At 61.1% G+C, this 57,671-nt stretch carries 52 protein-coding genes and 1 tRNA gene (1 of these 53 running past the window's edge); 40 read left to right on the forward strand and 13 right to left on the reverse strand.

The annotated features are described in order from the left end of the window. From JMV54_RS08195 to JMV54_RS08240, 10 genes are all read left to right on the forward strand, one after another. A partial coding sequence (locus JMV54_RS08195; RefSeq protein WP_201518428.1) for an integrase core domain-containing protein occupies positions 1–247 on the forward strand: 247 nt, incomplete at its 5' end. Positions 248–796: 549 nt separating this feature from the next. Beyond that, positions 797–1,114 carry a hypothetical protein gene (locus JMV54_RS08200; RefSeq protein WP_201518429.1) on the forward strand — a complete coding sequence of 106 codons (318 nt, stop codon included), beginning with the start codon at positions 797–799 and terminating at the stop codon, positions 1,112–1,114. Positions 1,115–1,371: 257 nt separating this feature from the next. After that, the gene (locus tag JMV54_RS08205) at positions 1,372–1,740 is read left to right on the forward strand and encodes a hypothetical protein (RefSeq protein WP_201518430.1); all 369 of its coding nucleotides are present in this window, start codon (positions 1,372–1,374) and stop codon (positions 1,738–1,740) included. Continuing rightward, positions 1,704–2,555, forward strand: coding sequence for a protein kinase domain-containing protein (locus tag JMV54_RS08210; RefSeq protein WP_230972680.1), 852 nt, complete (start codon positions 1,704–1,706; stop codon positions 2,553–2,555). Before JMV54_RS08205 ends, JMV54_RS08210 begins: the two co-directional genes overlap by 37 nt. Continuing rightward, positions 2,509–4,245 carry a carbamoyltransferase C-terminal domain-containing protein gene (locus JMV54_RS08215; protein ID WP_230972879.1) on the forward strand — a complete coding sequence of 579 codons (1,737 nt, stop codon included), beginning with the start codon at positions 2,509–2,511 and terminating at the stop codon, positions 4,243–4,245. The genes JMV54_RS08210 and JMV54_RS08215 overlap by 47 nt, the downstream gene beginning before the upstream one ends. Before the next feature lie 118 nt (positions 4,246–4,363). Beyond that, positions 4,364–4,924, forward strand: coding sequence for a JmjC domain-containing protein (locus JMV54_RS08220; protein ID WP_201518433.1), 561 nt, complete (start codon positions 4,364–4,366; stop codon positions 4,922–4,924). Positions 4,925–4,952: 28 nt separating this feature from the next. Then, positions 4,953–6,638: an ABC transporter ATP-binding protein gene (locus JMV54_RS08225; protein ID WP_201518434.1), complete on the forward strand. Its 1,686-nt coding sequence runs from the start codon at positions 4,953–4,955 to the stop codon at positions 6,636–6,638. Positions 6,639–6,871: 233 nt separating this feature from the next. Next, the gene (locus JMV54_RS08230) at positions 6,872–7,873 is read left to right on the forward strand and encodes a methylenetetrahydrofolate reductase (RefSeq protein ID WP_201518435.1); all 1,002 of its coding nucleotides are present in this window, start codon (positions 6,872–6,874) and stop codon (positions 7,871–7,873) included. A 93-nt stretch (positions 7,874–7,966) separates the two neighbouring features. Next, positions 7,967–10,378, forward strand: coding sequence for a 5-methyltetrahydropteroyltriglutamate--homocysteine S-methyltransferase (gene metE, locus JMV54_RS08235; protein WP_201518436.1), 2,412 nt, complete (start codon positions 7,967–7,969; stop codon positions 10,376–10,378). Then, the gene (locus JMV54_RS08240) at positions 10,371–11,438 is read left to right on the forward strand and encodes a hypothetical protein (protein WP_201518437.1); all 1,068 of its coding nucleotides are present in this window, start codon (positions 10,371–10,373) and stop codon (positions 11,436–11,438) included. The genes metE and JMV54_RS08240 overlap by 8 nt, the downstream gene beginning before the upstream one ends. Here the strand turns inward: JMV54_RS08240 and gndA are convergent. Then, complete coding sequence (gene gndA / locus JMV54_RS08245) at positions 11,435–12,898, reverse strand: NADP-dependent phosphogluconate dehydrogenase (RefSeq protein WP_201518438.1); 1,464 nt, start codon at positions 12,896–12,898, stop codon at positions 11,435–11,437. The genes JMV54_RS08240 and gndA overlap by 4 nt on opposite strands. Before the next feature lie 165 nt (positions 12,899–13,063). Here gndA and JMV54_RS08250 point away from each other — a divergent pair, with 165 nt between their 5' ends. The 6 genes from JMV54_RS08250 (at position 13,064) to JMV54_RS08275 (ending at position 20,298) form a co-directional block, all read left to right on the forward strand. Beyond that, entirely contained in the window at positions 13,064–13,954 is an 891-nt protein-coding gene (locus JMV54_RS08250) for a hypothetical protein (protein ID WP_201518439.1), read from the forward strand. Between the two features lie 177 nt (positions 13,955–14,131). Beyond that, a complete protein-coding gene (locus JMV54_RS08255; RefSeq protein WP_201518440.1) occupies positions 14,132–14,758 on the forward strand; it encodes a 50S ribosomal protein L25/general stress protein Ctc in 627 nt (208 codons plus the stop codon). A 6-nt stretch (positions 14,759–14,764) separates the two neighbouring features. Then, the gene (gene pth, locus JMV54_RS08260; protein ID WP_201518441.1) at positions 14,765–15,349 is read left to right on the forward strand and encodes an aminoacyl-tRNA hydrolase; all 585 of its coding nucleotides are present in this window, start codon (positions 14,765–14,767) and stop codon (positions 15,347–15,349) included. Positions 15,350–15,390: 41 nt separating this feature from the next. Then, the gene (dtd, locus tag JMV54_RS08265) at positions 15,391–15,828 is read left to right on the forward strand and encodes a D-aminoacyl-tRNA deacylase (RefSeq protein ID WP_201518442.1); all 438 of its coding nucleotides are present in this window, start codon (positions 15,391–15,393) and stop codon (positions 15,826–15,828) included. A 70-nt stretch (positions 15,829–15,898) separates the two neighbouring features. Then, the gene (mfd, locus tag JMV54_RS08270) at positions 15,899–19,579 is read left to right on the forward strand and encodes a transcription-repair coupling factor (protein ID WP_201518443.1); all 3,681 of its coding nucleotides are present in this window, start codon (positions 15,899–15,901) and stop codon (positions 19,577–19,579) included. Then, positions 19,576–20,298 (forward strand): nucleoside triphosphate pyrophosphohydrolase, encoded by a 723-nt coding sequence (locus JMV54_RS08275; RefSeq protein WP_201518444.1) that lies wholly within the window; start codon positions 19,576–19,578, stop codon positions 20,296–20,298. Before mfd ends, JMV54_RS08275 begins: the two co-directional genes overlap by 4 nt. 15 nt (positions 20,299–20,313) lie before the next feature. Here JMV54_RS08275 and JMV54_RS08280 read toward each other — a convergent pair whose 3' ends face one another. Then, positions 20,314–20,913: a hypothetical protein gene (locus tag JMV54_RS08280; protein WP_201518445.1), complete on the reverse strand. Its 600-nt coding sequence runs from the start codon at positions 20,911–20,913 to the stop codon at positions 20,314–20,316. Next, the gene (locus JMV54_RS08285; protein WP_201518446.1) at positions 20,906–21,475 is read right to left on the reverse strand and encodes a flavodoxin domain-containing protein; all 570 of its coding nucleotides are present in this window, start codon (positions 21,473–21,475) and stop codon (positions 20,906–20,908) included. The genes JMV54_RS08280 and JMV54_RS08285 overlap by 8 nt, the downstream gene beginning before the upstream one ends. A 114-nt stretch (positions 21,476–21,589) precedes the next feature. Here JMV54_RS08285 and hisS point away from each other — a divergent pair, with 114 nt between their 5' ends. The 9 genes from hisS to ilvA all read left to right on the forward strand — a co-directional run bounded on the left by hisS (position 21,590) and on the right by ilvA (position 30,968). Beyond that, entirely contained in the window at positions 21,590–22,897 is a 1,308-nt protein-coding gene (hisS, locus tag JMV54_RS08290) for a histidine--tRNA ligase (RefSeq protein ID WP_201518447.1), read from the forward strand. A 128-nt stretch (positions 22,898–23,025) separates the two neighbouring features. After that, positions 23,026–24,309, forward strand: coding sequence for a phosphopyruvate hydratase (gene eno / locus JMV54_RS08295; protein WP_201518448.1), 1,284 nt, complete (start codon positions 23,026–23,028; stop codon positions 24,307–24,309). Positions 24,310–25,066: 757 nt separating this feature from the next. Beyond that, positions 25,067–25,537: an FtsB family cell division protein gene (locus JMV54_RS08300; protein WP_201518449.1), complete on the forward strand. Its 471-nt coding sequence runs from the start codon at positions 25,067–25,069 to the stop codon at positions 25,535–25,537. Next, complete coding sequence (locus JMV54_RS08305) at positions 25,534–26,037, forward strand: DUF501 domain-containing protein (protein WP_230972880.1); 504 nt, start codon at positions 25,534–25,536, stop codon at positions 26,035–26,037. The genes JMV54_RS08300 and JMV54_RS08305 overlap by 4 nt, the downstream gene beginning before the upstream one ends. Positions 26,038–26,202: 165 nt before the next feature. Beyond that, entirely contained in the window at positions 26,203–27,567 is a 1,365-nt protein-coding gene (locus JMV54_RS08310; RefSeq protein ID WP_201518450.1) for an NAD(P)/FAD-dependent oxidoreductase, read from the forward strand. A gap of 91 nt (positions 27,568–27,658) precedes the next feature. Then, positions 27,659–27,732: transfer RNA gene (locus JMV54_RS08315), tRNA-Leu, on the forward strand. Between the two features lie 190 nt (positions 27,733–27,922). Next, a complete protein-coding gene (locus JMV54_RS08320; protein ID WP_201518451.1) occupies positions 27,923–28,498 on the forward strand; it encodes a LemA family protein in 576 nt (191 codons plus the stop codon). Continuing rightward, positions 28,498–29,715 carry an AI-2E family transporter gene (locus tag JMV54_RS08325; RefSeq protein ID WP_201518452.1) on the forward strand — a complete coding sequence of 406 codons (1,218 nt, stop codon included), beginning with the start codon at positions 28,498–28,500 and terminating at the stop codon, positions 29,713–29,715. Before JMV54_RS08320 ends, JMV54_RS08325 begins: the two co-directional genes overlap by 1 nt. Further along, a complete protein-coding gene (gene ilvA, locus JMV54_RS08330) occupies positions 29,712–30,968 on the forward strand; it encodes a threonine ammonia-lyase (RefSeq protein WP_201518453.1) in 1,257 nt (418 codons plus the stop codon). Before JMV54_RS08325 ends, ilvA begins: the two co-directional genes overlap by 4 nt. 68 nt (positions 30,969–31,036) lie before the next feature. On the opposite strand, the gene greA is transcribed toward ilvA, so the two are convergent. Together greA and JMV54_RS08340 are read right to left on the reverse strand one after the other, a co-directional pair. After that, on the reverse strand, positions 31,037–31,525 hold the full coding sequence (greA, locus tag JMV54_RS08335) for a transcription elongation factor GreA (RefSeq protein ID WP_201518454.1): 489 nt from the start codon (positions 31,523–31,525) through the stop codon (positions 31,037–31,039). Positions 31,526–31,643: 118 nt separating this feature from the next. Next, positions 31,644–32,039 (reverse strand): DUF4307 domain-containing protein, encoded by a 396-nt coding sequence (locus JMV54_RS08340; protein ID WP_201518455.1) that lies wholly within the window; start codon positions 32,037–32,039, stop codon positions 31,644–31,646. Between the two features lie 104 nt (positions 32,040–32,143). Between JMV54_RS08340 and mca the strand changes: the two genes are divergently transcribed. Together mca and JMV54_RS08350 are read left to right on the forward strand one after the other, a co-directional pair. Then, positions 32,144–33,043 carry a mycothiol conjugate amidase Mca gene (gene mca, locus JMV54_RS08345; RefSeq protein WP_201518456.1) on the forward strand — a complete coding sequence of 300 codons (900 nt, stop codon included), beginning with the start codon at positions 32,144–32,146 and terminating at the stop codon, positions 33,041–33,043. Further along, positions 33,043–33,360, forward strand: a complete 318-nt coding sequence (locus JMV54_RS08350) for a hypothetical protein (RefSeq protein ID WP_201518457.1) — start codon at positions 33,043–33,045, stop codon at positions 33,358–33,360. Before mca ends, JMV54_RS08350 begins: the two co-directional genes overlap by 1 nt. 98 nt (positions 33,361–33,458) lie before the next feature. Here JMV54_RS08350 and trhA read toward each other — a convergent pair whose 3' ends face one another. Then, positions 33,459–34,172 (reverse strand): PAQR family membrane homeostasis protein TrhA, encoded by a 714-nt coding sequence (trhA, locus tag JMV54_RS08355; protein ID WP_201518458.1) that lies wholly within the window; start codon positions 34,170–34,172, stop codon positions 33,459–33,461. A 64-nt stretch (positions 34,173–34,236) separates the two neighbouring features. Between trhA and JMV54_RS08360 the strand changes: the two genes are divergently transcribed. The 4 genes from JMV54_RS08360 (at position 34,237) to JMV54_RS08375 (ending at position 38,802) form a co-directional block, all read left to right on the forward strand. Further along, positions 34,237–34,995 (forward strand): isoprenyl transferase, encoded by a 759-nt coding sequence (locus tag JMV54_RS08360; protein WP_201518477.1) that lies wholly within the window; start codon positions 34,237–34,239, stop codon positions 34,993–34,995. A 336-nt stretch (positions 34,996–35,331) separates the two neighbouring features. Next, positions 35,332–36,750: a PhoH family protein gene (locus JMV54_RS08365; protein WP_230972881.1), complete on the forward strand. Its 1,419-nt coding sequence runs from the start codon at positions 35,332–35,334 to the stop codon at positions 36,748–36,750. A 75-nt stretch (positions 36,751–36,825) separates the two neighbouring features. Beyond that, positions 36,826–37,320, forward strand: a complete 495-nt coding sequence (locus JMV54_RS08370; RefSeq protein ID WP_201518459.1) for a prepilin peptidase — start codon at positions 36,826–36,828, stop codon at positions 37,318–37,320. Between the two features lie 75 nt (positions 37,321–37,395). Beyond that, positions 37,396–38,802, forward strand: a complete 1,407-nt coding sequence (locus JMV54_RS08375) for a class II fumarate hydratase (protein ID WP_201518460.1) — start codon at positions 37,396–37,398, stop codon at positions 38,800–38,802. A 120-nt stretch (positions 38,803–38,922) separates the two neighbouring features. Here the strand turns inward: JMV54_RS08375 and JMV54_RS08380 are convergent, their stop codons facing one another. Genes JMV54_RS08380 through xseA form a run of 3 tightly spaced genes read right to left on the reverse strand, consistent with a single transcriptional unit; the run spans position 38,923 to position 41,032 of the window. After that, entirely contained in the window at positions 38,923–39,561 is a 639-nt protein-coding gene (locus tag JMV54_RS08380; RefSeq protein WP_201518461.1) for a DUF4245 family protein, read from the reverse strand. Continuing rightward, positions 39,558–39,818 carry an exodeoxyribonuclease VII small subunit gene (locus tag JMV54_RS08385; RefSeq protein WP_201518462.1) on the reverse strand — a complete coding sequence of 87 codons (261 nt, stop codon included), beginning with the start codon at positions 39,816–39,818 and terminating at the stop codon, positions 39,558–39,560. Before JMV54_RS08385 ends, JMV54_RS08380 begins: the two co-directional genes overlap by 4 nt. 5 nt (positions 39,819–39,823) lie before the next feature. Continuing rightward, entirely contained in the window at positions 39,824–41,032 is a 1,209-nt protein-coding gene (xseA, locus tag JMV54_RS08390; RefSeq protein ID WP_420842089.1) for an exodeoxyribonuclease VII large subunit, read from the reverse strand. 91 nt (positions 41,033–41,123) lie between these two features. Here xseA and JMV54_RS08395 point away from each other — a divergent pair, with 91 nt between their 5' ends. Continuing rightward, positions 41,124–42,191, forward strand: coding sequence for a 4-hydroxy-3-methylbut-2-enyl diphosphate reductase (locus JMV54_RS08395; RefSeq protein WP_230972882.1), 1,068 nt, complete (start codon positions 41,124–41,126; stop codon positions 42,189–42,191). Positions 42,192–42,238: 47 nt separating this feature from the next. On the opposite strand, the gene JMV54_RS08400 is transcribed toward JMV54_RS08395, so the two are convergent. Both JMV54_RS08400 and fbaA read right to left on the reverse strand, forming a co-directional pair. Further along, on the reverse strand, positions 42,239–42,718 hold the full coding sequence (locus tag JMV54_RS08400; protein WP_201518463.1) for a DUF6264 family protein: 480 nt from the start codon (positions 42,716–42,718) through the stop codon (positions 42,239–42,241). Beyond that, positions 42,718–43,761 carry a class II fructose-bisphosphate aldolase gene (gene fbaA, locus JMV54_RS08405; RefSeq protein WP_269144260.1) on the reverse strand — a complete coding sequence of 348 codons (1,044 nt, stop codon included), beginning with the start codon at positions 43,759–43,761 and terminating at the stop codon, positions 42,718–42,720. The genes JMV54_RS08400 and fbaA overlap by 1 nt, the downstream gene beginning before the upstream one ends. A 197-nt stretch (positions 43,762–43,958) precedes the next feature. Here fbaA and glpX point away from each other — a divergent pair, with 197 nt between their 5' ends. Then, entirely contained in the window at positions 43,959–44,900 is a 942-nt protein-coding gene (gene glpX, locus JMV54_RS08410) for a class II fructose-bisphosphatase (protein ID WP_201518481.1), read from the forward strand. A 123-nt stretch (positions 44,901–45,023) separates the two neighbouring features. Here glpX and JMV54_RS08415 read toward each other — a convergent pair whose 3' ends face one another. Continuing rightward, positions 45,024–45,536 carry a hypothetical protein gene (locus tag JMV54_RS08415; RefSeq protein ID WP_201518465.1) on the reverse strand — a complete coding sequence of 171 codons (513 nt, stop codon included), beginning with the start codon at positions 45,534–45,536 and terminating at the stop codon, positions 45,024–45,026. A 2-nt stretch (positions 45,537–45,538) separates the two neighbouring features. After that, positions 45,539–47,380, reverse strand: a complete 1,842-nt coding sequence (locus JMV54_RS08420; RefSeq protein WP_201518466.1) for an AMP-dependent synthetase/ligase — start codon at positions 47,378–47,380, stop codon at positions 45,539–45,541. 239 nt (positions 47,381–47,619) lie between these two features. Here JMV54_RS08420 and JMV54_RS08425 point away from each other — a divergent pair, with 239 nt between their 5' ends. From JMV54_RS08425 to JMV54_RS08455, 7 genes are all read left to right on the forward strand, one after another. Then, positions 47,620–48,999: an MFS transporter gene (locus tag JMV54_RS08425; RefSeq protein ID WP_201518467.1), complete on the forward strand. Its 1,380-nt coding sequence runs from the start codon at positions 47,620–47,622 to the stop codon at positions 48,997–48,999. Between the two features lie 488 nt (positions 49,000–49,487). Then, positions 49,488–49,904 (forward strand): Rieske (2Fe-2S) protein, encoded by a 417-nt coding sequence (locus JMV54_RS08430; RefSeq protein WP_201518468.1) that lies wholly within the window; start codon positions 49,488–49,490, stop codon positions 49,902–49,904. 83 nt (positions 49,905–49,987) lie between these two features. Further along, positions 49,988–52,201: a 4-alpha-glucanotransferase gene (gene malQ, locus JMV54_RS08435; RefSeq protein WP_201518469.1), complete on the forward strand. Its 2,214-nt coding sequence runs from the start codon at positions 49,988–49,990 to the stop codon at positions 52,199–52,201. A gap of 270 nt (positions 52,202–52,471) precedes the next feature. Continuing rightward, the gene (locus JMV54_RS08440; RefSeq protein WP_201518470.1) at positions 52,472–53,488 is read left to right on the forward strand and encodes an ABC transporter permease; all 1,017 of its coding nucleotides are present in this window, start codon (positions 52,472–52,474) and stop codon (positions 53,486–53,488) included. A 5-nt stretch (positions 53,489–53,493) separates the two neighbouring features. After that, positions 53,494–54,459: an ABC transporter permease gene (locus JMV54_RS08445; RefSeq protein ID WP_201518471.1), complete on the forward strand. Its 966-nt coding sequence runs from the start codon at positions 53,494–53,496 to the stop codon at positions 54,457–54,459. A gap of 3 nt (positions 54,460–54,462) precedes the next feature. After that, the gene (locus tag JMV54_RS08450; protein ID WP_201518472.1) at positions 54,463–56,628 is read left to right on the forward strand and encodes an ABC transporter ATP-binding protein; all 2,166 of its coding nucleotides are present in this window, start codon (positions 54,463–54,465) and stop codon (positions 56,626–56,628) included. Continuing rightward, positions 56,625–57,671: the 5' portion of an ABC transporter family substrate-binding protein gene (locus JMV54_RS08455; RefSeq protein ID WP_201518473.1), read on the forward strand. 678 nt of this gene lie beyond the right edge of the window; the window shows 1,047 of its 1,725 coding nt (coding positions 1–1,047); its start codon is at positions 56,625–56,627; its stop codon lies off the right edge, out of view. The genes JMV54_RS08450 and JMV54_RS08455 overlap by 4 nt, the downstream gene beginning before the upstream one ends.

The raw sequence follows: 57,671 nt of genomic DNA on the forward strand, positions 1-57,671 counted from the left end.
CGGCCGGCATCAACACACCCGCCCGTACACGCCACGACACAACGGCAAAGTTGAACGCTACAACCGGCTGTTGGCTGACGAGTGCCTCTATGCCCGGCCCTACACGTCAGAACAACAGCGACGAGAAGCTCTTAAAGCCTGGAACCATCACTACAACTATCATCGACCCCACACCGCCTGCAGTGACCAGCCACCGGCCTCACGCCTCCACACCCGTGTCGACAACGTCATGACCAACTACACCTAGCAGCTGACTGATGAAGAAAAGCGGGCCCTCTAACATCTGACGCCAAGAATCAGAATCTCTGACCCGACAGCCAACATGTGCATCGGTACGGTTAAGCACCACAGTTATCCTGGTGATCTTCGCTTAAACCACATCACCTCCACGTTGATCAGCAGACTCAAGATCACTCAATCTTTAGATCAGAGAAGGCTGAAGTTCTTGAGATCAGGTGCACAATCTCGTGACGAGTCACACTACGAACACGATCTACAGCAGCTGGCAACTTCCAACTCCGACAAGTGTTACGCGAACCAATTGTTAGCCACCGCCGCTAGCAGACGACTCCGCATAGCCCATGGGAGTAGCAAGATTCTTTCAGGGCTTTCACAGGAAATACCTGTTGCCGGCCGGGGTAGGTCAACTAGGGTGTGCTTAAACCTATTGGGCTAAGTATTACAAGGAAGTAATCATGGCTAGAACAGAAATACCAAACCGGAACACAGCAGAACTTACCCAAGAACAGCGTAGGCAAGCCACGCAAGAACTAAAAAATTCTTCCAATTAGTAAATATGATTGATGTGGAAAAATACAAGATGTTCAGCGGCGCCGTCGACGCAGTGTGGCATGAATTGCTCAAGGATCCGGACGCCTACGCTGCGTTCCTGGAGGAAGCGGGTGTGGTAGAAAACATCGGTCACATGCCGGGCAGTGGATTCGGCGTCATCCAATGGATTCAAGATTATCACCAAAGATATGGGAAACTGACGCCGATATGGTTTACAGATGCGTCAGGTGTCCTAGATGAAAAGAGCTACAATGCTTACTTGTCTACAGATGTAGTCGTGGCGGCGTGGGACTGTGGTGTGATGGTGCCAGTACTAGAGTGATCTTTATTGAGACGAGAGGTGCTGGCATCGATTAAAAGAATATGTGACTAGTTAGTCAGATGAAATTAACAGAATACTGTAGATTTGTGCAACCAAGTATAGATGCTCACGCACTCTGGGTAAGGGATTCATCTGCTACAAAGAGCTGGGAACTTTTTCGGGATATTATCTTTGCTCTGTTAGAGTTCGTAGAGAAAAAAAGTCTGTTGGAAACTCGCAAGCATCCATTGGCTTGCGTGGTCCTCAGGGTTGATTCCATGCCTGATGTGAACAGTGTGGCTGAGGTTTTCTCGATGATCCGCATTGCTGTGATAGCGAACCAAATAACCATGGGGCTCATGCCGGGCGGCGCAGCTATTCTAGCTGAACAAAGGATAATCCAACAGGAGGGCTCCGAATCGCTTGTAGTGATTCGGAGTAAGCTCGAATCAGACAGCAGATTCAGGGCGCACATAACTTCGGATGCGGTCAATGCTCACTCGAAACTTTTACATAAGTTCCTAGCAGCTGAAGCGAAGGTGCCTGATGTCACCAATACAGGAAAATGGCAGGAAGAGTACAACAGTCATGTTGCAGAGGTTGGGGAGTTATGCTTTCGAGTGCCACATGGCCAGTGTTGTCTGTAGAGCAGCAGAGGTCCGTTGAAGCTATAGTCGAAAATCTAAATATTGGGGGGGCGTCGTCGCTTAATGAGGTGCGGACCCTCTCTAATAGGCGCCATTATGCGCTGATGCTTATTACGCATGAGAGTCAGAAGCGTATCCTAAAAGTGGGAGAAGGTGCTGATTTTGATATGATTCGATCCGAGTACAGCTCGTTGAAGAGGTTAGGTTATAGATACTCAGGGCGTGTGCTGGACTACAATCAAACAAAAAGTGCTGCTGCGATTCTGCTGGACTGGGTAGAGGGGCGCAGTTTGGTAACGCATTGGCGACAGGTTGGGATGAAACCGAGCGTGTTGTTAACTGATATTGAACGTATAGGTAAGGAGCTAGATTACTTACATGCGCGGCAAGTAACTCATGGGGATCTTCAGCCGACACATATCCGATTTAGGGACTCTGAACCAACATTCATTGACTTTGGAGTCTCCGGGCCCTCCCATGAAGCTTACAGTGGCGGGTTGACCCACTATATGGCGCCGGAATTAGCTGCACAATGTTTGAGCGGGTCAGCTCCCACACGTAGCCCGGAAGCAGACTGGTATGCACTTATTGCGTGTGCGTATGTTGCAATAACTGGCCGCGCTCCGATGCAATACGGTGCAAATGCCCATAGGGATGAACGATTGGATGCGATCAGTAACATGCGCACTGCATTCCATAAAGGGGACAGTCATCTTGCAATTATGCTGGGGCGAGCATTAAGTTTGCGGCCCGACGAAAGGCGTGAATATGTGCTCGCAATTTCTGACTTCTGGGAGCGTGAAAAGAGTGGGTGATGCTCCTGTTACGCTGGGGGTCAGCGCTTGGATCCCAAACTCTTCGGCATCTTTACTGCTCGGCGACCAGTACATTGGATCTATGGAAGAAGAGCGGTTTATTGGTATCAAGAAAGTACGCACATGGCCGAGCCGGGCTATCGGTGAACTTACAAGGTCGGCCTCTATTTCCTCAAACGATATCGACAAAGTAGTCGTCAATATAGATCCAAAGCTGTTTGCGACGGTGAGTCACGACGAATCGTATTCACAAAGCATAATTGAGCAACGAGAGACTGCATGTCGCGAAGCGTTCCACAGGTGGACTAGTAGGATCAATGCAGTCAAAGAGAAGTACCCGTATGCTAGCGTGGTCGGCATACCGCATCATGAGGCCCATGCAATGTATGCTTTTCTCGCGTCGGGCTATGATCAAAGTGCAATAGTCGTTCTCGACAGTGTTGGTGAGGTTACTGCTTCGTCCGTTTGGCTTGGAAGCCGCGCAGAAAGAAATGTCATCAGAAACGTATGGAATTCTCCGGATTATTCCTCAATAGGATATTTCTACGCATCTATAACTGACCACCTCGGGTGGATGCCGAATGATGAAGAGGGAACAGTGATGGCACTCGCTGCGCTCGGGGATCCATCACGTTTTAGAGAAACTATAAAACGCCTGATACGATTTGTTGATGGCAGCATTCGCGTTGACTATGCGCTACTTCATCCGAGAGTACGTAGACAACGCAAAGGATTTACTTCGCAATTCCATGAAATTGTGAGTCAGCGCAGAATGCCTGGGGAGAATATTGAGCAGGTGCACTGCGACTTGGCGGCTGCCGCTCAGCAGCGTCTAGAGGAACTCGTAAGCGAGATATGCGAATTCGCTCTAAAGATGACTGGGCAGCGAAAACTAGTATTAACTGGAGGAGTGGCGGAGAATTGCGTTGCCAATGGTGCAGTAATGTCACTTTCGGATCTCGATTCAATCTATGTCCCGGCGGCGCCTGGCGACTCTGGGACCGCCTTGGGTTCCGCTCTAGCAGCTCATCCACAAGCGCTAGACATCTCGTATCATTCGATTGCCGATCCATTTGTGGGAGCCGTGGTTAAGCGCGCTCAGCTGTCTAATCAATTCAGACTGAAATGGGCTGGTTTATCTGCCGTAGAGCTAGCGGGGCAACTTAGTGAGTGGCTGCGAGCTGGTGAAGTTATAGCGATTGTGGAGGGAAGATTTGAGTTTGGGCCCCGCGCGTTGGGGAACCGGAGTTTGATAGCATCGGCAGGGGTTCCAGGCATAGTCGAAGTTCTTAACAGCAGCGTTAAAAAGCGAGAATCGTTTCGCCCATTTGCTCCAGTTGTCCGTTTAGAAACGTTTAACAAGTATTTTGACACCCCTAGAGTCGATTGTGATCTATCAATGATGAATTTCGCGATCCCAGCGAATCGGAATACTCTGGGGTTGAGGGGTGTGTTACATGCAAATGGTTTGGTTCGTGTGCAGGTAGTATCTGAAGAGAAACATCCGTTATTGTGGCACGCCTTATTGGCGGATGAAAGGGCAGGTGGCACTGGGGTGTTCATTAATACGAGCCTCAACGTGAAGGGTCAGCCATTGTGTGGAACTCCGCAGCTCTTGTTGGAGTTTGCCAACAAGAGTAAAGTAGATAAATTTATTATAAATGGATCCGTATATGAATTTCTAGGGTGAGATGATGGGTGTGCTAGAGGAATTAGGATTATATCCGAGCGAAATCATTGGGCTTATTGAAATCTGCAGTGTTGCGAGGCAGTGGAATCTAGAGACTAACGTAGGTGTGAGGGTTGCTATGTCTCTGGGTGACGCTTTGAATCTGATCTATCGAAGTGGTGTAGATCTTTCGACGGTAGAGATGGTGAAGCGGGGAGAGGGAGAAGGCAATTCGTTAAGGGACTACACCGTGGTTGATTTAGTGAACAGTTCTTTCGAGTCTGCCATCTTGTCCGGGGCTGCTCTGAAAGTTATTGGCTCGAATCAGGGGTTAACAAGCAATCCGCTTCTAAGAGCATATCTTGATAGTAGAGGGGTTCAGGCTCATTATTTCTTCTCTGGAGCCTTTTGTCAAGCATACCCTGGGCATTTTGACCTAGCCGATGCTGTGGTGATTCAGATAGTTGGCTGCAAAGACTGGCAGCTATGGCCAACACTGCCTCCCGGTGATGTTCGTCGAAGCACACGTCGCTGGTGCTTTGAAGATGGACATGAACTGCTACAAATCCACGCCGGTGAATGCTTAACTATGCCTGCTTACACCCCTCATATAGTTTCGTCTAATTTCGTTCCATCCGCGCATTTGGCATTAGCGATTCGAGGAGCGGGGAGTGGGCATCTTGCTTCGGAGAACAACTGAGAGTTACTTGCAGCCGTCTGAGAAGGATATGAGTCAGCTGGCTCACTATCCAGTTTCCTGGAATAGGGCGTGGTCGTTTTTCTTCTCTGATCAGTGGAGATGGATTGTGCTGCTTATTGTGTGTAGCCTGATAGCGGCTTTATTGGGTTTAGGTGCTCCGCTCTTGATTCGTGAAATTATTAATGTTGCACTACCGGAAGGTGATTTTAACCTGCTAACGGTCCTTGCTGGTCTAATGCTTGCTGTTGCGGTTGCTTTGCAAGTAGTCAATGTGATTCTGACAATGGTTGCTTCTCGTATCGGTGATCAGTCGATTCTGAAAGTCAGGCACTCGGTCATTGAGCACAGTCTCCAGCTTGAGTTGTCATATCTACTCGAGCATGGGGAATCAAAAATACGCGCCCATTTGATGAATGATGTTAATGAGATTCGGAAAGTACTCGGTTCAACTGGCGTTGCAATCATTTCTAACTGTTTTGTGACTGTCGCGACAGTTGTGGTGATGTTTTATCTTGCCTGGCAATTAGCAATTGTTACTTGCGTGGCCATTGTCTTTTCAATTTGGGTCGCGCGTAGAAGTGGCCGGAACCGTCAGCTGTGGCGGGCTCGCGTCCAGGATCAGAATGCGGCTATTGATGCGAAACTCTCCCAGGTGATGAGCTCGGACGGAGCGATGCTGAACCGTACGACCGGAATGGTTGATAATGTAGGTGCATCATTGCACAGCCTCGCTAAGGAACTGTCTGCAGCTGAGTCTTCTTTGGAGCGGGTGGGAGGGGCTAGGCTTGCTGTTATCGGGATTTCGTTTGCAGCACTACCTGTCTGTATCTATTGGGTTGGTGGGCAATTATATATTACTGATGCAGTGCCCCTTGGTACTTTGGTGGCTTTCGCCTCATTGCAGTTTGGCGTTATGAGGCCAGCGATGGGGGTTATGAATATATATGCACAGCTGGTGAGTTCGAAGGCTTTGTTTTCGAGGTTGTTTGAGTTTCTTGATAGTCCAGTTGAGGAGCCCAGGTCGCTGAAATGGAATGTTTGTCCAGTTGGCAAATCGCTTCTTATAAAAGGTGTAGAGTTTTCATATGATGGTCTAACTGCGGTCTTGCGTGGTGTAAATGGTTGTTGTGCTCCTGGCGATTTTATTAGTATTGTTGGGCCTTCCGGTGTTGGTAAGAGTACACTGGGGCGGCTGTTAGCTGGCTTGCTGCGCCCGACGTGTGGATCAATTACAGTTGGTGGCGTCGATCTGTGTGCTCTTGAATACTCGGCGCTCGCTTCGTACGTTCGTTTCCTTCCTCAGGATAGCTTTATTTACGAAGGGACGTTACGTGAGAATTTACTGTGGGGAGTTGGGAATGTTGATAGTAGTGATGTCGACGAGGTGTTGGAGCTAGCTCAATTATCAGAGTTTGTTGAGGGATTACCATTGGGGCTGGATACCCCTGTTGGTGTCAGGGGAGCAATGCTATCTGGAGGGCAGAGGCAGAGAATAGCGATCGCTCGCGCTGTTTTAGCGGGTCCTCAGGTGCTGATCCTTGACGAGGCAACGAGTGCGCTGGACGAGGACACGGAGCGTAAAATTTTAGATGCGATCAATCGCGAGTTCGTCGATCGTATTGTCATTTTTATCACTCATCGCCCGCGGGTGGCTGCATATGCTTCGCGTAGCCTCGAAGTTAAGGACGGCGCTGTCATGCGTATTCAGTGCTAGGCCCAGAACGGATCTCATTCTGTATCCGGCACGTCTGGTCGTGGTTTTCATTGACTGGAGGGAATTTGGGCGTGCGTGGGTCGGTTGTTTTGACTTGTCATAGTGGCTGCTCGGGGGCAGCACATCTCGCATTTTGTCGCAGTAGATGTCAGAGTGTGACGTTACGTGACGCTGAACTGCGCTTTGTGACAGCTCGGCTGGGCAGCTGATGCGGCTCGCCATACGGTGGCTGCATGACCGCCGTTCCGTTCTCATTTGAGCTATTCCCGCCGCGCACGCCCGCCGTCGCGGCGCGAATGCCGGATGTTGCGCGCCAATTGGGTGCGCTGGGGCCGGAATTCATTTCGGTCACCTTCGGCGCCGGCGGCTCATCGCGGAAAGAGTCGCTGGGCGTACTCGAACTGGTGCGCGATCTTGCCCAGGTTCGTCCCCTCGCACACCTCACCTGCGTGGGCGCCACCACCGCAGAGCTTTCAGCACTGATCGGTGAATTCATCGACCGCGGCATCCGCGACTTCCTCGCCCTGCGCGGCGATAAACCGGCGGACGCGGTAGGAGATGAGTGGCTCGGCGAAATCCGCACCGGAGCCGAACTCGCGCAACTCGTGCGCGGAGTGCGGCGCACCCGCATCCCCGAAGAACTCGAACGCGTCACCCCCACCGACGGACGCTGGCGCGTCAGGGACGCCCGCGGCGGCATCATCGCGGTCGCAGCGTACCCCACCGGCCACCCAGAATCTCGCGACGAACAGCAAGATCTCGACACCCTCCTGGCCAAAGAAGCAGCGGGAGCCAACCTTGCGATCACCCAGCTGTTTTTTGAGGCCGACGATTACCTGCGCTTTGTCGAACGTGCCCGCGCCCACGGTGTGAGCATCCCCATCCTGCCGGGCATTATGCCGATCACCTCGATCGCGCGACTGAATCGCATGGCGCAGCTCAGCGGCGAACCGGTGCCACAGCGCTGGCAGCGCGCGCTCGAATCGTGCACCAGCGACGCCGCCCGCAAAGAACTCGGCATCGCCCAGGCAACCGCCATGTGTCACGACCTGCTCGACGGGGGCGCTCCGGGGCTGCACCTCTACACCCAAAACCGAGTCAGCGAACCGGTCGAACTGCTCTGCCGCGTCGGTGCAGTTGATCGAGCGCGAGCCGAAGCCCTGCTGGCCAAACAAGAGCCGGTTCCCGAGTCGAGCTCGAGTGCAGCGTTCCGAATGCTGATGCGCTCGCACTGAACGCCACGGGCGACAGAGCCGAGCGCGCACCCCACCAGCATCCGGCGGTAGCTGACCGCACCGCATCCGAAAACGATCTGAAAGAAACACAGCATGAGCATCCAGCACCAGTCATTCCCAACCGGCACCGTCCTCGGTTACCCGCGCATCGGCCGCAATCGCGAACTCAAGCGCGCACTCGAGCAGTATTGGCGTGGTAAGACCACCCGCGACGAGCTCGAACAAGTGCGTGGTGAAGTGCGCGCCGCTGCCCGCGCCGCACTCGCCGCCGCGGGACTCGACCGCACCGACTCATCCATCCCCGAAGACTCATCAACCTACGACCACGTGCTCGACACGCTCGTTACCGTGGGTGCGGTGCCGGCTCGCTTCGCTGACGCGATTCATGCCGAAACCGTGACCACCGACGATGCCTTCCTGCTCGCACGCGGTGACGCCACGCATCCGGCACTCGAGATGACCAAATGGTTCGACACGAACTATCACTACCTGGTGCCCGAGATCGGCCCCGAAACCAATTTCGCCTACGCCAATCGAGAGCGCGCCGAACAGGTGCGCGAGGCAAGAGCCGCCGGATACGTGACACGCCCGGTGCTGGTTGGCCCGGTCACCTTCCTCGCGCTCGCAAAGGCGAGCGATGCCGCACCCGAAGGATTCGATCCGCTCGACCGGCTCGACGACCTCGTGCCCGTGTACCGCGAACTGCTGGCCGATCTTCGGGATGCCGGTGCCGAGTGGGTGCAGCTGGATGAATCGGCGCTCGTTTCGCAGCTGCTCGGTGCCGACCAGACACGTCTGGGTGAGCTTGCCGGTCAGGTGTACCGCGAACTGGCAGCGGCAAGCGACCGTCCCGCGATTTTTGTCGCCACCTCGTATGCAGCTCTTCCCGAAGCGAGCTTCGCACAGCTTGCCGAATCGGGAGTTGAGGCCGTCGGTATTGATCTCGTTAACGGTGAGGCGCCGGCGGCAGCGGCGAACGAGCAGCGCGTGCAGCTGGTCGCCGGAGTAATTAACGGACACAATATTTGGCGTGCCGATCTTGACCGCGCGCTCGGCAGGCTCGAGCAGCTGCGCGATGGTGGGGCCCGGGTTTCGGCGGCAACCTCCACGTCGCTCTTTCACGTGCCGCACACCCTGGCAGACGAGACCGAAGCGCTGCCCGAACAGCTGCGCTCATGGCTTGCATTCACCGATGAAAAAACCCGCGAAGTGGTGACACTGGCGCGCGGTCTCGAAAACGGACGCGAACACATCCAGGTCGAACTGGATGCGGCAAGCGCAGCCCTCGCCGACCGCGAGGCAGCCCCCGGCGTGCGCAACCCGGCGGTGCGCGAACGGGTGGCTGGAATCACCGCCGCCGATCGCCAACGCGAACCGTACAGCGAACGGGCCGCGGCACAGGCCGCCGCACTGGCGCTGCCGCCGCTACCGACCACCACGATCGGTTCGTTCCCGCAGACCGGTGATATTCGCCGCGCCCGCCGCGACTTCCTGCGCGGTGACATTGATGAGCAGGCCTACAACGGCTTCCTACGCGACGAGATTCGCCGCGTGATCGAGCTGCAGCTCGAACTCGGTTTGGACGTGCTCGTGCATGGTGAACCCGAGCGCAACGATATGGTGCAGTATTTTGCCGAGCACCTCGACGGTTTTGCCACCACCGCAAACGGTTGGGTGCAATCGTACGGATCTCGCTGTACCCGCCCGTCAATTTTGTGGGGCGATGTATCGCGCCCGGCACCGATCACCGTGCCCTGGTCGCAGTACGCCCAGTCGCTCACCGACCGCCCGGTGAAGGGGATGCTGACCGGCCCGGTGACGATCCTCGCCTGGTCGTTCGTGCGCGATGACCAGCCGCTCGCCGACACCGCCGCCCAGGTGGCGTTGGCACTGCGCGATGAGGTGAGCGACCTCGAAGCCGCCGGCATCCACATCATTCAGGTTGATGAGCCGGCGCTGCGTGAGCTGCTGCCGCTTGAGCGTGACCGCCACGACGACTACCTGCGCTGGTCGGTGGATGCATTCCGTCTCGCCACTGCCGCAGTGGCCGTGACGACGCAGATCCACACCCACCTGTGCTACTCGGAGTTCGGTGAAATCATCGCGGCAATTGACGGTCTCGATGCCGATGTCACCTCGATCGAGGCTGCCCGCTCGCGAATGGAAGTGGTGGCAGATCTGGCTGCGCATGACTACCCGCGCGGTATCGGCCCCGGCGTGTGGGATATTCACTCGCCGCGCGTGCCCAGCGATGACGAGATTGCCGAGCTCGTGGAAATCGCCGCGAAAGCGATTCCCAGCGACCGACTGTGGGTTAACCCCGATTGCGGCCTAAAAACTCGCGGCTATGACGAGACAATCGCCTCGCTGCGTGGGCTCGTCAAGGCTGCCGCCGCCGCTCGCGACTACGCACTAGCAGGTGCAGCTAATGAGGGGCCCGGTCGAGTGACCGGGCCCCTCGCCGCTAGCGTCCAAATGCATCGGCGACAATGGATGCATGTCTGATTCGAGCGGAGCTGCACTAGAGCGCTATCAGCCGGTGCCCGTCTCACTTCCCGAAAGTGAGGTTGGGTGGCGGCGCGATGGCAGCGACACCGATTTGCATTTTGTTGCGCCGGTGGGCGACCGGATGTGGCGCCGCAACGCAGTGCCAGCCGGAGCCATCCCGTTTTGGTCGGGTGTCGGCTGGGGCGCGCTGGGGATTGGTGCCGGGTCACTCGCCGGCATGCTCGAACTTGCCGCGGTGCAACCGTTTATGCCGCTCATTATTGCCGGTGCCGGAGCCGCGGCCTTCATTGGTGGCTGGCTGGGTGGAAAACGCCGCCAGCGTCAGGTGCGAGCCCGTAACGCCGCGATCGAAGCGGCTGGTGAAGCGCTATCGCAGTCGTACGCGGTTGATTTGCACGGCGCGGCGGGTGCCCCGGTTCGGGCTCGGATCCGCGAGACTCTGCGCACTGGCGAGCCCGGATCGGTGAGCACCTTCACCGGCCGCGGCCACGCGAGCTTTCGGGTGCGAGCTGTGAGCGACAACGAAATTGTCGTGAGCCCGTTCGAACGCCCATCGACTCGCAACTCGTTTATCGACGATGTGGTGCGAGCGACCGCGATGCCGATCACTTCCACCGGCGGGGCAAAAAGCGCAACCCCCGAGGCGGATACGCGTATGGGGCAGCTGGAGCAGCGGCTGCGGGTGCTCGAAAAAGCCGGCGCCATCACGGCCGCGCATCCCGCTTATACGAGGCTGGTGACGCTCAAGGTCGACCGGATGACCGAATACCGGGTGCTGGCTGCACGCATTTCCGCGGTAAAACGACTTAAAACCGGGCAGTCGGAGGCAACCGTGGTCGAGCTCGAACGCGATCTCGACCGCGTGGTTGAGCTGATGCGTCGCGGTGTCGACGAGCTCGAGCAAGAAGTGCTTGGGGATGCTCGCCGCGATAGCGATGCCCACCTCGACTTTTTGCAACAAAAATACGGTCGACTCGACGCAGACCCTGCCGCTGCCGACACAAACGCCCCGGGCAGCCACGAAGCCACTACCCGGGGCGAATCGAACGGCGACTAGTTCAGCTGCTGCTCGGTGCGGTCACCCGACCAATTGGTGTGGAAGGTGCCATCCCGGTCAACCCGTCCGTAGGTGTGCGCACCAAAAAAATCACGCTGCGCCTGGATGAGCGCGGCCGGCAGCCGGTCGGCGGCGAGCGAATCGTAGTAGGCGAGCGAGGCCGAAAACGCCGGTGCCGGCACACCCGAAAGCGCGGCGGTTGACACCACGTGGCGCCAGGCATCAGCACCCTTGGCAACCTCGGCGGCAAAGTACGGGTCGGCCAGCAGCGAGCTCAGCTGCGGGTTGCGGCCGTATGCCTCGGCGATGCGGTTGAGGAATCGGGCGCGGATGATGCATCCGGCGCGCCACACCTTCGCCACTACACCGGGATCGATCTCCCAGCCGTATTCGCGGGCACCTTCGAGAATCAGGTCGAAGCCCTGCGCGTAGGCAATCACCTTCGATGCATAGAGCGCCAGTCGCACCTGCTCAACAAAGCTCTCGTCAACCGCGACCGGCTGTGGCGGGTTCGTAATCGTGGGGCGCACGGCCGCACGCTGCGCCGCGCGGCCCGACACACCGCGAGCAAACACGGCCTCGCCGATTCCCGAAACCGGTACCGCGAGCGACAGCGCGGTCTGCACGGTCCAGGTGCCGGTGCCCTTCATCCCCGCTCGGTCGACAACAACGTCGATGAACGGCTTTCCCGTTTCGGCATCGGTGTGACGCAACACCTCGGAAGTGATTTCGATGAGATACGACTCGAGGTCGCCGCGGTTCCACTCGGCAAACACCTCGGCGATCTGCGCGGGTTCGAGGCCGCCCACGTGCCGCAGCAGATCGTAGGCCTCGCCGATGAGCTGCATATCGGCGTACTCGATACCGTTGTGCACCATTTTTACAAAATGACCGGCGCCGTCGGTGCCGATATGGGCCACACACGGTTCGCCATCTTCGGGGGCGCGGGCCGCGATCGATTCGAGGATGGGGCCGAGGGTGCGGTACGACTCGGCGGGGCCGCCCGGCATAATCGCGGGGCCGTTCAGTGCGCCCTCTTCACCACCCGAAATACCGGCGCCCACAAAGTGCAGACCGCGTGCACGCACCGCAGCCTCCCTGCGGATTGTGTCGGTGTAGAGCGCATTACCGCCGTCGACAATGATGTCGCCCGGCTCAAACACCTCACAAAGCTGATCAATCACCGCATCCGTGGCGTTGCCGGCCTGCACCATGATGATCGCGGTACGGGGACGCTGCAGTGCGGCAGCAAACTGCTCCAGACTGTGCGCGGCAACAAAACCGGCTTCGGGATGCGCGGCAATCAGCGCGTCGGTGCGTTCGGGGGAGCGGTTGTAAATAGCCACGGTATTACCGTCGCGGGAGGCGAGGTTGCGAGCCAGATTTGACCCCATTACTGCCAGTCCAACTACTCCGATATTGGCGGGTGCGCTTGCCGGGGTGGTACGGGTATCAGTCATGGCTCGCCTTTCTTCGCTGAGTGCTTCCTTCGATTATGGATGGCCGCGGCCAAAATCGTTACCGAGGCTAACCGGAATCGACCGCCGAGGTCGTTACGCTAAAGCCAACCGTTCACAAGACCTATCGTTGCGAAACCACCTGTTACGAAAGAGGGGCACGATTTCATGACCGATCAGCAGCCGTGGTGGAACCAGCCCGCAGCCAACAGCTCGGCACAGGACGAACCAACACCAACCCGCGCCTACGACCTGAACGTCGACGGTGTCAACGGGCAATCGGATGCATCCGGTCGCGATGGCGGAGTGCGGGATGCGGCCGAATCGGTTACTGCAACCAGCCGCTACGACACCGACGATCTCAACTATGCTCGGCAGCCAAGCGCGGCCACCCGAGCGGATGAACCCACCCAGGTGCTTCCCGCCGCGGTACCGCCAGCATCGCAACAGCCCGGCGCCGCGGCCCCGCAACGCAACAACCCACCGCAGTGGCATAACCCGCAGCACGCGGTGCCGCAGCAGATGCCCGCCGAACGCGATCTGCGCGCCCCCGGTTATCAGCTGGACCATCGCGGCGTGAACGTGATGGCGGTGCTCGAAGAGGGAACCGGCAGCCCCGGCACCGGTGCCCGGGTTGCCGCGATGGTGATCGGTGCGATCTTGGGTCTGGTCGTGCTGTTCATGAGCGTTGAACCCCATATTCCGGACAGCAACATCATGCAGAGTTTCTCTGAGTGGCTGATGTCAACCTTCAGCGACCAGCTCATCGTTGCGGGCGTATTGACGGGCATTGTCGGACTCATCAAGCTGCTGGTGGTGCTCAGCTCGATGCTTTCTGGTCTGGCACCACTGGTGTTCGGTGTGTTTATGCTGGCGCAGGGTGTGGCGGTGTCGATGATGGCCGGTGATCGCTTCGACGGCGCAGTAGGGAGCAGTATGCTGCAGTCTGCCATTGTTGAAGCGGTGCTGTTTTTTACGCTCGCACTTGTGGTGCACCTTGTGCGTGGCTCGGGATATCGAAAAGCACTTCGCCTGGTGCGTCAGGCATCCCGGCGATAATGCCCTGGGTTTGAGGACAGATCAAAAGCTCGTACCGGGTCACATAAATCGGTGTAGACTATCGGGCGTACTTCGGCGAGGGGCCAGCTGTGCCCGTTATCGACGCGGTGCGCAGGTTCCGTAATCGCGGGGTTTTGCGCGGGCGTCTCGCCTGCCACAATGCGAAAGGAAACCAACATGGCTAAAGAGCTCGACAACAAGCTCGACGTCACTGTCCGCACCGAATTCGGTAAGGGTGCCGCCCGCCGTCTGCGCGCCGCCGGCGAAATCCCCGCCGTGCTCTACGGTCACGGCACCGAACCGCAGCACCTCGCAATGCCCGGTCACAAGACCATGCTGCTCGTTCGTCGCGCCAACGCGCTGCTCGAGCTCAACATCGACGGCACCAAGCAGCTCGCGCTCGTAAAGGACGTGCAGCGCGACCCGGTGCTGCAGATCATCGAGCACATCGACCTGCTCATCGTGAAGCAGGGCGAGCGCGTCGAGGTTGAAGTTCCGGTTATCGCCGAGGGCGAGCCGTTCTCGGGCACCATCCTGCTGCAGGAGACCGCATCGGTGCTCGTTTCGGCCGAGGCCACCAACATTCCCGAGAGCGTCATCCACAGCGTCGAGGGTCTGGAAGAGGGCACTGTCGTGCTCGCCACCGACCTCGCTCTGCCCAAGGGCACCAAGCTGGTTGACGAAGAGACCGAAATCGTCATCTTCACCATCGCTGTTCCGCAGGAAGAAGCACCTGAAGAAGACGAAGACGCCGCCGAAGAAGTGGCCGCCGAAGCTCCGGCCGAAGAAGCCTCGGAGGAGTAATAAACAGTGGCTGGTGAGTGGCTCGTTGTCGGTCTCGGGAACCCCGGTGACCGGTACGCGGCAACGCGTCACAACATCGGCCAGATGGTGGTCGATGCGCTCGCGCAGCGGATGGCGGCACGTTTCCGTCGCCATCCGCGCGCAAGCGCCGTCACCGCCGAGGGGCGTCTTGCCCCGGGTCAACCCAAATTGATACTCGCGAAATCGACCGGTTTTATGAACGTGTCGGGCGGGCCGGTTTCGCAGCTGGTGAAGTATCACAGCATCCCCATCGAACGGGTCATCGTGGTGCACGATGAGCTGGATATCCCCTTCGACACGTTGAAACTCAAGCGCGGTGGCGGGCACGGTGGCCACAATGGCCTGCGCGATATTTCCGCCGCAACCGGCGCTGACTACATCCGCGTGCGAGTTGGCATTGGCCGCCCGCCGGGCCGACAGGACGTTGCCGACTTCGTGCTGCGTCCGTTTGGCAGTACCGAACGGGATGCGCTCCCGGTGCTAATTGAGGATGCGGCGGATGCCGTCGAACTGACGGTCACCGACGGGCTGGTGGCCGCGCAACAAAAATTTCACGCCCCGGCCAGCTAGCTATATGCCCGTCAGCGCCAACTGACGGCGGAGGTTTCACAATGCGAGCGGTAGTCACACGGTGCTCAAGCGCCTCGGTTGAGGTCGAGGGCAAAATCGTCGGACAGCTACCTCGACCCGGGCTACTCGTGCTCGTGGGCGCGACCCACAGCGATACCGAAGCAGATGCCGCGAAGATCGTCCGCAAATTGGCGGGCCTGCGCATCCTCGAAGATGAGCGATCGGCACTCGACCTTGACGCGCCCGTGCTGGTGGTGAGCCAGTTCACCCTCTATGGCGACGTGCGCAAAGGTCGGCGGCCATCCTGGTCGCAGGCTTCGGGCCGCGAACACTCCGAACCGCTGATCGAACACTTTTGCGAACTGCTGCGCGAGGCCGGACTGCACGTCGAAACCGGTCAGTTCGGGGCGATGATGCGCGTCAGCTCGGTCAACGACGGTCCGTTCACGGTGCTGATCGACTCTGCCGACCTGGCCTAGCAGAGCACGCCCGGCCAGTAACCAGGCACCCGGCTGGAGGCCGCCGCGGGCGGGCAACTAGACTGCTTGGGTGCGACTTCACGGATTTCTCGCGGCAGCCCAGCAAGCCGATAGCTTTGCGCGCGCAGTTTCGCGTGCCGATCGGGACACCGACTTCACCCTCGCTGAGGGACTCAGCGCCCCGCTGCTGGCGGCGCTTGTCGAAGCTCGCTCACGCGAAGCGTCCGCACCCTCGTGCACGCTGGTGATTACCGCATCCAGTCGCGAAGCCGAACAGTACGCAACCGACCTCGCCGCCTTTTTGCCGGCGGCGCATATTGTTGAATTCCCCGCCTGGGAGACGCTGCCGCACGAACGCTTGAGCCCCAGCGCCGACACCACCGGTCGCCGGCTCGCGGCCATGCGTGCGCTCGGCCAGTGGCGCCGCGGTGAACCGGTCATCACCGGGGCCGCCAGTGTCGGCACCGCATCCCAAGTCGCTCCCGAAGCGCAGGTGCCGTTCATCATGTTTGCCTCGGTGCGTGCGGCGCTGCAGCCGCTGATGCCGCGGCTCGATTCGGCCCGGCAGCTCGAACTCGTGGCGGGGGAGCGCGACTACGATCTCGGCGACATCGCCGAGCAGCTCGTTGAACTGGCCTATGCCCGAGTCGATATGGTCACCCGCCGCGGCGAGTTTGCGGTGCGCGGCGGCATCCTCGATGTTTTCCCACCCGACGCCCAACACGCGGTGCGCGTCGACTTTTTTGGCGACGAAATCGACGAGATGCGGCCGTTTTCGGTGAGCGACCAGCGCTCATTCGACGAAACCATTGAGCGCATCACCCTCACCCCAAGCCGCGAGCTGCTGCTCACCGAATCGGTGCGCAACCGCGCGCGCGAAATGGAATACGAGTTCCCAAATATTTCCGGGATGCTCGGCAAAATTGCCGAGGGCATCGCCGTTGAGGGGATGGAGTCGCTCGCTCCGGCACTTGTCGACGAACTCGTGCCGATTATCAACTACCTCCCCGAAAACGCGGCAATCGCCGTGCTCCGCCCCGAACGGGTCACGACCCGCGCCAACGACCTGCGACAAACCAACCGCGAGTTCCTCGAAGCCGCCTGGAGCGCTGCAACGGCGGGGGCTGAAGCCCCGATTGATCTCTCTGGTGGCGACTATCTCGCCCTCGGGCAATTGCGGGAGCTCAAAGGCGGGCGGCCCTGGTGGACCTTTTCGCAATTTGGTGGCGACGAGGATGCTGGCGACAACTCGGTGCGGCTTGCCGGCGACCCGGTGCCAAGTTTTGCGGGGAATACGGAATCAGCCGTCGACCACGTGGTTGACCGAATGCAATCCGGCTGGACCGTCGTGATGTCCGCAAACGGTCCGGGCCTTGTGGAACGCGCCGTGCAGGTGCTTGCCGAACGCGGCGCCGCCGGCCGCCCAGTGACGGCGCTGCCCGAAAACCCCGGCGAGGTCGAACCGGGTGTCTGTTACCTCGTCCACGCGCCGCTGAGCGTCGGTATCGAACTCACCAACCAAAAACTCGCGCTGCTGACCGAATCCGACTTCTATGGCCGCGCTGTCGGCTATAACGCGGCAGCGCCCCGCAAACTCGCCCGCCGCCGCAGCGGGCAGGTGGTCGACCCGCTGCAGCTCAAAGCCGGCGACTATGTTGTTCACGATCAGCACGGCATCGGCCGGTTCCAGCGGCTCGAACAGCGTGAAATCCCGGTTCCGGGGCGCCCCGGGCAACGGTCAACAAAAGAATTTCTCGTCATCGAATACGCCCCCTCCAAACGAGGACATCCCGGCGACAAACTGCTCGTTCCCACCGACCACCTTGACCAGCTCACCCGCTATGTGGGCGGTGAAGAACCCAGCCTCTCAAAAATGGGTGGCAGCGATTGGGCGCAGACAAAATCAAAGGCCCGCAAAGCCACGCACGAAATTGCAGTGGGGCTCGTCAAGCTCTACAGCCAACGGCAAGCCGCCCGCGGTTTTGCGTTCAGCACAGACACCCCCTTCCAGCACGAGTTCGAAGAAGCGTTCCCGTACGTCGAAACCGCCGACCAGCTGCAAACCATCGACGAAATCAAACGCGATATGGAATCGCCCCTGCCGATGGACCGGCTGCTCTCGGGCGATGTCGGTTTCGGTAAAACCGAAGTTGCGGTGCGTGCCGCATTCAAGGCGGTGCAAGACAACAAGCAGGTGGTGGTGCTCGTGCCAACCACCCTGCTGGTGCGTCAACACCTCGAAACCTTTACCGAGCGTATGGCCGGTTTCCCGGTGCAAATTCGCGGTGTCAGCCGATTCCAAAAATCAAAAGAAATCGCCGAAACCAAAGTCGGGCTTGCCGACGGCACCGTCGACATTGTGATCGGCACGCACCGGCTGCTCAGCGACGACTTCACCTACCGCGACCTCGGGCTCGTCATCATCGACGAAGAACAGCGCTTCGGTGTCGAACACAAAGAGCAGCTCAAACAGCTCAAAACCAACGTCGATGTGCTTGCCATGAGCGCCACACCCATCCCGCGCACCCTCGAAATGGCGGCCACGGGCATCCGCGAAATGTCAACGCTCGCAACCCCGCCCGAAGATCGGCACCCGATCCTCACCTTCGTCGGCCCCAAATCCGATAAGCAGATCACCGCCGCAATCCGCCGCGAACTGCTGCGCGAAGGACAGGTGTTTTACGTCCACAACCGCACCGCATCCATTAACCGCGTCGCTCAGCACCTCGCCGAACTCGTACCCGAAGCGCGCATCGCCGTCGCCCACGGTCGGCTCAGCGAAAACAGCCTCGAACAGGTCATGGTCGACTTCTGGGAACGCAAATTCGATGTGCTGGTCACCACCACCATCGTCGAAACCGGGCTTGACATCCCCAACGCCAACACGCTCATCATCGACGACGCCGAACGCTACGGCCTCAGCCAGCTCCACCAGCTGCGCGGGCGAGTCGGGCGTGGTCGCGACCGGGCCTACGCCTATTTCCTCTACGACGGCAACAAACCGCTCACCGAAACCGCCCACAACCGGCTCGAAACCATCGCCGCAAACAACGAACTCGGTGCCGGGATGCAGGTGGCAATGAAAGACCTCGAACTCCGCGGCGCCGGAAACCTGCTCGGCGGCGCACAATCCGGGCATATCGCCGGCGTTGGTTTCGACCTCTACCTGCGGATGATCGGTGAGGCGGTCGAAGCGTTCCGCGGTGAACACCACGAGGCCCGCAACGAACTGCGCCTCGAACTGCCGCTGGATGCGCGCATCCCCGACGAATACATCGATTCAGAACGACTGCGTCTCGAGGCCTACCAAAAACTCTCGGCGGCCGCCGCAGCCAAGGCCAAACCCGGCCATATCGACCTCGTCGTAGAAGAACTGCGCGACCGCTACGGCGAACTGCCCGACAGCGTGCAAACACTCGTGGCAGTGTCGCGCATCCGGCGCATGGCGGGCTTGCTCGAACTCTCGGAGGTCGTGGCGATGGGGAAGGTGCTGCGCATCACGCCCGTCAAACTCGCCGATTCAAAACAGATTCGACTGCGTCGCATGTATCCGGATGCAAAATATCAGGATGCACAGGGCGTTCTGACCCTGCCCCTCCCGGGCGGGCGGCTCGGCAAACCCATCAGCGATACCGAACTGATCGACTGGCTGCTCGGTATTTTCCGCGCCATCTTTGAAGCCGAACCCGACCACGCCGAGTCCCCAGACGCTGCTCAAAACGAAACCTCAAAAACAGGTGCCTCATCGTGAGCGAATCAAGCAAACCGCATCCGCTCGATCGAGTAAATGAAGCCGCCGCAACAGCCCCCGATGCGCACCGTGAACTGCTGCGCCTTCTCGCCGTAGTTGATGCGTTTCGCGGTGAGCAGGGCTGCGCCTGGTACGAGGAACAAACACACCACAGCCTCGTGCCCTATTTGCAGGAAGAAAGCGCCGAATTGATCGACGCGATCGAATCGGGAACCGCGAGCGATATTCGTGAAGAGCTCGGTGATGTGCTGTTTCAGGTGCTCTTTCACGCCGATATTGCCGCCGACTTCGACCTTGAAGACGTGGCCCGTGATCAGGCCGACAAACTACTGCGCCGCAACCCGCACGTATTCGGCCCGACCCCAACCCGCGATATCGACGAGATCATTCGGCTGTGGCACGAAGCCAAAGCCGTTGAAAAAGCCAACCGCACCTCGGTGCTCGACGGTGTCGCCTTCGGGATGCCGGCGCTTGCACTCGCGCAAAAAGTGCTGGGTAAAGCGGCAGCAGTTCCGGTCACAGTCACACCGGCCACACTCGAATCCGCCGACACCGACGCGATCGGAGACGCGCTGCTGGCGCTCGCGGCGGCAGTACACGAAGCGGGCGTGGACGCCGAAGCCGCGCTGCGCGATGCCACCCGCAGGCTCGCCGAGCGGGTGCGTGCGGCCGAAAAAATTCGCGAGGCCACTACAAATAGCGAGCTCGATGAAAACTAGCGAGACCGCCGCAAACTAGAGCGGGGTATTCACCCGGCCCTCATCGAGCAGCCGCCGATAGCGTGGCCCGGCCTGTCGACGCAGGAGCGCATCCAGTGGCTGCACCAGCTTCGGCATATCGCCAAACAGCATGGCAAAGGTGCCTGGCCCGGCAACCCCTTCGCTCGCACGCAGCGAACGGAACTCGAGCGCTCGACCGCGGCCGGCGGTAAAGAGCACGAGCCGCACGCGCTGGCGAGGCTTGATACGAGTGACGATCGACGTCGACGGGAGCCGCCCAACGTGGAGTTCGACCGCGTCGAGATCCTGCCAATTGAGCTGCCACTGTTCGTCCGGGAACTTCGGGTCGACATAGCGCAGCTGGTACGCGTCGGCTTCTATCCAGCGCTTGCGGCGAATCCAAAGCGGCGCCGCTAACAAAACCAGACCGAGCAGCAAAAAAATCACGCCCAAGATGGTGATCCCCACCGGGGGCGCTTCATCCGAAATACCGGGCACGAGCGCCGACAACACCGTCAGGCCGCCCAGCACGGTACAGATCACCCCACCGGCAATGATTATGCCGATCTGATTGGGGATCAGCACATGGTCAGCGCCGGGTTGTGGTTCAGACATTCGCCTGTCCTTTCTTATCGTTCACCGATCGTGCAAATTCGAGTACCGGTTCGAGGAGCGCGCGATCGGTGAAATCAATCGACTTGCCGTAGCTATCGCAAAACTTTTGCGCCTTCTCATCACCCTTCTTGGCGCGCTGCCGCATCATGCCGTACATCATCCGCATCATCATCCGATGCTTAAACCGCATCTGCTCATAGTCGAGACCGCCGCGCAGATGGAACCAGTTAATCCGCTCAAACACCGGCGCTGGCAGCGCGGCTTTGCACTTGCCGAGCACCTCACCGCGGCCGTCCGTATCGCTGTTGAGATCGTTCATACTCACCGTGGCAATCGCGATCGGCACCTCGGGCGAGGCCTCGGCAAGCTGCCCAACTCGCTTAACCGCCGTGAGATTTGCCGCGTACACAGGCAGAATAAAAATTGCGCAATCGGCACCAATGAGCGGCGTCGGTCGGCGATCTGCCAGATCAATAGGTGCCGTGGACAGCGACTCGCCCAACCACTGTGCATATTTTTCGGTGTGGCCATACTCGGAACGAAACAACACGAGTGAATTCATGATCGACACCTCTGTTGAACGGAATGCTTGGTTTAACGTAAACACGGGATGCTGAACACGGGCTTGGTGAACAAGATGCACACGCACTGCGTAGCCGAGAGATAATGAAGCACTATGGCCACACAGATCAATCCGCCGCGCGGGATGCGCGACTTCCTGCCCACCGATAAGCGTCGCCGCGAGCGCGTGCTCGCCACCATCCGGCGAGTGTACGCAGCTCACGGCTTCGACGAAATCGAAACTCCGGTTGTGGAAGACAGCGCGCGGCTGCACTCAGGGATGGGTGGCGACAACGAAAAACTCTCGTTTGCCGTGATGCGTCGCGGCCTCGACCAAGCGGCGCTGGAATCAGCTGCCAGCACCGGCAACCCGCTCGAGCTGAGCGACCTCGGGCTGCGCTTCGACCTCACCGTGCCGCTGGCGCGGTTCATGGCGACGCATCGCGGTAACCTGCCGACGGTGTTCCGGTCAATGCAAATCGGGCCGGTATGGCGAGCCGAGCGGCCGCAGAAGGGGCGCTACCGCCAGTTTGTGCAGTGCGACGTCGATATTTTGGGTGAGCCGTCGCTGCTTGCCGAAGCCGAACTGCTGATTGCCGGCTCGGCGGCGCTGGGCGAGCTGGGGCTGCACGACTGCACCATCCGCGTAAATGACCGACGTCTGCTCACCTGCCTGCTCGAATGGTGCGGGTTCACCGCCGAGCAGCAGCCGGGTGCGCTCATCTCGGTCGACAAACTCGACAAGATCGGCGTCGACGGCGTGGTGGCAGAACTCGGCGAGGTCGACGCGGCCGCCGCCGAACGGCTGCGCGAAGCGCTCACCGGCTGGGAACCGTCACTCGCCACGGGCATCCCGCTGAACACCGAAGCCATCCTCGCCTCGCTGCCAGAATCACTGCGCGAAAACGAACAGGCATGCGCCGCTGCCGAATCGCTCGGCGAGATCGCCGCGGCCGTCACTGCCGGTGGGGGAGCGCTGCCGCTGGTATACGACCCCACCCTCGTGCGCGGCATGGGTTACTACACCGGCACTATTTTTGAGGTCGCCCACCCCGCATCCGGTTCATCCGTTGGTGGCGGCGGACGCTACGACGGTATGATCGGACGCTTTTTGGGACAGGATGTGCCGGCCTGCGGGTTTTCGATCGGGTTTGAACGCATTGTCGACCTCGTAACCGAACAGGACACCGACGAAACCGAAGCTGTCATCGCGCTTGTCGACAAACGCATCCCGCCCGCCGACGCCATGCTTCTCAAACGCGCGCTGCTGCAGCCGGGCCGTCGAGTGCGGCTCGAAAAGCGACCCAAGAACGTGCGCAACCTGCTTGACCGGGCCGCATCCGAGGGATTCACCCACGTGGCGCACCTGCGGGATGAGCATCTCGCCAACCCCGAAACCATCACGCTCGAGCCGCTCAATTAGCTCGCGCCCAGCCACAACCCCACCGGCCCCGGCAGTTGCTCAGCGAACTGTCGGGGTCTGTGCGTTCTGTTCACGCCGGGGGCAGTAGGCTGGGAGTGCAACTGGCACTACGACCTGAGGAGCTGCACGTGTCGTTCATCGTTGACGTTTTTGCCCGCGAAATTCTTGACTCACGAGGAAACCCGACCGTTGAGGTTGAGGTGACGCTCGACGACGGCTCACGTGGCCGTGCCGCCGTGCCCTCGGGCGCCTCGACCGGTGCTTTTGAAGCCTACGAACTGCGTGACGGCGATGCCGACCGCTACCTCGGTAAGGGTGTCGAAAAAGCCGTGCAGGGCGTGGTTGACGAGATCAATCCCGCTGTTGAATTTTTTGACGCAACCGACCAGCGCGCGATCGACGCTGAACTGATTGAGCTTGACGGCACCAAGAACAAGGAGCGCCTCGGCGCCAACGCGCTGCTCGGTGTCAGCCTCGCCACCGCCAAAGCTGCCGCGGTTTCGGCCAACCTGCCGCTTTTCCGCTACGTCGGCGGTGCAAACGCACACGTGCTGCCGGTGCCGATGATGAACATCATCAACGGTGGCGCGCACGCCGACAACGGTGTGGACGTGCAGGAATTCATGATTCTGCCGATCGGTGCCAGCAGCTTTAAAGAAGCGCTGCAGTGGGGCGCCGAGGTTTACCACCAGCTCAAGAAGACCATCAAGAGCAAGGGCCTCTCGACCGGTCTCGGCGACGAGGGCGGTTTCGCTCCCGACGTGCCCACGACCCGCGCGGCGCTCGACCTGATCGTTGAGGCGATCGGTGAAACCCGCTTCAAGCTCGGCACCGACATTGCGCTCGGCCTCGACGTGGCCTCGACCGAGTTTTTCAAGGACGGCGTCTACCACTTCGAGGGCGAGGAACTCACCGCCGAGCAGATGACCGCTTTTTACGAGCAGCTCATCGTCGACTACCCGATCGTCACCATCGAAGACCCACTGGCCGAGGAAGACTGGGACGGCTACGTCGCGCTCACTCAGAAGATCGGTGACAAGGTGCAGCTCGTGGGCGATGACCTGTTTGTCACCAACCCCGAGCGTCTGCAGCGCGGCCTTGAGCTGGGGGTTGCCAACTCGATCCTCGTCAAGGTGAACCAGATCGGTACCCTCACCGAAACGCTCGACGCGGTGTCGCTCGCGCACCTGCACCGCTACACCGCGATTCTTTCGCACCGCTCGGGTGAGACCGAAGACACCACGATCGCTCACCTCGCGGTGGCCACCAACTGTGGCCAGATCAAGACCGGTGCTCCGGCTCGTACCGACCGCGTTGCCAAGTACAACGAGCTGCTGCGCATCGAAGAAGAGCTCGGCGACCAGGCCCGCTACGCGGGTGCTCACGCCTTCCCGCGCTTCACTGCCAAGTAGTAGTCCCGTTTTCGACCCGCTGGGCCCGTCACCGATTCCGGTGCCGGGCCCAGCGGCGTTTTCCGTGGTGGTGTGGTGGTGCTGTCGTGCCGTGGTGCTGCCGTGCTGCCGCCTACCCGCCGGCGCCGCCCTGCCGTCTGCTGTTTTCCGTTTGCCGCCTGCTGTCTGTCTTCTGTCGTCTGCTGCCGCAGCGCCGCCGTCCCTGCACCGCATCCCCGAGCCGCGCCGCCGCCTCCCCACACCTGTTCCCTGCACTGCATCCCCTCCAACAAACAAAAACCAACTTTGGCCAAATGGGTGCCGGTATGCAGATATATGCGTATCGGCAGGGATTTGACCAAAGTTGATGTGGGTCCGGTGGGAGCGGTTGGTGCGGGCTGGTGGGAGCGCGCGGACCAGCGTTGGTGTGGTCGAGAGCTCGCCCAAAAACCAACTTTGGCCAAATGGGTGCCGGTATGCAGATATATGCGTATCGACAGGTATATGACCAAAGTTGGTGAGGGTCGGTGGGAGCGTGCTGACCGGCGTTGGTGGGGTGGAGTGTTTGCCTGAAAACCAACTTTGGCCAAATGGGTGCCGGTGTGCAGATATATCCGTATCGGCAGGGATATGACCAAAGTTGGTGAGGGCCTGGAGAGAGGCCAGGCGGGGCGAGTGTGGGGCGGAAGCAGCGCGGGCATCCGGGAAGCGTCACCGGATGCGCCTGCATCGGCGATGCGAGGCTCGGCTCCGCATCCAATCGACGACAATGGACACCATGACTGATCGGCGCCCAAACACCACTGCCTCCGCACGGCGGCGTTCGATGCGTCGCCCCGGACTCGGCTCGCTCATCATCCTCGGCGCCATAGTCGTTGGCATCGGCCTTGTCACCCCGAGCATTAACCAGTTGATTGAGCAGCAGGTGCGCATCTCCGAACTGCGCCAAGACATTGACGAAGCGAATCAGCAAACCGAAGCACTACGAACCGAGCAGCGCCGCTGGAGCGACCCGGCCTATATCCGTTCGCAGGCCCGCGGGCGCCTGCTTTTCGTGAATCCCGGAGACACCAGCTACACCGTGCTCGACTCCGGCAAACAGACCGCCATGCGGGTCCCCATTGAAGTTTCGGTTGAACAGCACACGACCACCACCGACTCGAATGCGCTCTATCTCGACTCGCTTATTCGGGCCGCGAAGGCTGATGAACAACCCCAAGGCGACCAGGCTGAGCAGGAGAAACCGTGACCGCATCACCCCACTACACACCGGCAACCGAGCATGATCTCGAGGTGCTTGAGCAGCAGCTCGGGCGCCCCATGCGCGGCGTGCTCGGAATCGGTGCGCGCTGCGTTTGCGGTAACCCGGTGGTGGTGGTGACGGCGCCGCGACTCGAAGATGGAACACCGTTCCCGACTCTCTACTACCTGTCGCATCCGGCGGCGACGGCCGAGATGTCGCGACTTGAGGTGGCGCACCTGATGGTGCAGATGCAGGATGCGCTGGCGGAAGATGAGCAGTTGCGGGCCGCCTACCAGCGCGCCCACGAACAGTACCTGCGGGAACGAGAATCGGTGGCGCACGTTGAAGAAATCGCGCACGTGACCGCGGGCGGGATGCCCACGCGCGTGAAATGCTTGCATGCTTTGGCAGCTCACTCGCTGGCAGCCGGCCCCGGGGTGAATCCGATGGGTGACTGGGCGCTGCGCGAGTCGCGCTGGAGTATTGATCGCTGCCAGTGTGCCTAGCCGGATGCATCCGGGCCACGGTGCCGTGCCACGGGTCGCCGCGGCCGCGCAGTTTTAGCATCCCCGCATCCCAGCTACATCCAGGTGATGTGAGGTTGCCGGTCTAGAATCGGCAGTGACAGTCCAGCTGTGTCCAGTTATTTAACTCAGCGAAAGAGGTTCGGCGTGACAAAGATTCTGATCATCGGCGGCGGTTATGCAGGGTTCACCACTGCTCGCCAGCTCGAAAAGAAACTTAACCCCGGTGAAGCACAGGTCACACTGGTTGACCCGCTGCCGTACATGACCTACCAGCCCTTCCTACCTGAGGTGGCGAGCGGCTCGATTGAGCCCCGTCACGCAGTGGTTTCGCACCGCCGGCACCTCAAGCGCACTCGCGTGATTACCGCTGAGGTTGCCAAGCTCGACCACGCCAGCAAGACTGCAACGATTAAGCCGGCTGATGAGGATGAATACACGCTCGGCTACGACATTGTCGTGATGACTGCCGGTGCTGTGAGCCGCACCTTCCCGATTCCGGGTATTGCTGACAACGCGGTTGGGCTCAAGCAGATCGAAGAGGCGGTCTGGGTGCGCGACACCATGATCGACAACTTCAACCGCGCTTCGACCATGGCCCCCGGCCCCGAGCGTTCGCGTCTGCTCACCTTCGTTGTTGTCGGTGGCGGTTTTGCGGGTATCGAGGCGTTCGCCGAGATGCGTTCGCTGGCTACCGCGCTGCTGGCCGACTACCCGTCGCTGCAATTTGATGACGTGCAGTTCCACCTCATTGAGGCCGCTGGCCGCATCATGCCCGAGGTTTCGGAAGAGACTGCGCTCAGCGTTATCAAGAACCTCGCCGAACGCGGCGCCACGGTGCACCTGAACACCCAGTGCACCTCGGCGGTTGATGGTGTTGTTGAGACTTCAAACGGCGACAAGTTCCCCACCGACGTCATTGTGTGGACCGCCGGCCAGATGGCCAACCCGCTGGCTCAGGGCTTCACCGACCTGCCGGTTAACCAGCGCGGCAATGTGCGCGTGCGTGCCGACCTGCGGGTTGAGGGTGACGAGGGCATCGTGCAGGATGCATGGGCTGCAGGTGACGTTGCCGCGGTACCCGACCTTTCGGGTGGCGGTGTTGCCGGATACTGCGTGCCGAACGCTCAGCATGCGGTGCGGCAGGCGAAGGTGCTCGCCAATAACCTCGTGGCGACGCTGCGTGGGGATGCGCCGACCGACTACTACCACGAGAACATGGGCGCTGTTGCCGGCCTCGGCCTTGGTTTCGGTGCCTTCCAGTCGGGTAAGCGCGGTATGACCGGTTTCATCGCGTGGCTGATGCACCGCGGCTACCACGGCATGGCGATCCCGACCTACGAGCGCAAGGCTCGTGTGTTCAGCAACTGGTGCAGCCAGACTGTGTGGGGTCGCGACTTTGTGTCGCTGTCGAAGGTGCGTGATCCGAAGCACTTCTTTGAGCGCTTCGCGGCACGTCCGAAGCCGGCCGCGAAGAAGCCTGCAGCCGCAGCGAAGAAGTCTGACTCGTAACCTTCAAGTTGCGATTTAGCGACGCCGCCGTACCCTTAATAGGATGCGGCGGCGTCGCCGTTGCACCGGCATCGTTGGCTGTGTGCAAAATCCCCTGGTAGCCCAATTGGCAGAGGCAGGCGACTTAAAATCGCCAAAGTGCGGGTTCGAGCCCCGCCCGGGGGACTGGTCAGTACCCGCCGAGTTCGGCTTGGCTACTCTGCCTACAGAGGCTTGCGCAGCCTTCCGCCGCTGCGCATCCGAGCCCTGCGCGGGCTGACGCGGGTGCCTTGTGATGACGTCGAGAACCTGTGGCCGAAGTCGTCGGCGGTAATGTCCCCTGCATCTGCAAACTGCGCTCGCTAGAATTCGCGTCATGGATAACCTCGGTTGGCTCATTCCCGTGATCATCGTTGCGGTCATCGTAATTGCTCTTGCGGCATGGTTTTTCATCACCCGCAAACATTTGCAGACTGCCACCGCACAGGTGGATGCGAGCTGGAATGATGTCGCGGATCAGCTCAAGCGACGCAATGATCTGATCCCTAACCTGGTCGCCGCGGTCCGCGAATTTGCCGGCCCGGAACAACAGGTGTACGCCGAACTTGAAAGCGCCAGCGCAGACGCGGTGGCCAGCGCCGGTCCCAACGATGCTGCCGCGGCCGAAAACCGTTTCCAGGGCGCGCTGCGCAGCGTGTTCGGCCTCGTTTCGGGATACCCGCAGCTGTCAAACCAGCCAAACTTCCTGCAAATCAAAGCCGACCTCGTGCAAACCGAAGACAAAATTCAGGCCGCTCGACGCAATTACAACAGCACCGTGCGCGGCTACAACCGCCAAATTTCGCGCTTCCCCAACAGCCTCGTCGCCGGCAGTGCCCACGCCGAAGAGCGCGCGATCTACGAGGTTACCGATCGCGCGGCCATCTCGGAGCCGCCGCGGGTCCAGTTCTAATGACGGGCAACGAAAAAACCGGTGACAAAACCGTCATCGAACAATCACGCATCCCTGAAGACCGTGAATTTGTCACCAAACCAGTACGGATAGCCGCAGCCTGGGCCTGGCGACTGATCCTCATCGTCTTGGCCGCCATCCCCATCATCTGGCTGCTTGCCAAGGGCAGCATCGTGGTGATTCCGCTGCTGGTGGCAATTTTGTTGACCGCGCTCATCACCCCGATCGCGAACTATTTTCGTGACCGGCTGCGCTGGCCGGCGTGGATCGCCATTCTTATCGCCCTGCTCGCGCTGATTGCCGGACTATCAGCACTCATCGCCCTGGTGGTGGTCGCCTTCCGCAGCGGCCAGCAATTTGATGCTGACAGCATCCAACGCCGCGGCCAAGAGCTACTGAAACTGCTCGAAGACAGCCCCCTGCACATCACCACCGACCACCTGCAGCAGTGGTACGGCGAGGCTACCAACTGGGTGAAACAAAACGCCGCCTCGCTCGTGCAGGGAACACTCGCCGCCAGCTCTACCGCCGCCTCGGTGGTCACCGGCGCCACGGTGGCCCTATTTGCCATCGTCTTTTATTTGGCGGATGGTCGGCGAATTTGGCTGTTCATCGTCTCGTTTTTGCCGGCGAGCGCCCGTGCCGCGGTCGACGGTGCGGGCGAGCGCGCCTGGATTTCCACCGGTCACTATGTGCGCGTACAGGTCGTGGTGGCATTCATCGATGCGATCGGGATTTTCCTCGGCGCGCTCATCCTGCAGGTGCCCTACGCGCTCGCCATCGGCATCATCGTGTTCATCGCGGCGTTCGTGCCGCTGGTGGGTGCGGTTGCGTCGGGTGCGGTCGCGGTGCTCATCGCACTCATCGCCAATGGATTCTGGAACGCCGTCATCATGCTCGCCATCGTCGTCGCGGTGATGGCGATCGAAGCGAATGTGTTGCAGCCGCTCATCATGGGGCAGGCCGTCGAGCTCCATCCGCTGGCGGTGCTGGTGTCGGTGAGCGCCGGCTCAATCTTCGCCGGTATCGCCGGGGCGGTTTTTGCGGTGCCGGTGGTCGCGGCGATACGTACGATGGTGAAATACATTCAATCAGGCAAATGGCGGGGCGACCCCGACCCCACCGTCGGGCTGTCAGACGACAGTGACTCGCTCGGTGGCCGGGTACCGAACCGTCAGCCGCTGTCCCTCCGTGTTAGAAAGAAGCCGAGCGCATGACCGCTGAACTTGACCTCACATTCGAACCCACCCTGGAACGAATCGAGCAGGCTCGCGAGATTGTGCAGCGCACCACGCGGGTTACGCCGATGGAGTCGGCAAAATTCCTGCGCAAATATGTTGGCTCGCCCGTGTTTCTCAAATGCGAAAACATGCAGCGCACCGGTTCGTACAAGCTTCGCGGTGCCACCTACCGGCTCTCGCAGCTCTCAGAAGAAGAACGGGCGCGGGGGGTGGTGGCCGCATCCGCCGGTAACCACGCGCAGGGGGTCGCGTTCGCGGCCGCTGAGCTGGGTATTCCCGCCACTATTTATATGCCGATCGGCGTTCCCATCCCCAAACTCGAGGCCACCCGCAACTACGGCGCCGAGGTGGTGCTGCAGGGCTACAACGTGGCCGATTCACTCGCCGGCGCCCAGGAATTTGCCGAACGCACCGGCGCAACGTTCATTCATCCCTACGACCACCCCGACATCATCACCGGCCAGGCAACCCTCGGCCTCGACATTCTTGAGCAAACACCGGATGTCGACACCGTGATTGTGCCGATCGGTGGCGGCGGGCTCGCTTCGGGCGTGGCGGCGCTACTCAAACTCAAAGCGGCAGAACTCGGCCGGGACATTCGCGTGATTGGCGTACAAGCCGAGGGATCGGCCCCCTTCCGGCCGTCAATTGCTGCCGGACATCCCGTGAAAGTTTCGGGACATCCGACCATCGCCGACGGTATCGCGGTCAATGAACCGGGCCGGCTCACTTTTGAGCTGGTGCGCAAATATGTGGATGAAATTGTTGAGGTATCGGATGCCGATATTTCGCGGGCGATCCTGCTGCTGCTTGAGCGCGCGAAGCTCGTCGTTGAACCTGCCGGCGCCACGGGTGTGGCAGCGATGCTGGCCGGCAAAATTCACGACAGCGGTAAAACCGTGTCGGTGCTCTCGGGCGGCAATATTGACCCGATGATGCTCGAAAAGGTGATCGCGCAGGGTCTCACCGCATCCGACCGCTATATGCGCATCATTATTGGCCTGCACGATGTGCCGGGGCACCTGGCGCGTATTTCGACAATTCTCGCGGATATTAACGCGAACGTGATCGAGGTGCTGCACACGCGCCACAACAAGGGGCTGCAAATTACGCAGGTTGAACTGGAGATTTCGGTGGAGACGCGTGGCAGCGAGCATGCGGCGCTCGTACTTGATTCGCTGCGCGCCGCGGGATACGAACCTCGCGTCGATCGCTACGCCACGGTGTAGTGGATGCAAAACACAAGTCGGCCCCGAACACCACTGCGGTGTGCGGGGCCGATTCGTACGCTGCGTAATTAGCTGCGGAAGGTTTCGACGTCGATGATTTCGACGGGGATATCGCGACCGTTCGGTGCGAGATAGCTGGTTGATTCGCCGATCTTCAGCCCTTCAATGGCCGCACCGATCGGGCTGTCGGGGGAGAACACCCGCAGGTCGGTTTGGGCTTCGAGTTCGGCATCGGCATACAAAAACTTTTGTTCCCGGCCGGCGATTGTGGCACGCACAACGGTGCCGAGCTCAACCACGCCAGCGGCTTCGGGTGCCTCTGAAACCACGGCGGTTTTGAGCATGGCTTCGATTTCAACAATGCGGGCCTCGATGCGGCCCTGTTCTTCACGGGCAGCGTGGTAGCCGGCGTTTTCTTTCAGGTCGCCGTCTTCCCGAGCCTCTTGGATTTCTTTTGCGATATTGCGTCGACCGGTGGTCGAAAGTTCGTCAAGTTCGGCACGAAGACGGTCATACGCGGCTTGGGTGAGCCAGGTCGACTCGTTCTGCTGCGACATGGGGTCTCCTTTTGGATAAAAAAATGCACCCCGACCTCCTGTCGGGGCAGTTTTCACATTCTAGCGTATCCGCTCAATAGGCGGCCAGAATAAAGCGGTAATTGGATGCGGGGCTCAGTTAGTGGTCGGTGACCCAACACTCTTTTACCTGTACAACATCCGCAGCCTGGGTGGTTCGCAGCGTCACATCAATCACCTGATGCGCCTGTTCGCTCGGTGCCAGTTCGACAACCTTCCAGCCCACGACGGTGCCCGTCGTGTTGTGCGCCTCAACCGCGCAGGCGAGCGGTGTGCCAGGATGCACCGACACGCGTGCCTGCAGCGTCGCCGAAACGGGGGAGACGACCTCAAAGCGCGCGGTTTGCGTTTCGACAGTGGCGCTGGGTGAAAGCGCAGTCATCGCCCAAAACACCACCACGCCGACGAACAGGGCGGCCGCAGCCAGCCACACCCAGCGCGAGGAGTTTGACGTCACGCGGCGACTTGTGCCGTAACGTTCGTCGAGTTCGCTCACGGTACTCCTGGCTGGCGGATAGGCTTAGGCGTTGAATTACCAGCTTAGTCCGTTGGGTCAACACGCGGTGCCGAACGGATCGGAATTGAGGCAGGAGCAGGGAAGTGACCTATCGGCTGCTGGCAGTGCACGCCCATCCCGACGACGAGTCGAGTAAGGGAGCCGGAACGTACGCAATGTACGAAGACCGTGGCGCCGAGGTCATGATTGTGAGCTGTACCGGCGGTGAAGCCGGCGACATTCTCAACACTGCCGTACCGTCCCGAGCACACGCCCAGCGCGACCTGCCGGGGCTGCGTCGAGTTGAGATGGCTGAGGCCCAGCGCATCCTCGGCATTGAGCACCGCTGGTTGGGGTACCGCGATTCGGGGATGCCCGCAGACGGCCTGGTGCCCGCCGACAGTTTTGCTGCCATCCCGATTGAAATATCGGTGCGCCCGCTGGTGCGGCTCATTCGTGAGTTTCGCCCGCATGTGATGGTCACCTATGACGAGAACGGTGGCTATCCGCATCCTGACCACATTCGCACCCACGAGGTGTCGATTCGCGCCTGGGAACTGTCTGGCGACGAAGAATATCGCCCCGAACTGGGGTCGGCGTGGAGCATCCAGAAGCTCTACTACGACCGCACCATGAACTCCAACCGCTACCAGTCGCTGCTGCACGAGTTAAAAAAGCACAGCGAGCATGAGCATCTGGCTGACCGCATGGAAGCCATGGTCGCGCGGGTGCTCGAGCACGAGCAAGCCCGGCAGGGGCGCATCGGCGCGCGCATCAATGTGGCTGAGTATTTGCAGCGGCGGGATGCGGCGCTGCGTTCGCACTCGAGCCAGGTGGCGCCGAACGACGCGTTCTTTTTCGGCTATCCTCGCGATCTGGAGGCAGTTGCCTACCCGTTCGAAGATTACGAGTTGGTGATGTCGCGCGTGGCTGCCCCTGGCGGTGATCCGGCCGCGCTCGAAACGGATCTGTTCGCGGGCATCATCGACGAGGGAGCTTGGTAATGAATCAACTGGCGCTGTGGGCCGTGTGGATGGGGATTGATGAGCCGCTCCCCACTCCGACCGACCCCGCCTTCAATCCCGCCGATGTGACACCCGGGCCGATCGGATTCATTTTTACCGCGGTGTTTATGGTTGCGGTCGGTTTGCTCGTGATGTCGATGATGACAAAAATGTCGCGGGTGAACGCCCGCTACCAGGTGCGCGAAGAACTCGAGCGCGAAGCAGCCGCGCAGCAAGCATCCGGCCAGAATGCGGCCGCTGAGCCTGAGCGCGAAACCGGCGAAAGTGACCCAACCTCGGGAGACATCAGCCGCTAGGTCTCTCGACCAACGAGCCCAGGCGAACGAACGAGCCCCGGCCACGCCCAGTGTGAGGTCGGGGCTCGGCTGCGGATGCGCTCGACTACCGGGATGCGCTAAGCAGCCGGGTTGAGCACAATCAACAGGATCGCAACCCAGTGGCAGGCCCAGGCAACCACCGTGTGTGCGTGAAAAATCTCGTGAAAACCGAAATAGCGCGGCCAAGGATTGGGTCGCTTAATTGCGTAGAACACGGCGCCGACCGTATAAACCACACCGCCCACGGCAACCAACACCATCATGGCGATGGATGCTGCCAGCAAATCACCCAGATACATGACGGCAAGCCAGCCGGTGGCGAGATAGAGCGCCACGTACAGCCAGCGGGGTGCGGTGATCCACAGCACATTAAAAGTGATGCCTGCGGCTGCGGCGCCCCACACCAGCCAGAACAGCAGCCAACCTTTTTCTGGTGGTAGCCCCAGCAGCGCGACCGGTGTGTAGGTGCCGGCAATGAGCAGGAAAATATTGGCGTGGTCGATGCGTCGCAGCACCGCCTTGGTGCGCGGCTGCCACGCGACCCGGTGGTACAGCGCCGACATTCCGAACAACACCACCGATGAGGCGGTGTACACGGTGATCGCGAACACTTGGCGGGCATTATCGGCGAACACCAGCAGCAGGCCGCCAAGCACTGCGGCAGCAACCGCAGCCCAGGTGTGCAGCGCTCCCCGCATCCGCGGTGGGATGAGCGCCGGCGGCTGCGGTGAAGCGTCGGCGGTATCTTGGGCGGAGGGATTTGCCGGAGCATCCGGCTTCGTGGCTGCCATACACTCACCCTACGCCGTGCACTAGATTAACGGTGTGAAAGTTCGTGTGCCGGTTGCTTCAGCGATGCTGTACCGCCTGTATACCCGTCGCCTGTGGCGTGCGCTTGACCGGATGAGCGCGCGGCCGCAACACGTGGCGATGATTATTGATGGCAATCGGCGCTGGGCTCGGCTTGCCGGTCACGAGGATGCGGCTGCCGGACACCGGGCCGGGGCCGCCAAAATGATCGAGTTTCTCGGCTGGTGTGATCGGGCCCGGATTGGCACCGTCACGCTGTATTTGTTGTCACGCGACAATCTCACCAATCGCGAGAGCCGCGAACTGCACGAACTGCAGCAGATCATCGCTCGGCTGGCCGACGCCATCGCCGCCAATGACCGCTGGCGGGTGCAGCATGTGGGCTCGAGCGACGGGCTTGACCCGCAGCTCGCTGCCACCCTCAAGCGCGTGCAGGAAGAGACCGCCACTCGCAAGGCGAGCCTGCACGTGAATCTGGCCGTCGGCTACGGCGGGCGTAGCGAAATCGTGGATGCGATGCGGTCGATCGTCAGCGCACACGCAGATTCGGGCGGGTCGATTGCCGAACTCGCGGATATTCTCACTCCCGAACTGATCGGTGAGCATCTTTATACCGGCGGGCAGCCCGATCCCGACCTGCTGATCCGCACCTCGGGTGAGCAGCGGCTCAGCGACTTCATGCTGTGGCAGGCGGCGCACTCGGAGTTTTATTTTGTGGAGGCGCTCGGACCCGATCTGCGCGAGGTTGATTTTTTGCGCGCGGTGCGTGATTTTGCCAGCCGAGAGCGGCGCTACGGCAAATAGTTGCCTGCGCCGACACGCCCGGGCCGGCGTGTCGGAATCGGTGGCGGAACAGTTTTTCGGATGCTTTTTCGCCCGGTTTTTGTCACATTCGTCACAGCCGCATCACCCGTAACAGCCAAGATGAACTTCGGGTAACCGTCGGGAAACGACTGCGCATAACCGCATCCAACTAACGCTCTCATCCAGCTGCGGGGCGATAGCTTGGCGGCATCAGGGGACATTCCTGATCGAAACGGCCACGCAAGTTCGTTTCGACATCGCGACGGGTTTCGACACCGAAACTGAGTGGCCGAATCGCAGCACCGACGAGCGCAAGCTCGGCGAGGAGACGACGCCGTGACCACCGCGACCCCGACCACCGCGACCCCCACCACCATCGACCGCGGCAAAGAAGCCGCCGCAGCCACCAACGCGGGGGATCACCCCGCTAACAACACCGAGTCAGCAACCCGAGTGCGCACCTATGTGCTCGACACCTCGGTGCTGCTGAGCGACCCGCGAGCAATTTTTCACTTCGCTGAACACGAGGTCGTCATCCCGATCGTGGTGATCACCGAGCTCGAAAAAAAGCGCTCCGACCCCGAGATCGGCTATTTTGCTCGCCAAGCACTGCGGCTGCTCGACCGGTTCCGCATCGAACACGGCCGGCTCGACTTCCCGATGCCGGTGGGGGATGAAGGCGGCACCCTGCGGGTCGAACTCAACCACTCCAACCAGCAGGTGCTGCCGAGCGGGATGCAGCTGGGCGACAACGATTCGCGCATCCTCGCCGTGGCCGCCAACCTGCAAAACGACGGCCTGGAAGTGACCGTTGTCTCAAAAGACCTGCCGATGCGCGTCAAAGCGTCGGCCATCGGCATCGCCGCCGATGAATACCGCCACGAACTCGCCCGTGACACCGGCTACACCGGGCTCACCCAAATCGAACTTGGTAGCGAGGCGATCAGCGAGCTGTACGAACACGAAGAAATCGCCTGCGATGACATTGCTGACCAGCCGATCAACACCTCACTCGTGATCGCCTCCGAACGCGGGTCGGCACTGGGTCGTGTGGTGCGCAGCAGCGACGGCGAACGTCGTGTGCGCCTCGTGCGCGGCGACCGCGACGTGTTTGGCGTACATGGCCGCTCAGCCGAACAGCGCCTGGCCATCGACCTGCTGCTCGACCCCTCGGTGGGCATCGTCTCGCTGGGTGGGCGCGCCGGAACCGGCAAATCGGCACTCGCGCTCGCGGCCGGGCTCGAAGCCGTCCTCGAACGCGGACTGCACCGCAAAATCATGGTGTTTCGGCCGCTGTTCGCGGTGGGCGGCCAAGAACTCGGCTACCTGCCCGGCGATCAGGACGAAAAGATGAACCCGTGGGGTCAAGCCGTCTACGACGCCCTCTCATCGATCGTCTCCGACAACGTCATCGACGAAGTGCTCGACCGCGGCATCCTCGAAATCCTGCCGCTCACTCACATTCGCGGTCGCTCATTGCACGATGCCTTCGTAATTGTTGATGAAGCGCAATCGCTCGAACGCAATGTGCTGCTGACCATGCTGTCGCGCGTGGGACAAAACTCACGCGTGGTGCTCACACACGATGTCGCCCAGCGTGACAACCTGCGCGTGGGGCGCCACGACGGCATCGCCTCGGTTATTGAAACGCTCAAGGGACAGCCACTTTTTGGACACATCACGCTCACCCGATCCGAACGCAGCGCTATCGCGGGACTCGTGACCGATCTGCTTGAGGGGTACGAAATCTACTAGCGCACTCGGCCCCAGCCGGCCGCATCCCTGTGGATAACCGCAGCGGCTGCGGCCGGTTCTCGCTAGGGTGCCGCCGTGGATGAAACCCAAGCGCAGCTCGCCGCAGCCGGCGCAATAGCCCTGTGGGCGGCTGCCGTCACGCCGTCCCTGGTGCAGCACGATCTGCGGGAGTTTCGGCTACCGAACCGGCTCACCCTGCCGGGCTGGTGGGTGGCGGCCGGTGCGCTCGCGGTGGTTACACCGCTCACCGGCCAGTTCCCAACCTCGGCTGCCCTGACAGCGCTCATCCTGCTGGTGGTGCTCGTTGCGGTCGCGTTCACCGGCGGGCTCGGGATGGGGGACGTCAAACTCGTGCTGCCGCTGGCGGTCGGGCTGCTGCTCGTGCATCCGCAAACAGCGCTCGTCGCCGCGATGCTGGCGCTGTGTAGCGGCGCGATCGTTGCGCTCGGCACGGTGATTCAGCAGCGTAATCTGCGCGCTCACATCCCTTTTGGTCCGCCAATTTTGTTGGGTTATTGGACGGGATACACCTGGAGCGCCACGGGCATCCTGCCGGGCATTCTGCCGTAGGGATGCACTCGGGAAGTTATCGGCCAAGCAGCGTAGAATTGAGGGGCAAGAATCCCAGATCCGAAAGGGGACAGCGTGGTCGAGAACAACGACACCGAATACCGTATCGAGCACGACACCATGGGCGAGGTGCGCGTTCCAAAAAACGCCCTCTACGCCGCGCAGACGCAGCGTGCGGTCGAAAACTTCCCGATTTCGGGTCAGGTGCTTGAAGACCGTCAGATCATCGCGCTCGCACAGATCAAGCGTGCCGCAGCAATCGTCAACGCCAAGCTGGGCATCCTCGACGAGGGTCGCTCGAAGGCAATCGTCGCCGCTGCCGAGCAGATCATCGGTGGTCAGCACCTCGACCAGTTCCCGATTGACATCTACCAGACCGGGTCGGGTACCTCGTCGAACATGAACACCAACGAGGTGCTCGCGAAGCTCGCCACCGACATCTTCGAAGACCAGGTGCACCCGAACGACCACGTCAACGCCTCGCAGTCGTCGAATGACGTGTTCCCCACCTCGGTGCACATTGCCGTCACCGGCGCGCTGATCGAGGATCTCGTGCCCGCGCTCGAGTACCTCGCCGAGGCCCTCGAAGAAAAGTCCGAGCTGTGGAAGGACGCTGTTAAGGCCGGCCGCACCCACCTGATGGATGCGACCCCGGTGACCCTCGGTCAGGAATTCGCCGGATACGCCCGCCAGATTCGCCTGGGCATCGACCGCGTGAACGCCACCATTGAGCGCGTTGCCGAGGTGCCGCTGGGCGGTACCGCAGTGGGTACCGGTATCAACACGCCCAAGGGCTTCTCGGAGCAGGTCATTGCCGAGCTCGCTGCCAACACCGGCCTGCCGCTGCACGAAGCTGCCGACCACTTCGAGGCACAGAGCGCGCGTGACGGTCTGGTTGAGGCTTCGGGCGCGCTGCGCACCGTCGCGGTCTCGCTCACCAAGATCAACAACGACCTGCGCTGGATGGGTTCGGGCCCGAACACCGGTCTTGGTGAACTGCACATCCCCGACCTGCAGCCCGGCTCGTCGATCATGCCCGGTAAGGTCAACCCGGTTGTTCCCGAAGCCGTGCTGATGGTGTGCTCGCGCGTCATCGGTAACGACGCCGGTATCGCGGTCGCCGGTGCCTCGGGTTCGTTCGAGCTCAACGTGCAGATTCCGTTCATGGGCACCGCACTGCTCGAGTCGATCCGTCTGCTCGGTAACGCATCCCGTGTGCTCGCCGACAAGACCATCAAGGGCCTCGAGGCCAACCTCGAGCACGCCCGCGAGCTGGCCGAGTCGTCGCCCTCGATCGTCACGCCGCTCAACCGCGTTATCGGTTACGAAGCATCCGCGAAGATCGCAAAGCACGCCGTTGCCAACAAGCTCACCGTGCGCCAGGCCGTGATCGACCTTGGCTACGTTGAGCGCGGCGAGATCACCGAAGAGGTGCTCGACGAAAAGCTTGACGTGCTCAAGATGACCTCGCCGAACCTCTAAGCGAGTCAAAAACGAGTTGTGGCCCGGAAGTTCGCCTCCGGGCCACAACTGTTGTAGGGGATGCACGCTCGGCGGCAGCCGAAACCGTGCGCTTAGTTTGCTAGACGGTCGGTTAGTTTGCTAGCCGGCCGTGGCGATACGCTCGGCCAGCAGGCGCACCTGCTCGGGGTCGTGCGAGCCGTAGACCACGAATAGCGAACCGTCCAGCTCGCCGATCAGCGCGTAGCGGGTGTTTCCCGCTTCCTCGGGCGAGAGGTGGGTGGCATCAAACTCGCGCCACTGCACACCGCCGACCGTGATCTCACCGGTCTGGCTGCGGCCGGCAAGTTTTTGCAATGCCCAGGTGTCGTTCGCGTTAAGCCCCTGGCTCATCCCCACGAACCCCTGGGCCTGGTCGCCGTCGTAGATCACAAAGCCGGTGTACCACTCGGTGACCTTGTCGGCGCCGGTGCGGATCTCAGCGGCATTGGAACGCCACGACTCGGGCACTTCGGGGGCGACCAGCGGCTGCGTGTAGTCGTGCTGTGCCTCGGCTGCCACAGCCCGATAGTCGACATCAAACACGCGCGGCGAATCATTGCGCGGCACAATCAGCACCAGCACCAGCACTGCCAGCCCACAAACCAGCAGCGAAGCCAGCAAATTGCGCACCGTCTGCCGCGAACGATGCAGCCGCGATGCTTCAGCTTTGCGCTCGGCGGTTTCAGCTGGGGTTTCGGGGCGGCCCAGGTCGGCGCGAATCGGACGCTCGCCGCTCACTTGGTCTGCTCGGCTTCGTCGCGGCCCTGCTCGGCCTCGTTACGAGCCTGCTCGAGCCGTTCGCGAGCGCCCTTCAACCAGTGTTCGCAGCGGCCCGCGAGCTGCTCGCCACGCTCCCACAGGCTCAGCGAGGTGGCCAGCGGTAGCGAGCCCTGCTCGAGTTTTTGGACCACGAGAATGAGTTCGTCGCGAGCCTGCTCGAAACTCATTTCAGCTACGGGGGTGGATGCGGGCACTTCGGCCGATTGGTCGGTCATATTGCTCATTCTACGGTCGCCTCGATTCGTCCATCGGTCACGCGGATGCTCAATGCATCCCCAGCGCGAACCTGCTCGGTATTGGTAACAATTGCTGATTCATCATTGCGCTGCCGCTCAACGATGGCGTAGCCGCGCCGCAGCGTGCCCTCTGGCGAGAGCGCCGAAAGCCGCTGGGTGAGCGAGGCAAGATCGCGTTCGGCATCATCAACTTGGCGGCGCACCAGCTCCTCACCACGGGCCGCGAGCCGCATGAGTTCTTCACCGTGTCGATCAACAATCCATGACGGTTCGGCCAGCACCGGTCGTGAGCGCAGCGCGGCGAGCTGCCGGGTTTCGTTCACCACCTGTTCGGTGACTCGGCGACGCAGCCGGGCCCGCAGCTGCGTCACCAGGTCGAGCTGTTCGGCAGTGTCGGGAACCACTCGCTTGGCGGCATCGGTTGGCGTGGATGCGCGCAAATCCGCCACTTCGTCGAGTAGCGGCCGGTCGTTTTCGTGGCCGATGGCGCTGACGATCGGGGTGCGGGCCGCGGCCGCGGCACGAACCAGCGCCTCATCGCTGAACGGCAGCAGATGCATAAAATCGCCACCACCGCGGGCAATGATGATGACATCCACCTCGGGGTCTGCATCGAGTGTTTCGAGCGCGGCAATGACCTGCTCGGCGGTGCCTTCACCCTGCACGCGGGTGTGGATGGTGCGGAAGTGCACGGCTGGCCAACGCAGCTCGGCGTTGCGTCGCACATCTTTTTCAGCATCCGAATCTTTACCCGTGATCAGACCGATGCACTGGGGCAGGAAGGGGAGCGGCTGCTTGCGTTCGGCCGCGAACAGCCCCTCGGCCGCGAGTTTTTCGGCGAGCTTGCGCAGTTGCTCGAGCAAGTTGCCCAGGCCCGCGTGGCGCATATTCATCACCTGTAGTGAGAGCGTGCCGCCCTTGACCCAAAAATCGATCTTGCCGAACACGACCACGCGGTCACCCTGCTGGAACTGTTCGGTGAGTTTGGCGAGCGTTGAGCGCCACACCACCAGCGACAGCGACACATCCTCATTGAGGTCGCGCAGCTTGGCATAGGCGTGGCCGCCGCGGATCTGGTAGCTCGTGAGCTCACCCTCAACCCACACCGTGCCGAGCTTGTCGAGCCAGCCCTTGATGCCCTCCGATACTTCGCGCACCTGCATTGGCTGCTCGGCCGTGGGCTGGATCGTCACCGTGGTTCTCCGTTCTGTTTGTGAGGGGATGCGGGTCAGCTGCTGGCGGACATCCGACAGAAAGTCGGTGGGTCACCGTACACTGGGGGGCGTGAGTGAATCGGTTATTGCCCTGCCCACGCCGCGCATCCCGCGGCCCGCTGTCGTGCTCGAAGACCGGCCGGTTGCCGGATCGAAGCGGGTATTGCTTGCCGCACCACGAGGATACTGTGCCGGTGTTGACCGCGCGGTGGTGGCTGTGGAAAAAGCGCTCGAGGTGTACGGCCCGCCGGTGTATGTGCGCAAGCAGATCGTGCACAACCGTCACGTTGTGTCGGAGCTTGAAAAGCGCGGTGCGATTTTTGTGGATGAGGTTGATGAGGTGCCCGAGGGTGCCAATCTCGTGTTCTCGGCACACGGTGTGTCACCGATGGTGAAATCAGCGGCGGCCGAACGTGCACTCAACACCATCGACGCCACCTGTCCGCTCGTGACCAAAGTGCACCGTGAAGCAACCCGGTTTGCGAAACATAATCGAGAGATTTTGCTGATCGGGCACGACGGGCACGAAGAGGTCGAGGGCACGGCCGGTCACGGTGGCGACAGGGTCACCGTGGTGAACAATGTTGCCGAAGCCAAAACCGTCACCGTTGAAAATCCCGATAATGTCGTGTGGCTGTCGCAGACCACGCTCTCGGTAGATGAGACCTACGAGATCGTCGGCGTGCTCCGCGAACGTTTCCCCGAGCTGCAAGACCCGCCGAGCGACGATATTTGCTACGCCACGCAGAACCGCCAGGTGGCGATCAAAAAGGTGGCTGCCGAATCCGATCTGGTGATTGTGGTGGGTTCAGCCAACTCATCCAACTCGGTTCGCCTCGTGGAGGTCGCATTGCAGCACGGTGCCCGTGCCGCCTACCGCATCGACTACGCGAACGAAATTAAACAGGAGTGGCTGGATGATGTGGTCACGGTTGGGGTGACCTCGGGTGCATCCGTACCGGAGGTGCTCGTGCAAGAAGTGGTTGCGGCGCTCAGCACCGCCGGCTATCACGATGTTGCCGAGGTAGAAACCGCCACCGAAGACCTCATGTTTTCGCTGCCCAAAGAACTGCGCGCCCAGCTGGGTGGCGAGCAGCAGCGCGGCGGACACGGCCAGGGTGTGCGCGACAAAAACTAGTTTGTCGCTCTGCTTCGCTGCTCGCCTCTGTAGCTCGCTTACCCAAATTAGGGTGCGGTGGTGGCCGCCGGTGGGAATCCCTGCTGCACCATCGCGTCAATGAGACCGGGATGCGCGATCACGGCCGCCGCCATCAGCAGCGAACTAATAATCCAGGCCAGGAGCGCGCCCATCAGCGCAAACCAGGCGGTGAACTTCTTAGCGCGCCAGCGTCGCACCGAAAAATACAGCCAGATGGCGTAGTTGAGCGGATGCAGGATGATACCCGCCCACTCAATTGCGGCCAGACCCTCGGGGCGCACATAGTCGCCGAGCCCGTACTGCTCATAAAAATGAGCAATGGTCATCACCAGCACCCGCTCGGTGCTCGCGAGCATCATATTGATGGTCGCAAAAACACCGATGGCGAATAGCGTGATGCCATAGAGCCGGTCGACTCGCAGCAGCTGCTCGCGTCGACCGCGAACGGGCGAGGGGCCCGAGCCATTTGGCTGAGACCCCTCACCGTGGTTGCTAGGGTTTGTCATTAGACAGTCAGCGAGTTGCCGTACGAACCGAGCTGCTGAGTGGCCTCAACCACACGAGCAGCCATCGCCGACTCTGCCTTCTTGCCCCACGAACGCGGGTCATACACCTTCTTGTTGCCGACCTCGCCATCGATCTTCAGGAAGCCGTCATAGTTTTTGAGCACCGAGTCGGCCACCGAACGCGAGTAGGCGTACTGCGTGTCGGTGTCGATGTTCATCTTCACCACACCGTTCGCAACCGCAGTGGCGATCTCCTCGGCGCTCGAGCCCGAACCACCGTGGAACACGAGGTCGAGCGGCTTCGGGCCGGTGCCGTACTTCTCTTGCAGACCAGCCTGAATTTCGGCAAGCAGCTCGGGGCGCAGCTTCACATTGCCGGGCTTGTAAACACCGTGCACATTACCGAAGGTGAGAGCAGTCATGTACCGGCCCTGCTCGCCGAGGCCGAGCGCCTCAACGGTGGCGATAGCATCCTCGAGATCGGTGTAGAGCTTTTCGTTGATCTCGGCAGCCACACCGTCTTCCTCGCCACCCACAACACCGATCTCAACCTCGAGGATCTGACCGTTGTTTTTCAGGCGGGGGAGCAGCTGCTTGGCAATTTCGAGGTTCTCCTCGAGCGGCACTGCCGAACCATCCCACATGTGCGACTGGAAAATCGGCTCGCCGCCGCGCTTCACGGTCTCTTCGCTGGCCGCAATCAGCGGCAGCACAAAGTCGTCAAGGGCGTTTTTGGGGCAGTGGTCGGTGTGCAGCGCGACAGTGATCGGGTAGTTCTTCGCCACCTCGTGTGCGAATGCGGCCATGGCGAGCGCACCGGATGCGCGCGCGGTGCGGGTCTGGCCGGCAAAGTAGTCAGCGCCACCGGTGGTCACCTGGATGATGCCGTCAGAGCCAGCCTCAGTGAGGCCCTGCAGCACCGAATTAATGGTCTGCGAGCTCGACACGTTAATTGCCGGGAATGCGTAGCCGCGCTCCTTGGCACGGTTGAGCATTTCGGCGTACTGGTCGGGGGTTGCGATTGGCATTGCGACTCCTTGCAAATAGCTGATGCGTGTGCGCGGTGCGAGACCTTCGCCCCAGGCAGTCTATCTACCGCTGTTCACGGAAAACCGAATCCTGCGCACTAGGCTGGAAGTACGAGTTTTGCACGACGAAAAAGGGGCAAAAAGTGACCGAACAAATTGGCACCACTGATCACGGGGCCGAGCTGATTTCTCACCCCGACCGCAACCTGGCAATGGAGCTGGTGCGCGCGACCGAAGCCGCCGCTATCCGGGCCGTGCCATGGATCGGTCGCGGGAACAAAAACGCTGCCGACGGGGCCGCCGTAGACGCCATGCGGAAGTTTCTCGCAACCGTCGACTTCCAGGGTGAGGTCGTGATCGGTGAGGGAGAAAAAGACGAGGCGCCGATGCTGTTCAACGGCGAGATCGTCGGTAACGGCACCGGCCCGCTGTGCGATATCGCCGTTGACCCGATCGACGGCACCAGCCTGACCGCGGCCGGCCGGCCGAACGCGCTCTCGGTTATCGCCGTCGCCGACCGCGGCTCGATGTATAACCCGAAGGACGTTTTCTACATGGACAAAATCGTGACCGGAAGCGCCGGCCACGGTGTTATCGACCTCGAACGTCCCATCGGCGACAACATTCGCGCGCTCGCCAAAGCACTCGACAAAGACCTCGTCGACATGAAGATCGCAGTGCTCGACCGGCCCCGCCACGAACAGCTCATCGCCGAAATCCGCGAGGCCGGCGCCGGCACCGAACTCATGCTCGACGGTGACGTTGCCGGCGGTATCGTCGCCGCGCTCGGAACCGGTCGCATCGACATGTGCGTCGGAATCGGCGGCACCCCCGAAGGCGTGATCACCGCCTGCGCAGTCAAGGCACTCGGCGGGGTTATGCAGGGGCGTTTGCACCCGCGCAACGAAGAAGAGCACCAAAAGGCAATCGATGCCGGCCACGATCTCAGCCGCGTCCTCACCCAGGACGACCTCGTCACCACCGACAACACGTTTTTCGTGTGCACCGGTGTTACCGACGGGATGCTCGTGAAGGGCGTCGACCGCGAACGCAACGCCATCACCACCGACTCGGTGGTGCTGCGCTCACACTCGGGAACCTTCCGTCGCGTGACCGCAACGCACCGCGTCGACAAGTGGTTGAACGACGACTAATAACAGTTGACACCACCATCGCGAGCGGGCCGCCTACCAACACCTTCAGGTAGGCGGCCCACCCGCATCCGGACTGAAAATCTCGCGTGCGTTACCGGCGCATACACGACCACGGGGATGCAATCAGGAACGCACGCTGAGCAGCAGCTCAATACGCGCATCCAAATACTCCGGCAGCGGTTGTGCCGATGCTGCCGGCGCCGAAGCCGACCAAATCACCATCGGCATCCCGTCGCGAACCAACACCGGCGCGCTCGTATCCGTGAGCTCGGAAGCGATAATCGGCACCGCATCCCAGTGCACCGTCTCACCCTCACGAAACCCACCACGAATCGCCGCGTGCCGAAGCTGATCCCGTTCACGAGCCGACTCGGACGGATAGTTAATATGCGGTTTCGGAACGTGCGCGCGCAGCGTGTGCGTCGCCGCGAACAGCTCACCAGTCACCGACACGAGCAGCCGGCCAACAACCCATGCGCTGCCAACCCGCTCAATTCGTGGTGGTCGGGTGCCAAATAACCGGCGGCGCGCAGGCACAAAGCGGCCCAGCGCATCCGGTGAAACCCCGGCTGCGGTAAGCCGACCCGCCGCATCCGCAGCGGCCCGCGCCACAACCGCAGCCGTATCGCAAACCATCGCTACTCGCCGTAAAGCTCGCGCATCTCGTCGGCAAAATGTTCGAGCACCACGCGACGAATCAGCTTCGTCGAAGCCGAAACCTCACCGCGCCGCTCATCAAACTCGCGGTGCACAATCACAAACTTGCGGATCGACTCGGCCCGCGAAACTTTCTCGTTCGCCAGCTCAATAGCGCGCTCAATGGATGCCCGCACTGCCGGGTTCTGACTCGCCTCGGCAATTGACAGCGAGCTGTCCTCACCGTGGTTGCGCAGCCAGCTGGCGAGCATCTGCTTATCGAGCGCCACCAGCGCACCAATAAACGGCTTCCCCTCGCCAACAACCATGACCTCACCGATCAGCGGATGCGAACGCAGCGCGCCCTCCAACACTGCCGGCTGCACATTTTTACCGCCCGCGGTGACGATGATCTCCTTGCTGCGACCCGAAATTTTCAGATAGCCATCGTCATCAATCGAGCCCAAATCACCCGTGCGATACCAGCCATCCTCGGTGAACGCGGCCGCGGTTGCCTCGGGGTTGTTTCGGTAGCCCCGGAACACCCCCGTGCCCTTGACCTGCACCTCACCGTCGGCCGAAATTCGCAGGCTCGTGCCGGGGTAGGGAGCACCAACCGTGCCGATCTTGATATTGCCGGGACGGTTCACCGAAGCCGGCGCGGTCGTCTCGGTCGCACCGTATCCCTCCATCACCGTGACGCCAATGCCGCGGAAAAAATGACCGTGACGGGTTGCCAGCGCGGCACCACCCGAAATGGCCACCTCCAGGGCGCCACCCATCACCGCACGCAGCTGACCAAACACCAGCCGGTCGGCCACCCGCAGCCGCCAGCGCTGCTTCAGCGACGGCCCAGCCGCGGTGTCGAGTGCCATCGAATACGTCTGCGCCACTCGCGCGGCCCAGCGGAAAATCCGCAGCTTCAAACCTGAGCCCGCACGCGCATCCGCCGCGTTGTACACCTTTTCGAACACCCGCGGCACCGCAATCAGCCACGTGGGCTTGAACTCCTGCAGGTCTTCCACCAGCCGCGAAGTTGACGGGGCATAGCCCATAACCGAACCCGAATGCACGCAGAGCATCTGCGCGAACCGGCCATACGAGTGCGAAGGCGGCAAAAACAGCAGCGTGCGCTTTTGCACACCGTTTTCATCCGGGGTAACCACATGGCCCAAACCGGGGTCGGCCACACCGTGATAGCAATGGGCGAGCAGATTACCGTGCGTCAGCTCAGCGCCCTTGGGTCGGCCGGTCGTGCCGGAGGTGTAACAGACCGTAGCCACCGTGTCATAGCGAACCGATGCCGAAAGCTCGGCGAGCTGCGCATCCGAAATATTTGCCGACCGACCAGCCTCGCGCAACTGCTCGAGCGCACCATCTGCATCCGACTCAGCATCGATCACAAAAACTTTTTCGAGGCAGGTGGAATCCAAAAGCGGCTCGACCAGTTGCGCCTGCTCGGCACTCTCAACGAACAAGAACCGCACCTGCGAGTCGCTCACCATCCACTCCACCTGGGTGCGCGATGAGGTGTGGTAGACGGGAACCACCAGCCCGGCGACTTTCAACGTGGCGAAGTCGAGCACCGTCCACTCGTAGCGAGTTGGAGCCATGATGCCCACCGCATCACCGGGCTTGACACCCAGTGCCGCAAGTCCCTTCGCAACCGCATCCACAGTCGCCACGAATTCGTCAACGGTTACCGGCACGAACGCGGTGCCATCGCGGCGCTCAGCGAGAATAGAGTCGCCGCCGCGATCAGCACGGTCCTGCAACATGGTGAGCAGCGAGTGCTGTTCAGACAGTTCGGCCAGGCCCTGGGTGTGGGTCGTCGTTAGGGACATATTTCGTAAGTGCTCCGATAAAGATGGCAAAAACCGGCCGAAAATTGTGGCCAAAGGTTGATAATACGGGCAGCCGAGGCGAATCCCATGCACGAAAACCACAAAGTTCGCCAATCTTTCTGCCGGAGGCAAGGTTCGCCGGGTAGTGTCATGCGCTTTTGGCAACTTGCAGCGCAACCGGTAGTTTTAGTGCTCAAATCACGCCAGCAACGAGCGTGAACGTCACACATGAGGAAGCAATGACAACCTCCATATCTCGGGATGCGCAATACGCGTCATCGCGTACCGACCGGCTTGACCGGCTCACATTCAACCGCGCCCACGGCAAACTGCTGGTCGGCTCAGGACTCGGATGGGCACTCGACGCCATGGACGTCGGGCTGCTGTCATTCGTGATCGCCGCGCTAGTTCAGCAGGGATTTGCCACCGGTGAGCAGGCAAGCTGGCTCGCATCCATCGGCTTTGCCGGTATGGCCATCGGTGCGACGCTCGGCGGTCGTCTAGCCGACCGGTTCGGTCGCCGGCAGACATTTGCGCTCACCCTCGTGGTGTTCGGTATCGCAACCGGCGCCTCGGCCCTGGCTCCGTCGATCACCGCGCTCATGGTGCTGCGCTTTTTCATCGGTCTCGGGCTGGGCGCCGAACTGCCCGTGGCTTCGACGCTCGTCTCGGAATTTTCGCCCACCAAAATTCGCGGCCGGATGGTCGTGTGGCTCGAAGCGTTTTGGGCACTGGGCTGGATTCTCGCGGCGCTTGTCGGCACCTATGTGGTTCCTACGAGTGAGGACGGCTGGCGCTGGGCGCTCGCCATCGGCATGCTGCCCGCCGCCTACGCGGTCGTGGTTCGCTGGGGGCTGCCAGAGTCGGTGCGCTTCCTTGAATCGCGCGGACGCCTTGATGAGGCCGAAGCGGCGGTGCGTAATTTTGAGCGATACGCAGGCACAACACCCGCAGCCGAACTCATCGCGCAGGCCGACCGTGAACGTGACCAGCGCCTGGCGGCCGAGGCAGCTGCGGAAGCGCGCGAGCACGGCGAATCGATTTGGGCGCCGCAGCTGCGTCGCCGCACCATCGCGCTGTGGACGATCTGGTTCTGCATTAATTTCAGCTACTACGGGGCCTTTTTGTGGATCCCGAACCTGCTGGTTGAAGCGGGCTTTGCGCTGGCGAAGTCATTTGAATTTACGCTCATCATTACGCTGGCACAGCTGCCTGGATACGCGGTGGCTGCCTGGCTGATCGAGGTGTGGGGGCGCCGCGCGACACTGGCGACGTTCCTTGCCGGATCGATGGTTTCGGCCGCATTTTTTGGGTTCGCCAACACCGAGGCACAGATCATCATCTCGGGATGTCTGCTGTCGTTCTTCAACCTGGGTGCGTGGGGCGCGCTCTATGCGATCGGGCCGGAGCTGTACCCGACAACCATTCGTGGTACCGGCACCGGTGCTGCAGCCGGGTTTGGGCGCATCGCCTCGATTCTTGCGCCGATTGTGGCGCTCAGCCTCACCAAGTCGGGCGGTGTGGTACTGACTTTCACCGTGTTCGCGATTGCATTCGGCATCGCCGCGTTCGCCGCGTTCCTGCTGCCGGAGCAGCGGGGTAAAGAGCTCGCCGACTAGCTTCCGCTTATTTCGACGGGTGTGGGGGAGTGCTGTAGCGCACCCCACACCCGTCGTTGCGTTGCGCCGGTGCCGCTGCAGCCTCACCAACTTTGGTCAAATGCTGGCCGATATGCAGATATATGCGTATCGACACGCATGTGACCAAAGTTGGTGCGGGGTGCACTTGTGCAGGGCGTGCGGGATGTGGTCGCTGCCTCGCGGGGTGGGTGCGCTGGCTCGCGGGTCTCGGTGGGCGGATCGTGGCGCGAGGATTCCCGCTCGAATCCGACACAACGCGTGGCTTCGCAGCGGGGCCAATACCCGAACACCAACTTTGGTCAGATAGCTGTCGCTATGCAGATATATGCGTATCGACACGCATGTGGCCAAAGTTGGTGCGGGCAAGGGGAGTAGGGCCGGGCACGGGGAGCGTGAGCGAGGGTGGTTGAGTGATCCGGCTGTTGTTGGTATGACGCTGAGATCACGGCGCGGCGTAGGCTGGATGCATGTCAGACACCCAGCCCACGCGCCGCGCCTTCGTCCGCACCGTCACTGCCGCCGGCGGTGGCGCCGCACTGACCGCCTTCCTTGCCGCATGCTCGTCCGGCACCGGCGGGGCAGCCGCCGAGACGCCCGCACCCTTTGAACTGCCCACTTCGGAGGTGCCGGTGGGCGGTGGCGTGGTGCTCAACGAGCACAGTGCTGTGGTGGCGCAGCCAAGCGCCGGTGAATTCCGCGCCTTCGTCGCTATCTGCACCCACAAACAGTGCCCGCTGTCATCGGTTGAGAGCCTCGGCGCCTACTGTGCCTGCCACTCGAGCTACTTCGACATCGCCACCGGCCACCCGGTTGCCGGCCCCGCCCAAGAAGCGCTGCCGGAACTGCCCGTGACGGTTTCTGGCGACACTCTTCGCATCGGCTAGCACCCGCAGCGACACAACATCCTTCCAACCGGCGGCGCAGCGCATCCCACTGTTTGTTTGACGCGCACGGCTAGGATGCGCGTGTGACGACTACGACCCCTAGCCCCACACTTTTGCAACTGGCTGAGCGATACGGGGTGGCCACCTCGTACCACAATTGGCGCGGCGAACACGTCGAGGTGCCAGCTGAGACACTCAAGGCGGTGCTTGCCGCACTCGACATTGATGTCACCGATGAGCACACTCTCACCGAAGCGCTCCGTGCCGCTGACGAGCAGCCCTGGCGCCACGGTGTGCCGCCAACCACGATGGTTCGGCAGGGGAGTGCCGGTGAGGTCGCGATCCACGTTCCCCACGGCGCATCGGTCGACGCGGTCGCGGTGCTCGAAACTGGCGAGTCGGTGCCCCTGCAGCAGGTCGACAATTGGAATGGCCCGGCAAATATCGACGGCCTCGAGGTGGGGGAGGCGAGCTTCCGCATCCCGAACGACCTCCCGCTCGGCTGGCACCGGGTGCGGGCAACTATGGGGCCCGAAGCGGCGGCCCAGGCCGAGATGCTCGGCTATCGACCCGATGAGGATGCGCGGCTGGTCGCCACCGGCGCGCTGATCGTTGTGCCCGAACGCCCCGCAACCCAGCTCGATGAGCCGGTTTGGGGCTTGATGACGCAGATGTACCAGCTGCGCTCGCGGCGGTCGTGGGCGGTTGGCGACCTCGCCGACCTACAGGTGCTCGGGCAGTGGGGCGCCGAGCGGGACGCTGATTTTGTGCTGATCAATCCGGTGCACGCACCGGATCCTGTGACGCCGATTACCCCGTCGCCCTATTTGCCCACCACGCGCCAGTTCATCGACCCGAGCATCCTCAGCGTTGAGGCGGTCATCGATGAGGTGGTTGTTGCGTCCGGCAAATCTTCGCTGGCTGATGTCGTGGATGCATCGACACTGCGGCGCTTGAGCGATCTGACCCGGGATGCTCGACTGGCGAATACCGGCGAGGTGATCGATCGCGATCGTGGCTGGCTCGCGAAGGTTGAAGCGCTGTGGCTGCTGTTCAAGGTGGCGGTGCGGCTCGATCACGAGCGTTGGCGAGCGTTTGGCGATTTTTGTGACGAAGAGGCTGAGCCACTGGTGAATTTCGCCACCTGGTGCGTGCTTGCCGAACAGTTTGGCAGCGATTGGCGCGAGTGGCCCGAGGCACTGCAAACGCCGCATTCACCCGAGGTAGAGGCGTTCCGTCAGCAGCACGCGCTGCGCGTGCAGTTTTACGCCTGGCTGCAGTTTGAGGCTCGCCAGCAGTCGATTGCGACTCAGGATGCGTTGCGTGACGCTGGCATGTCGATTGGTGTGATGCGTGACCTGGCGGTGGGGGTTGCTGGTGCTGGGGCGGATGCGTGGGCGCTCGGGCCGGCGATGGCGCGCGGTGTCACGGTTGGTGCGCCGCCGGATGCGTTCAACCAGCTCGGCCAGAACTGGGGCCAGCCGCCGCTGCGTCCCGATTCGCTGTACCTGCAGGGGTACGAGCCGATGCGTGCGCTTTTGCGTAATGCTTTTGCCGGGGCGGGCGCGCTGCGAATCGACCACATTCTTGGGTTTTTCCGGCTGTGGTGGGTGCCCGCGGGCGCATCCGCTGATGCTGGCACCTATGTTGCCTACGACTATGACGCGATGCTCGGTGTGCTGCTGTTGGAGGCGGGCCGAGCCGGAGCGATCGTGGTGGGCGAGGATCTCGGCGTGGTGTCGGATCTCACTCGTGAACAGATGCGGCAGCGTCACGTTTACGGCACCCAGATCATGTGGTTTGAACGGGATGCGCAGGGCCGGCCGAAAGCGCCGGCAGACTACCGGGCTGAGTGTTTGGCGACGGTCACCACGCATGATTTGCCGCCCACTGCCGGATACCTCGAGCTTGCCCACGTGGCGCTGCGTGACCAGCTGGGGCTCTACACCCGGCCGGTTGCCGAAGAGCGCGCTGAGGAGCAGGCGTGGGTTACGGCGCACATTCACGCGCTGCAGCAGGAAGGCTGGATTGGGGATGCACCGACCACCGAACAGGTGGTGCTGGGGCTGCATCGCCGCCTGGCAAGCGGTGCCTCGCGGATGTTTGGCGTGTCGGTTGCTGACCTTGCCGGCGATCGTCGGGCGATCAATCAGCCGGGTACCGATTCGGAATATCCGAACTGGCGACTGCCGCTATCGGATGCATCCGGTGCAATGGTGAGTTTGGAAGCGCTTGTCGAGTCGAATTTTGCCGATGAGCTGGCACGCGCATCCCAGCGCCGCGAGCCGCAGCAGTAGGCCGATGTGTGCGCTAAGTGAGGTTTCACCGGCAGCACTGGCTTTGACCAATTGCAATGCGGATGTGTACATTTTGTGCCATTTTCGCGTAGTATCGCCGGGGATTCGTTATCGAGTGCCTGCAAGGGAGCGGGTTTTCGGTAACAATATGCACGTCGAGTCGGAGAAACACCCAACTCTCCGATAGCGTGAATCACTACTAACAATTACATCCGAGTCCACACAGACCCTCACCCGGGGTTCTGTCTCACAGTTAGGTCAAGATCCGAGATGGCACTGACAAAGTTCGTCCTGCGACGACTTGTCGGATACATCCTGTTGGCGTTTATTGCGACGTCGCTGACTTTCTTGCTGGCGCAAGCGCTCTTGAACCCGCAGGAAGTCATGTATCCGCCCAACACACAGGGAGGGAAACCGATTCCCCCCGAAGTTATGCAGGCGTACTTTGATGCGCGAAACATCAACCCCGATGTTTCGATCTGGCAGCGCTACCTGAACTGGCTGACCAACCTGTTCACCGCCCCGTGGGAACAAAAACTCGGCGTCACCACTGGTACCGACAAGAAGGCACTGTGGGTGATCCCCGAGATGGGTACTCGTATCTGGATCTCGCTGCGACTCGTGGTGATCGGAACCTTCCTCGGTGTGGTCCTGGGTATCGTGCTCGGCGCCTGGTCGGCCGTGCGTCGCGGTTCGTTTTCTGACAAAACCATCTCGACCATCAGCTTCATCGTGCTGGCCCTGCCCACCCCGGTGATCATTCTGTGCATCCAGGGCTTCAACCTGGCAATGGGCAACGCGATCGGTTTTAAGTTCCCGTCAACGAACCCCGTCGACCCGCTGGCTGCACCCGGAAGCTGGGAGTCAATCAGCTTCCAAATCAAGGCGATGGTGATGCCGACCATCGCGCTCGCGGTGATGGGTATTGCAAGCTACTCGCGCTACATGAAGGTCACCACGCTGGATGTGTTGAGTGCCGACTACCTGCGCACCGCCCGAGCTAAGGGGCTCACCAAGGGGCAGGCGATGCGCCGCCACGGTTTCCGCATGGCGCTGATCCCGATGGGCCAGTACTTTGCCTTTGCGCTCACCGGCGCGTTCGCCGGGTCGTTCTTCGTGGAGCGACTGTTCAACTGGCAGGGTATTGGTTCGTGGGCGGTCACCCAGCTGCAGATCGGTGACATTAATGGCACCACCGGCGTGATGATTTACGGCGCCATTTTGGTGCTGCTCGCGGCAACACTTGCCGACTTCTTCCAGGCCGTCCTCGACCCGCGGATTCGGTGATCACAATGACTCAAGTACCACCAAACCTCCCCGCCGGCAGCGACTCGGAGTCGATGCTCGAAGCTGAGCAGGCAGACCTCGAACAGACCCAGGAAGTAATTGCTGCCGAAACGGGCAAGCCCACGCACGCGGCGAAGCGTTCGGCGCTCGTATGGCGTCGTTTCCGCCGTATGCCCTCAGCGTGGATTGGGATGAGCATCCTGCTGCTGCTCGCTCTGGCCGCCATCTTCATGCCGATGGTGTACCAGTACACCCCGATCGAGTACGACTTCGCCAACCAACTGAAGCCGCCGAGCGCCTATCACTGGTTTGGCACGAACAGCCAGGGACAAGACATCTTCGCCCAGATCATGGTGGGCTTGCGGATCTCGCTGATCATTGGGTTTGCGACAGCCCTGTTTGTGCTGTTCCTCTCGGTGCTGTTCGGCACGCTCGCCGGCTATTTTGGCGGCGTGATCGACAAGGTCGTCGTGACCTTCATCAACTTCCTGCTGATCGTGCCCTCGCTGCTGCTGATGCTGCTGCTGAGCCCGTTCCTGCAGGGCGTGCACTGGATCCTCATGGTGCCGCTGCTCGGTGCATTCTCGTGGATGATCACCGCGCGTGTGCTGCGCGCCCTCACCCAGAGCCTTGTCAACACCGAGTATGTGCAGGCCGCACGCTTCATGGGTGTGCCGCACCACCGCATCATTCGCCGCCACATCATCCCCAACATTTCGTCGTGGATGATCATCGACACCACCCTCGGTGTTGGTGCCGCGGTGCTTGCCGAAACCGGTCTGTCGTTCCTGGGCTTCGGCATCCTCTACCCGAACTTCTCGCTCGGTTCGGTGCTGCAGAACTACAACATCGCCCACCCGCACACGTGGGTCTTCGCGGCAGCAATCCTCGCGCTGCTCGTGATTTCGATCAACATGGTCGGCGAAGCTCTTCGCGACGCGCTCGACCCGACCAGCGGACGGGGGCACTAAACCATGGCAAACACCAACACCGGATCGATCTTCACCAAGGCAAACCCCGTAATCGATCGCACCGATGTGCTGCTTGACGTGCGCAACCTCAGCGTCTCGTTCAAGTCGGAAGCCGGTATCGTGCAGGCGGTTCGCAACCTCAGCTACCAGGTGCACCGCGGCGAATCGCTCGCCATCGTGGGTGAATCGGGCTCGGGTAAATCGGTTTCATCACTCGCGGTGATGGGGCTACTCGCCGAAAACGCGATGGTTGAAGGCGAGATCCTCTTCAAGGGTGAAAACCTCCTCAAACAGAACGACCGGCAGCTGTCGGCGCTGCGCGGCGAACAGATTTCGATGGTGTTCCAGGATCCGCTGTCGGCCCTGACCCCGGTTTACCGCATCGGCGACCAGATCGCCGAGGTGATTCTGGCGCATCACGATGTGTCGAAATCGGCAGCACGCAAACGCGCCGTCGATCTGCTGGATGCGGTGGGCATCCCCAACCCGAAGCTGCGGGCGCAGTCGTTCCCGCACGAGTTCTCGGGCGGTATGCGCCAGCGCGCCATGATCGCTATGGCGATCGCTAACGAACCCGATCTCATCATTGCCGACGAGCCCACCACCGCACTCGATGTGACCATTCAGGCGCAGGTGATGGAACTGCTCAAGATGGCGCAAGACATCACCGGTGCCGCAACCGTGCTCATCACCCACGACCTCGGTGTGGTGAGCGGTTTCGCCGATCGCGTGATGGTGATGTACGCAGGTAAGGCCGTCGAGTTTGGTGACGTGCACTCGCTGTATGAGTCGCCCCGGATGCCGTACACGGCGGGACTGCTCGCATCCATCCCACGCGCCGACCGGCTCGTGCACGAACCGCTCACGCCGATCGAAGGATCGCCGCCGTCGCTTGTGAACCTGCCCACCGGCTGCCCGTTCGCGGCACGCTGCCCAATCGCCACCGATCTGTGCCGCACCGAAGAACCGCAGCTCACCGGCACTGACAAGCCGGGCATCCTGGCCGCCTGCCACCACAGCGACCAGCTTGTTGGCGGCGAAGAAATTTTTAAGCGCCCCGAAGCCCCCGAACAGACACTCACCGCACCCCGTGAAGAGCGCGCCTCGGTGCTCGAGCTCGACAGCGTTGAGCGGGTGTTCCCGATCACCAAGGGTGCGCTCGTAAAGCGCAAACTGGGCGAGGTGCACGCGGTCGACCAGGCCAGTTTCGATATTCGCGAGGGCGAGACGCTTGCGCTGGTGGGTGAGTCGGGATCTGGCAAGACCACGACCATCCTCGAAGTGATGCAGCTCAAGGCACCGCAGGCTGGCACCATCAAAATTGACGGCCGGGATGTGAGCGAACTCAACCGGCGCGAGCGGCTGGCGCTGCGCAGCGATATGGGCATCGTGTTCCAAGACCCGATGGCCTCGCTCGACCCGCGTATGCCCATCGGTGACATTTTGCGCGAACCGATGGAAGTGCAGAACTACACGACCGAGCAAATGGAAGAGCGGGTCGACTGGCTGCTGCGCACCGTCGGGCTGCTGCCCGAGCACGCCGACCGATACCCGCAGGAATTCTCGGGCGGTCAGCGTCAGCGCATCGGTATCGCCCGCGCACTCGCCTGTGAACCGCGCTTCATCGTGCTCGACGAGCCGGTGTCAGCGCTTGACGTGTCGATCCAGGCGGGCGTGATCAACCTGCTCGACGAACTCAAGCACCGACTGGGGCTCAGCTACCTGTTCGTGTCACACGATCTGTCGGTGGTGGCGCACATCGCCGACCGGGTTGCCGTGATGTATCTCGGCCGCATCGTCGAACTCGGTTCGACCGACGAGATCTTCAGCGAAGGAATCAACCACCCGTACACGCGGGCGCTGCTGTCGGCGGTGCCGATTCCCGACCCGGTAATCGAGCGCAAACGTGAGCGCATCGTGCTGGAAGGCGATCTGCCTTCGCCCACCGAACGCCCCACCGGGTGCCGTTTTGTGAGCCGCTGCTACATCTACCAGCACCTGCTTAACGAAGAACAGCGCCAGCGCTGTAGCGATGAAATTCCCGAGCTCGACCAGCTCGGTGACCGCGACCACGCCATCGCCTGTTTTTACCCAGAGCAAACTGACACGTATATTCCCCCTAAGCGAAAACTGAATATCGATTCCACCTCACAAGGAGAAACCGAATGAAGAAGCGAATTTTGACCGGTGTCGCTGCTGCAGCGGCACTGGCACTCGCACTGACCGGTTGTGCACGGGCCGATGAAGACCCGAACAACACTCAGGCCGGCGGCGACCACATTGCAGCCGACCAGAACGAGATGAACGCTCAGCCCGAGGAGAACCTCGGTGAGGGCGGCACGCTCCGGCTGTACAACAACGCCTTCCCGGCGAACTTCAACACCTCGACCGCTGACGGTAACGAGAAGAACACCAAAGACATCATGGACGCCGTGTACCCCAACCTGTACAAGTACACCGCTGACGGTCAGGTGATCCCGAACGAGCTCTACGCCAAGCGCATCGAGCAGACCAACGAGTCGCCCCAGACCATCGAAATCGAGCTGGTCGAGGGCAACAAGTGGTCGGACGGCACCCCCATCGACTGGAAGTCGATCAAGAACACCTTCGACGCCATGGTCAACGAAGAGTTCAACGTCGCTTCGCGTGAAGGTTTCGACCGCGTCGAAAAGGTTGAGAAGGGTGACAACGACTACACCGCAGTCGTGACCTTCAAGGAAGGCGAAGTCTACGCCGACTGGATCGGCCTGGCTGGAGTCATGCCCGACCAGCTCGTCGCCTCGGCAAAGGAGTTCAACGAGGGCTGGGTGAACGGCCCCAAGGTGACCGCCGGCCCCTACACGATCGACAAGATCGACTCGGCCAACAAGTCGGTTACCCTCAAGCCCGACGAGAACTGGACCGGCGAGCGCAAGGCCAAGCTTGACCGCATCTCGTTCCAGACCATTGAAGACCCGGCTGCTGCCGCTACCTCGTTCAACGGTGGCCAGCTTGACGTGATCGACGCCTCGAACCTCGCGATCTACTCGGTTGTCGAACCCGAGACCGGTGAAGGCACCGACTTCGAAATCCGCAAGGCCGCTGGCCCGAGCTGGACCCACTTCACCCTGAACGGTAAGGAGGGGTACATCCTCGAAGACCAGAACCTGCGTCAGGCATTCGCCTACGCCATCGACCGTAAGTCGATCTTCCAGGCTGTGAACGGCACCCTG

The sequence above is a fragment of the Gulosibacter hominis genome (assembly GCF_904842695.1).
Classification (GTDB): domain Bacteria; phylum Actinomycetota; class Actinomycetes; order Actinomycetales; family Microbacteriaceae; genus Gulosibacter; species Gulosibacter hominis.

Excerpts from the sequence above, each read along its gene's own strand:
- JMV54_RS08200 (WP_201518429.1), top strand. The coding sequence starts at position 797 with ATGATTGATGTGGAAAAATACAAGATGTTCAGCGGCGCCGTCGACGCA.
- JMV54_RS08205 (WP_201518430.1), top strand. The coding sequence starts at position 1,372 with ATGCCTGATGTGAACAGTGTGGCTGAGGTTTTCTCGATGATCCGCATT.
- JMV54_RS08210 (WP_230972680.1), top strand. The coding sequence starts at position 1,704 with ATGCTTTCGAGTGCCACATGGCCAGTGTTGTCTGTAGAGCAGCAGAGG.
- JMV54_RS08215 (WP_230972879.1), top strand. The coding sequence starts at position 2,509 with ATGTGCTCGCAATTTCTGACTTCTGGGAGCGTGAAAAGAGTGGGTGAT.
- JMV54_RS08220 (WP_201518433.1), top strand. The coding sequence starts at position 4,364 with ATGTCTCTGGGTGACGCTTTGAATCTGATCTATCGAAGTGGTGTAGAT.
- JMV54_RS08225 (WP_201518434.1), top strand. The coding sequence starts at position 4,953 with ATGAGTCAGCTGGCTCACTATCCAGTTTCCTGGAATAGGGCGTGGTCG.
- JMV54_RS08230 (WP_201518435.1), top strand. The coding sequence starts at position 6,872 with ATGACCGCCGTTCCGTTCTCATTTGAGCTATTCCCGCCGCGCACGCCC.
- metE (WP_201518436.1), top strand. The coding sequence starts at position 7,967 with ATGAGCATCCAGCACCAGTCATTCCCAACCGGCACCGTCCTCGGTTAC.
- JMV54_RS08240 (WP_201518437.1), top strand. The coding sequence starts at position 10,371 with ATGTCTGATTCGAGCGGAGCTGCACTAGAGCGCTATCAGCCGGTGCCC.
- gndA (WP_201518438.1), bottom strand. The coding sequence starts at position 12,898 with ATGACTGATACCCGTACCACCCCGGCAAGCGCACCCGCCAATATCGGA.
- JMV54_RS08250 (WP_201518439.1), top strand. The coding sequence starts at position 13,064 with ATGACCGATCAGCAGCCGTGGTGGAACCAGCCCGCAGCCAACAGCTCG.
- JMV54_RS08255 (WP_201518440.1), top strand. The coding sequence starts at position 14,132 with ATGGCTAAAGAGCTCGACAACAAGCTCGACGTCACTGTCCGCACCGAA.
- dtd (WP_201518442.1), top strand. The coding sequence starts at position 15,391 with ATGCGAGCGGTAGTCACACGGTGCTCAAGCGCCTCGGTTGAGGTCGAG.
- JMV54_RS08280 (WP_201518445.1), bottom strand. The coding sequence starts at position 20,913 with ATGTCTGAACCACAACCCGGCGCTGACCATGTGCTGATCCCCAATCAG.
- JMV54_RS08285 (WP_201518446.1), bottom strand. The coding sequence starts at position 21,475 with ATGAATTCACTCGTGTTGTTTCGTTCCGAGTATGGCCACACCGAAAAA.
- hisS (WP_201518447.1), top strand. The coding sequence starts at position 21,590 with ATGGCCACACAGATCAATCCGCCGCGCGGGATGCGCGACTTCCTGCCC.
- JMV54_RS08300 (WP_201518449.1), top strand. The coding sequence starts at position 25,067 with ATGACTGATCGGCGCCCAAACACCACTGCCTCCGCACGGCGGCGTTCG.
- JMV54_RS08320 (WP_201518451.1), top strand. The coding sequence starts at position 27,923 with ATGGATAACCTCGGTTGGCTCATTCCCGTGATCATCGTTGCGGTCATC.
- JMV54_RS08325 (WP_201518452.1), top strand. The coding sequence starts at position 28,498 with ATGACGGGCAACGAAAAAACCGGTGACAAAACCGTCATCGAACAATCA.
- ilvA (WP_201518453.1), top strand. The coding sequence starts at position 29,712 with ATGACCGCTGAACTTGACCTCACATTCGAACCCACCCTGGAACGAATC.
- greA (WP_201518454.1), bottom strand. The coding sequence starts at position 31,525 with ATGTCGCAGCAGAACGAGTCGACCTGGCTCACCCAAGCCGCGTATGAC.
- JMV54_RS08350 (WP_201518457.1), top strand. The coding sequence starts at position 33,043 with ATGAATCAACTGGCGCTGTGGGCCGTGTGGATGGGGATTGATGAGCCG.
- trhA (WP_201518458.1), bottom strand. The coding sequence starts at position 34,172 with ATGGCAGCCACGAAGCCGGATGCTCCGGCAAATCCCTCCGCCCAAGAT.
- JMV54_RS08360 (WP_201518477.1), top strand. The coding sequence starts at position 34,237 with ATGCTGTACCGCCTGTATACCCGTCGCCTGTGGCGTGCGCTTGACCGG.
- JMV54_RS08385 (WP_201518462.1), bottom strand. The coding sequence starts at position 39,818 with ATGACCGACCAATCGGCCGAAGTGCCCGCATCCACCCCCGTAGCTGAA.
- JMV54_RS08400 (WP_201518463.1), bottom strand. The coding sequence starts at position 42,718 with ATGACAAACCCTAGCAACCACGGTGAGGGGTCTCAGCCAAATGGCTCG.
- glpX (WP_201518481.1), top strand. The coding sequence starts at position 43,959 with ATGGAGCTGGTGCGCGCGACCGAAGCCGCCGCTATCCGGGCCGTGCCA.
- JMV54_RS08415 (WP_201518465.1), bottom strand. The coding sequence starts at position 45,536 with ATGGTTTGCGATACGGCTGCGGTTGTGGCGCGGGCCGCTGCGGATGCG.
- JMV54_RS08420 (WP_201518466.1), bottom strand. The coding sequence starts at position 47,380 with ATGTCCCTAACGACGACCCACACCCAGGGCCTGGCCGAACTGTCTGAA.
- JMV54_RS08425 (WP_201518467.1), top strand. The coding sequence starts at position 47,620 with ATGACAACCTCCATATCTCGGGATGCGCAATACGCGTCATCGCGTACC.
- JMV54_RS08430 (WP_201518468.1), top strand. The coding sequence starts at position 49,488 with ATGTCAGACACCCAGCCCACGCGCCGCGCCTTCGTCCGCACCGTCACT.
- JMV54_RS08440 (WP_201518470.1), top strand. The coding sequence starts at position 52,472 with ATGGCACTGACAAAGTTCGTCCTGCGACGACTTGTCGGATACATCCTG.
- JMV54_RS08445 (WP_201518471.1), top strand. The coding sequence starts at position 53,494 with ATGACTCAAGTACCACCAAACCTCCCCGCCGGCAGCGACTCGGAGTCG.
- JMV54_RS08450 (WP_201518472.1), top strand. The coding sequence starts at position 54,463 with ATGGCAAACACCAACACCGGATCGATCTTCACCAAGGCAAACCCCGTA.